Source organism: Burkholderia sp. SR8 (assembly GCF_052851275.1).
In genome coordinates this window covers 57,358-114,141 of the sequence record NZ_JAULUC010000020.1, presented here as the reverse complement: position 1 = coordinate 114,141, position 56,784 = coordinate 57,358, and the positions used below count along the sequence as shown (strand labels likewise).

Below are 56,784 nucleotides of genomic sequence, written 5' to 3'. Positions count from 1 at the left end.
ATTTGATCGCGCAATCGTTGCGTGGCGCGGATCGCGCAAGGCGGCGCGCGGCTTCGGAGAACGAAATATGAACGGAAACATCAAGGCTGGCGCCGTGCGCGCCGCCGGCACCGGCATGCGACGTCGCGCATTGCGCTCACTGGCGGGCGCGGCATGCTTGTGGTGCGCGGGATTGTCGGCGAGCGCGCCTGCCGCCGCGGCCGAGGCTGCTGCCGCTGCGGCGCCGCCCGTCACCCGCGTCGCGATGCTCGTGCAGTTGCGCGGCCCGAACCTGAAGGTCGACGAACGGATCGGCCAGCATCTCGGCGAGCGCGGCTATGCGGTGCGGCTGATCGACGAGAGCGCGACGCCCGACGCGGCGCGCGATGCCGATCTCGTCGTGATCTCGTCGACGGTGTCGTCGAAGAACGTGCGGCCGGGCTGGCGCACGCTCGACAAGCCGCTCGTCACGTGGGAGAACGACCTGCTCGACGACCTCGCGATGACGGGCAAGCGCCACGACGTCGACTTCGGCGAAACGGGCAAGGAACGCCATGTGTGGCTCGTCAACGCGCCGCATCCGATCGCGGCCGGCTTGCCGGCCGGCGCGGTCAATGTGTACGGCAAGCAGGCGCCGATGAGCTGGGGCAGGCCGGGGCTCGGCGCGATCACGATCGCGACCGTGTACGGGCAACCGGACAAGGCGGCGGTGTTCGCGTACGAGAAGGGCGCGACGATGGACTACGAAGCGCTGGCGCCCGCACGCCGCGTGATGTTCTTCCTCGACAACGACACGTTCGCGAACCTGTCGCCGGCCGGGCTCGCGCTGTTCGACGCGGCGGTCGATTGGGCGGCGGGGCGGCGCTGACCCGACGCGGTGCGTCGGGCGCGTTCCGCGGCGGCGAGCGTGCAGCAGATGACGGGCGCGCGCGGCACCGCCAGCGTCCATCCGCATTGAGTGCGAGAATGCGGCCTTCGGCCGGCGCGCATCGCGCCGCTCACCAGGGAACCCGTATGGACAGTCACATCGCACCGGTGGAGCTGAAGAAAGCCTACCGTCTCCTCAACCACGGCCCGACCGTGCTCGTGTCGGCCCGCCACGACGGCGTCGACAACGTGATGGCCGCCGCATGGGCGTGCGCGCTCGACTTCCTGCCGCCGAAGCTGACCGTCGTGCTCGACAAGTCCGCGAAGACGCGCGCGCTCGTCGAGCGCAGCGGCATGTTCGTGATCCAGGTACCGACGGCCGCGCAGCTGCGGCTCACGCATGCGGTCGGCAGCCACAGTCTCGCCGAGCGTCCCGACAAGCTGCGCGAAGCAGGCGTCACGCTGTTCGACGTCGACGGTCACGACCTGCCGTTCGTCGCCGGTTGCTCGGGCTGGCTCGCGTGCAAGCTGATTCCGGAGCCGCACAACCAGCAGACCTACGACCTGTTCATCGGCGAGGTGATTGGCGCGTGGTCCGACACGCGCGTGTTCCGCGACGGCCACTGGTATTTCGAATCGGCCGATCCGGCGCTGCGCAGCCTGCACTACATCGCCGGCGGCAACTTCTACGCGATCGGCGAATCGCTGCACGTCGATCCGGATCGGACGGACCCGCAGTAAGCGCCGCGGCACCACCGTTTCGTCGTCCGAAGCGCGCGATTCAGGCGCGCTTTTTCAATTCCGCGAGCATCACGTCGGCGAACGCCTGCGCGACGCGCGGCAGCGTGCGCCCGCGCTTCGCGACGAGCGCGATCGGCCGCACGAACGCCGGGTCGTCGATCGGCTTCACGACGAGGTCGGGCTCGGCGCGCACCTCGCGCGCGGTCGCCGGCAGGATCGTCACGCCGAGGCCGCCGCGCACCATCGCGACGGCCGTCATCATGTACGTCGGTTCGCACGCGATGTCGGGCGTGCAGCCGGCCGCTTGCAGCGCGCGATCGACGACGCTGCGCACGCTCGTGCCCTGTGCGGTCAGCACGAGCGGCACGGCCGCGACGTCGGCGGTGCGCACGCGCCGCTTGCGCGCGAGCGGATGATCGTTCGGGCATACGGCGACGAGCCGGTCCGCGCCCGCATACAGCACGTCCAGCGACGCGTCGAACGCATCGCCGCCGGTCAGCCCGAGATCGGCTTCCTCGTTGCGCACCAGCGCGGTGACGAGGCTCGCGACGCCGTCGCGAATGTCGAAGCCCGCGCGCGGCACGTCGCGCCGAAACGACTGGATCAGCTCCGGCAGCAGGCTCGACGCGAAAGTCGGCAGGCACGCGAGCCGCACCGTGCCGCTCGCGCCTTCGCCGAGCGCGCGCGCATCGCGCAGCACGCGTTCCATGTCGTCGAGCGAGCGCTGCAGCAGCGGCAGCAGCTCGCGCCCCGTCTGCGTGAGCGCGACGCTGCGACTGTTGCGGTCGAACAGCCGCGCGCCGACGATGTCCTCGAGCCGGCGGATCTGCACGGTCAGCGCCGGCTGCGACAGATGCAGCCGCGCGGCCGCCCGCGTGAAGTTCCCGGCGTGCGCGACGGTGACGAATGCGCGAATGTCGCGAAGATTCAGATCCATAACGGTTCGTGATTGCTGCGATCAAATCATTTCAATTGTGCTATTGCTGCGCCGACCTTACGCTCGTCTCCAACAAAAGACAAGGTAGGAGACACCGATGCTGCCGTTACTCGGGCTGGGCACGATCGTCGTGCTGCTGGCCGCGATCCTGTCCAGACGCATGTCGCCGCTCGTCGCGCTGATCGTCGTGCCGATCGCGGCGTCGCTGATCGGCGGCTTCGGGCTGCACACCAGCAAATTCGTGATCGACGGGCTGAAGGGCCTCGCGCCGGTGGTCGGGATGTTCGTGTTCGCGATCCTCTATTTCGGCACGATCACCGACGCGGGCACGCTCGACCCGATCATCGACCGCATCCTGCGCGCGGTCGGCACGCGGCCGACGCGGATCGTGATGGGCACGACGCTGCTCGCGCTGCTGATTCACCTCGACGGCTCGGGCGCCGTGTGCTTCCTCGTGACGATTCCCGCGGTGCTGCCGCTGTACGACCGGCTGAAGATGGACCGGCGCGTGCTGGCCGCCGCGGTATCGATGGCCGCCGGGATCAACTTCCTGCCGTGGACCGGGCCGATGATCCGCGCGTCGGCGTCGCTGCACCTGCCGGTGTCGGCGCTGTTCAATCCGCTGATTCCGGTGCAGGCGATCGGGCTCGTGTTCGTGTTCGGCGTCGCGTACTGGCTCGGCCGGCGCGAGGAGAAGCGGCTCGGCCTGTCGCGCGACGATGCGTCGATTCCGCTGCCCAAACGCGAGCTGAGCGCGGACGAGCAGGCGCTGCGCCGCCCGCACCTGTTCTGGTTCAACCTCGTGCTGACGCTCGTCGTGCTCGGCACGATGGTCGTGATGGGCGAGAAGATTCCGCCGGCGATCATGTTCATGGTCGGGCTGTGCGTCGCGCTGATGGTGAACTATCCGGACGTCGACATGCAGAGAAAGCGCATCGACGCGCATGCGCGCGCGGCGCTGATGATGGCCGGCATCCTGCTCGCGGCGGGCGTGTTCACCGGCATCATGCAGGGCAGCGGGATGCTGAAGGCGATGGCGCAGGCGGCGGTCGGCTTCGTGCCGCCGTCGATGGCCGGCCATATCCCGGTCGCGCTCGGCCTCGCGTCGATGCCGCTCAGCATGCTGTTCGATCCCGATTCGTTCTATTTCGGCGTGCTGCCGGTCATCGCGGAAGTGGCCGGCCAGCTCGGCGTGCCGGCCGTACATGTCGGGCAGGCGGCATTGCTCGGCCAGATGACGACCGGGTTCCCGGTCAGCCCGCTGACGCCCGCGACGTTCCTCGTGGTCGGCCTGTGCGGGATCGAGCTGGCCGAGCACCAGAAGTTCACGTTTCCGCTGCTGTTCGGTGCGTCGATCGTGATGACGATCGCATGCGTCGTGCTCGGCGTTTTCTGATTTTTCCCCGGTGCGCGAGCGCCGGAGGACGGTACGGACATGACAGCACAGCCAATCCACGAACGCCGCGTGCGCATCGGCGCGGGCGCCGGCTACTCGGGCGACCGGATCGAGCCCGCGGTCGAGCTGGCCGAACACGGGCAGCTCGACTACCTCGTCTTCGAATGCCTGGCCGAACGCACGATCGCGATCGCGCAGCAGACGCGGCGCAACGATCCATCGCTCGGCTACGATCCGCTGCTCGATGCGCGCATGCACGCGGTGCTGCCGGTGGCCGCGGCCAGCGGCGTACGCATCGTGTCGAACATGGGCGCCGCGAATCCGCGCGCGGCCGCGCGGCGCACCGCGCAGATCGCGCAGTCGCTCGGCATCGCGGGGCTGAAGGTCGCGGCGGTCGAAGGCGACGACGTGCTCGACGTCGTGCTGCGCGGTGCGTTCCGCTTCGAGGAGTCGGGCGACGAAGTCGCCGCGTATCGCGACCGCATTGTGTCGGCCAATGCGTATCTCGGCGCCGCGCCGATCGTCGATGCGCTCGCGGCCGGCGCGGACGTCGTGCTGACCGGGCGCGTCGCCGATCCGTCGCTGTTCGCCGCGCCGCTGATCCATGCGTTCGGCTGGCGGATGGACGACTGGGACACGCTCGGCCAGGCGACGGTCGTCGGCCATCTGCTCGAATGCGCGGGACAGGTGACGGGCGGCTATTTCGCCGACCCCGGCTACAAGGACGTGCCGAAGCTCGCGCGGCTCGGGTTTCCGATCGGCGAGGTCGCGGCCGACGGCTCGGTCGTGATCACGAAGGTGGCGCATGCGGGCGGCCGCGTGAGTGCGGCGACCTGCAAGGAACAGCTGCTGTACGAGATTCACGATCCGGCGCGTTACCTGCAGCCCGATGTCGTCGCGGATTTCACGCGGGTAGCCGTCGCCGAAGAGGCGCCTGACCGCGTGCGCGTGACGGGCGGGCGCGGCACCGCGCGCACCGATACGCTGAAGGTGTCGGTCGCATACGTCGACGGCCATATCGGCGAAGGGCAGATCTCTTATGGCGGCCCGGGGGCGCTCGCGCGGGCGCGGCTCGCGCTCGACATCGTCCGCGAGCGGCTCGCGCTGACCGGCGTGGCCGCGACCGAACTGCGCTTCGACCTGATCGGCGTCGATGCGCTGTACGGCGACGCGACGCCCGCCGTGCGCGGCGAGCCGGCCGAAGTCCGCGTGCGGGTCGCCGGCCGTGCGGCGAGCGCGGCCGAGGCCGCGCGGATCGGCAACGAAGTCGAGACGCTTTATACGAACGGGCCGGCCGGCGGCGGCGGCGCGTTTAAGTCGACGCGCGAGGTGATCGCGGTGCAGTCGGTACTGCTGCCGCGCGCGGCCGTGACGCCGTCGTTTTCCTTCGTGGAGGCCTGATGCAACTGCGTGAACTGGCGCATGCGCGCACCGGCGACAAGGGCAATACGCTGAACGTGTCGGTCATCTGCCGCGATCCGCGGCACTACGAGCACCTGCGCGCGCATCTCGATGCGGCGGCGGTGAAGGCGTGGCTCGCCGGTATCGTGCACGGCGACGTCGTGCGCTACGAGCTGCCCGCGCTCGCCGCCTTCAACTTCGTGCTGCGCGATGCGCTCGGCGGCGGCGTTACGCGCTCGCTGGCGCTCGACGCGCACGGCAAGTCGGTGAGCTTCGCGCTGCTGGCGATCGACGTGCCGGAGCCCGCGTGATCGCGTGACGGCGTTGCGTCCGGCCGGCTCGGCGATGTCGAGCTTCGTTCCATGCGCGATGTCGCCCGAGCGGGCGGCCGGGATAGAGGCGGGCGCGCGAGCTGGCGTCGAATCGCCGGTCTTCCCATCCCACCGACACATTGAACCGACCACGACAGGGATCCCGGGCGCGGGGCGGCCAAAATTTTTTGCATTGGTCTGACCAGTCCAACCTCAAGTTGCGCAGCGGGCGGCCGATAGAACGACTGCGGGCCCCATCCGACTATTCGAACACGCCGCAACCGGAGATCACTGTCATCATGCTGTCATCGATTCGCGCACGGATTCTGGCGACCTGCGTCGCCATCGTGGTCACGGCCCTCGCCGTGACCGGCGGCCTGGTCTATTACGTCGTGAAGCAGCACAACGACGAAACCATCGACCAGAACCTGAAGTCCGTGCTGGCCGGCCATGCAATCGCGATCGACGAATGGATCGCGAGCCGCGCGCAGCAGACCCAGGCGCTCGCGGATACGCTGACGGTCGGCGAAGGCGATCCGCTGCCGGCGCTGACGCTGCTCGGCAAGTCCGGCGGCTTCCAGGTGCTCACGCTCGGCCAGCCGGACCACACGGCGGTTTCCAACGTGCCGCTCGCTGCCGGTTACGATCCGACCGCGCGCCCGTGGTACAAGCAGGCGGTCGAGGCCGGCCGGCTCGTCGTCACGGCGTTGTACCTCGACGCGTCGACCGGCAAGCCGGCGTTCGCGTTCGCGGCGCCGATCATCCGCGCCGGCACGCTGAAGGGCGTGCTGGCCGCGAGCCTCTACATGGAACGCGCGAGTACGATCGTCGCATCGATGCACCCGACGCCCGCGAGCTTTGCGTTCCTGGTCGACCGAACCGGGCGTGTGATTGCGGGCGCGAAGACGGACCTGATCATGAAGCCGGCGACGCAGTTGTCGGCGGATCTGACGCCCGAGCGCCTCACGGGGCTGCAGACCGCTGCCGAGCCGGTGGCCGTCGACATCGACGGCGCGACCAAGCTGCTGCGCGCGCAGGCGATCGCCGGCACCGACTGGTCGCTCGTGATGGCGCTCGACCGCTCGGACGTGACGGCCGGCATGCGCGCCGTCGCGACGACGACGCTCATCGCGATCCTGGTCGTCGCATGCGTGGCCGCTGCGCTCGTCGGCGCGTTGACGAACGCGGCGTTCAAGCGCGTGCTGCTCGTGCGCGACGCGCTCACCGACGTCGCGAGCGGCAGCGGCGACCTGACGAAGCGGCTCGAGGCCGACGGCGCCGACGAGGCCGCACAGATCGCGCGCGCGTTCAATCTGTTCGCGGAAAAGATCAGCGCGATCCTGCTGCAGATTCGCGGCTTCAGCGAATCCGTGAGCGTGGCGAGCGCGGAGATCGCGCAGGGCAACCAGGACCTGTCGAGCCGCACCGAACATGCCGCGTCGAGCCTGCAGGAAACCGCCGCCGCGCTCGAGCAGATCGCCGGCACGGCGCGCAATTCGGCCGACTCCGCGACCCAGGTGAACCGGCTCGCGGAATCCGCATCGGGCGTCGCGGTGCGCGGCGGCGAGGTGGTGAGCCAGGTGGTCGCGACGATGGGCGAGATCACGAAGGCGTCGGGCGAAATCTCGAACATCATCGGCGTGATCGACGGCATCGCGTTCCAGACCAACATCCTCGCGCTGAATGCGGCGGTCGAGGCCGCGCGCGCGAACGAGCACGGCCGCGGCTTCGCCGTGGTCGCGGGCGAGGTGCGCACGCTCGCGCAACGCAGCGCGCAGGCGGCCAAGGAAATCAAGCAGCTGATCCAGTCGTCGGTCGAGAAGATCGAGGGCGGTTCGGGGCTCGTGCAGACGGCCGGTGCGACGATGGACGAGATCGTCGACGGTGTGCGCAGCATCAGCAGCGTGATCTCGGAAATGACGATCGCCGCGAACGAGCAGAGCACTGGGCTCGCGCAGGTCAACCAGGCGGTGTCGCAGCTCGATCACTCGACGCAGCAGAACGCCGCGCTCGTCGAGGAGTCGGCGGCGGCCGCCGCGCTGCTGCGGGAGCAGGCCGCGCAGCTCGCGGAGATGGTCGGCGAATTCAAGCTGGCCCGGCCGCAGGCGGCCGATGCGGTGGCGGCGTGAGCCCGGATGCGATGTTGGACGTAGGGTGACGGGCGGGCGCGGCCGTCGCAGATATCGGCATGACGCGCCGTCGATCGTGACGTGCTGATCGCGCAGCCGTGTCAGTCCGAGCCGAATGGCCGCTGCTCCACCGACCGGACAAGCCGACCGGCCGCTGTCCGTTGACGTCCCGCGGGGCAGGCTGATGGTGCGTGCGACAGTGTCGGCCGAAACGGTGTAAGCCGCCTTTGCGACGTCGCACCGTACGTGTACGCTACGGGTCGCGGGCCTCGCCCCGCGCGCGTGGCAGGGGGCCGCGCGCATCGAATGGATCCTGGAATGAACAACGAGATCGTCACGCCGGCCGGCGCGAGCGGCGGGGCAGGACGCCGCCGACGATTCGGGGCGGCGCGTGCCGTGCGGTCCGCCGTCGCCGTATTCGCCGTGCTCGCCGCATTGCCGCCTGCCCACGGCGCCGAACCGGCGCATCCCGAGCGGCAGCTGAATCAATTCCTCCGCGATACGTACGGGACGTGGCGCGCCGATCGCAAGGGCTGGCAGCCGGAGGCCGGCGAGTTCATCTACGCGCCGTGCGGCGGGTTGCGCGTCGCGACGCCCGACGGTCCGCGCACGCTGCTCGCGATGTGCGGAGAGACCGAGGACGCGGTGCAGAACGGCATGCCGGGAATGGATGCCGACGCGACGACGGGCACGATCGACCTGTACGTGCTGAAGCCCTCGGCGGATGGCAGTGGCCTCGAACCGGTGCTGAAGAAGACGGGCATCGCGTCCGGCACGCGCGGCGAGCCGGGCACGGTGCGCATTCAGCGGCTCGGCCCGCACCTGTTCGGTTTCGTGATCGGCGAAGCCGATTCACGTCAAGGCTATACGCAGCGCCTGCGCTCGATCTGGCTGCCGCACGGTGACGCGCTGGTGCTCGCGGCGCCGCGCCTCAACGAGGCACTCGACAATGCGGCGTCGAACGACTGCGCGAACACGCCGGCTCGCTGCGAGGACCGCCGTTTCGAGATCGCGCCCGACACGGCCGACACCGGCATCGTGTATCCGCTGATCGTGACCGAGACCGGCACGCGCGGCGACCACGCGATTCAGATGCGTTACACGGTGAAGTTCGATCCGGCACGCGGCCGCTACATCGTGCCGAAGTCGCTGCGCGAAGGGTATTGACTTCTCGTACGCACGAACGGGCGGCATCGCGCCGCCCATCCATCACACGTACAGATAGCGCACGAGGTGGAAGAACACCGGTGCGGCGAAGCAGATCGAGTCGATGCGGTCGAGCATCCCGCCGTGGCCGGCGATCATCGAGCCCCAGTCCTTCGTGCCGAGCGAGCGCTTCACCGCCGACAGCACGAGGCCGCCGACGAAGCCCGCGATCACGATCGCGAGCGAGATCCCGAACGCCGCGCCGAAGCCGAACGGCGTCACGCGATACAGCGACGCGCCGCACAGCGTCGCGAGCAGGCCGCCGCCGACGAAGCCTTCCACCGTCTTCGACGGCGACAGCCGCGGCGCGATCTTGCGGCGTCCGAACAGCTTGCCGACCACGTACTGCAGCACGTCGCTGATCTGCACGACGAACAGGAAGAAGAACAGCAGCAGCGCGTTCTGCCCCGTGTAGCGCGGAATGTCGAGGATCAGCACGGCCGGCGCATGGCTCAGCCCGTACACGCACACCATCAGCGCCCAGTTGATCTTCGCGTTGCGGCTCAGGAATTCGCGCGTGTCCTGCGTGAGCGCCGACACCAGCGACATCGCGAAGAACAGGTGCACCGGCACGAAGATCGAATACATCCCGTACCAGTTGATCGCGAGCAGCAGGTACTGCACCGGAATCGCGATGAAGAACGCGATGAACAGCGTCGTGTGGTCGCTCGCGGTGGTCGGCGTCAGCGTGATGAATTCGCGCAGCGTCAGGTACGACAGTAGCGCGAACACGCAGTACGTGACGTTGTTGCCGAGGCCGATCGCGATGACCATGATCGCGATCATCGCCCACCACGCGCGGATGCGCTGGTTCAGGTTGACGATCGTCGCGCTCGTGCCGCCGCTGCGCGCGCCGAGGATCGCGCCGATCACGGTCGCGAACGCCAGCACGCCGGTGACGCCCGCGACCAGTTCCCAGAAGAGAGTTCGCATGAAGAGGTCCGGAAAAGGAAGAGGAGGGCGCCGCGTTCAGCCGGCCGGCCGCTGCGGCGGTGCGAGCGCGACGATCGCGTCGCGCATGCGGGCGAGGAAGGCCGGCTTGTCTTCGCCGGCGCCGAGCGCTTCGTTCGCGCCGAAGTGCACCTTGCAGATCAGCGGCACGGGCCAGATCGCCCCCTTCGGCATGATCCGCTGCAGGTTCTCGAGATAGACCGGCGCGAGCGCGACGTCCGGAAACTCGGTCGCGAGATGGAACAGGCCGCTCTTGAACGGCTGCGGCAGCACGTCGGCGCCGCGCGTGCCTTCCGGGAAGATGATGATCGAGTGACCTTGCCGCAGTGCATCGCGCACCGGATCCAACGGGTCGCCGCCGCTTTGGCGGTGACGGTCGATCAGCACGACGTTCAGCAGTTTCTGCGCGATGTGGCGCTTCAGGTCGCCGCTGTCCCAGTAGTCGCGCGCCGCGACGGGCCGCACGACCGCGCGCACTTCGCGCGGCAGCGCGGCGAGGATCGCGAGCGTGTCGATGTGGCTCGTATGGTTCGAGAAGTAGATTTTCTGCGTCGGCGACGGCGGCGCCTGATGCCAGACGGGATACGCGCCGGCGACGAGCCGCACGATCGACAGCAGGAAGTCGCGCTGCCACACGTTGACGATGTTCATCGGCGCGGCGCCTCCCGCCTGCATGCGCGCGCGGCCGCGCACGCGCGGCACGCGGATTCCCGGAATGCCGGCGCGGCTGGATGCGCGCCGGACGGCCATTGTTCAAGTTTTTTCAAATTCGTGGCTGCCTGTAGCAGGGCCGCGATCATCGCCGTTCGACGGCGTGATAATCGGCTGTTGCACGAGCGCCCGTTTGCAGTTCGAACGGATTGCTGCACTTTGCGGGCCAGCGGATTATCGCGAGTTTCGGTCGGAAACGCCAGATTGCCCGGCGCACCGACGCGCGGCACGGCTTGACGCATCGAGGCCGCTCGGCGACGATTGCGACCACCTGCCGGCATCCGCCGCCGGCGGCCGCGCCGCCCGGGGCATGGCGGCGGCAAACGTGTCCGGATGTGCCGAACCGAATAAAACGATGAGCCTCTACGCACTCAAACCGAAATTCCAGAACCATCTGCGGCCGATCGCGGATTCGCTTGCCGCGCGCGGCGTCACCGCGAACCAGGTCACGCTGTTCGCGGCCGGCGGCTCGATCGTCGTCGGCGCGCTCGCGGGGCTCGGCGTGTTCGCCCGCGTGCTGTTCCTGCTGATCCCGATCTGGCTGTTCGTGCGGATGGCGCTCAACGCGATCGACGGGATGCTCGCGCGCGAACACGGTCAGAAGAGCACGCTCGGCGCGTACCTGAACGAGCTCGGCGACGTCGTGTCCGACGTCGCGCTCGTGCTGCCGTTCCTCGCGATTCCCGCGTTCGCGCCGGCAGACGTCTGGCTGTTCGCGCTGACGGCGGTCATCGTCGAATGCGCGGGGCTGATCGGTCCGCTCGCCGGCGCGACGCGCCGCTACGACGGCCCGTTCGGCAAGAGCGACCGCGCGCTCGCACTCGGTGCGTTCGCGCTGTGGATCGGCTTCGGTCTGCCGGTCGGCGGCGTCGCCGCATGGCTGTGGCGTCTGCTGATCGTGCTGTCGATCGTGACGGCGGTGCGGCGCGTGCAGGCGGGCGTCGCCGAAGCGGGCGGCTGACGGCCGGCCGCGTACGCGGCGCCGCAGCGCGACCTCGTCGCGCCGAGCGCTGTGCAGCGCGCGGCGAGCCCGGCGCGGGCGGACGGATCGCGTCGCGCCTGGCCGTCCGCGTGCGCGGCAGCGTATCGGCGCGGCGTAGCCGCACCGAAGAATTGATCCAGATCAGTTTTTCATGCAGAAAGCCCGCCGCACGGCGCGGGCTTGCGGTAGCATACGCGCCGCTCACGCGGCAGCGCATTCCGGGCGACCTGCAACGGGTCGCAGCCGGCAGCAGGCCGGTCGGCCCGGTCGTCGGCAAAAAAACGTAATTCTTGCCATTCAATCGCTACGTGCTGCATTTCCGACCGGGTTGAGTTTTTTTCGCTTCGCTGTCCCGAATTTGGTCGAGTTTTGTCCTATTTTCGAGATAGTGTGACGAATAGGCGCGTGCCGGTGCCAGGCGCGCGCAGTCCGACGAACCGGCAGCAGAAGAATCCGCCGCGTCGTGCCGATAACTAGTTTCAGGCCAGACTATTGAGGGGAAGCAGTGGGGATGTGCACTCACGGGCATAGCTGCTTTGCGCGCGCCGGTTGCGGCGCGCTTGATGACCGGATGATCTCGACGATGCGGAGCCGCGCATGAAGCCGGCCGCGTCGCTGTTCGTCCTGTCCGTCGCCGCATTCGGCGCGCTCCATGCGGCCGCGCTGTCGGCCGCGCCGATGCCGGCCGTGCCCGCGGCGGCGTCCGCGTCCGCCGCCGCGATCGCGCAGCCGCTCGCCGCGGCACCGGCTGCCGCCAGCGCGCCACCGGCCGGCCTGCCGGCGACGACCGTGCACCTGCCGTTCGCGTCGCTCGGCGCGTTCGATCCGGTGCACCTGCGCGGCGCCGACGATGCGCGCACGGTCAACGCCGGCGTGCGGCTCGACCGCGTCGTCACCGGCGCGCGGTTGCGCCTGACTTACGCGTATTCGCCGTCGCTCGTGTTTCCGATGTCGCACCTGAAGGTGTCGGTCAACGGCGAGGTGGTCGCGACCGTCCCGTTCGATGCGCCGCGCGCGGGCCGCACGGTCACGCAGGACATTCCGATCGATCCGCGCTACTTCACCGATTACAACCAGATCGGCCTGCGCCTGATCGCGCATTACACGCTCGATCACTGCGAGGACCCGGCGAACTCGGCGCTGTGGGCCGACGTGAGCCCGACGAGCGAGCTGATCCTCGACGAATCGCCGGTGCGTTTGCCGAACGATCTCGCGCTGCTGCCCGCGCCGTTCTTCGACCGGCGCGACAACGGGCTGCTGCGACTGCCGTTCGTGCTGCCGGCGTCGCCCGATTCGGCGACGCTGCGCAGCGCCGGCGTGCTCGCATCGTGGTTCGGCGCGCAGGCCGACTACCGGCAGGCGCGCTTCCCGGTCGCGGCGACGCTGCCGGCGGACGACCAGGCGGTCGTGGTCGGCACGGCCGCGACGTTGCCGGCCGGCCTCGCGCTGCCGTCGATCGACGGTCCGCTGCTCGCGATGGCCGACAACCCGGCCGCGCCGGGCCGCAAGCTGCTGATCGTGACGGGCCGCACGGCGGCCGAGGTCGACGACGCGGTCGCGACGCTCGTGCTCGGCCGCGCGGCGCTGTCGGGCCCGGCGGCGACGGTCGCGCATGTCGAGCTCGGCGCGCCGCGCAAACCGTACGATGCGCCGCGCTGGCTGCCGGTGAACCGGCCGATCGCGTTCCGCGAACTCGTGGCCGACCCGCGCGAACTCGAAGTGCGCGGCACGTCGCCCGACGCGATCCGCCTGAACCTGCGCGTGCCGGCCGATCTTCATTCGTGGAACGGCTCGGGCGTGCCGATCACGCTGCGCTACCGCTATACGGCGCCCACCGTGCAGGACAACTCGACGCTCGCCGTCGAGATCAACGACCAGCTCGTGAAGTCGTACCGGCTCGGGCCGGCCCATGCGGAAGACGCGCGCGGGCGCATGCAGCTGCCGCTGCTGGCGGTGCCGGAAGGGCGCGTGACGAGCGACGTCGACATCCCGGCGTTCCGCGTCGGCAGCGGCAACCAGCTGCAGTTCCGCTTCACGCTCGACTCGCAGAAGACGGGGCTCTGCTCGAGCACCGCGACCGAGCCGCAGCGCGCGGCGATCGACCCGGATTCGACGATCGACTTCTCGCACTTCGTCCACTACGCGCAATTGCCGAACCTCGCGTTCTTCGCGAACAGCGGCTTCCCGTTTACCCGTTTCGCCGATCTGTCGCAGACGGCCGTCGTCGTGCCCGACCGGCCGTCGCCGCAGGAGCTCGAAGCGTACCTGACGATGCTCGGCCACATGGGGCAGTGGACCGGCTTCCCGGCATTGCGCGTGCAGGTCGCGCGGCCCGGCGACGTCGCCGCGCTCGCAGGCCGCAAGGACCTGCTCGTGATCGACGGCTCGCCCGCGTCGCCGCTGCTGTCGCGCTGGCGCACGGCGCTGCCGCTGGCGATCGACCGGCAGGGCGGCACCGGCGCGACGCGCGTCGCGTTCTCGGTGAAGGAGCGCTGGCGCAACGGCGTCGGCATGGCCGACGGCGGCGCGCATATCGAACAGACGGGCCAGCTCGCGGCGCTCGCCGGCTTCGAGCTGCCGGGCAGCCACGGCCGCAGCGTCGTCGCGCTGACGGCGACCGACCAGTCGCGACTGGGCGACCTGCTCGACGTGTTCCAGAAGCCGGGCCTCGTGTCGCAGCTGCAGGGCGATCTCGCGCTGGTGCGGCCGGGGCAGGTCGACAGCCTGCGCGTCGGCGAGCCGTACGTGGTCGGTTTCGTGCCGTGGTATGCGCGCGTGTGGACGCACGCGGCGCGGCACCCGGTCGTGCTCGGCGTGGTCGGCGTCGTCGCGGGGCTGTTGCTCGCGCTCGGCGTGTTCAGCGTGCTGCAGAGAATCGCCGCGCGCCGACGGGGGATGTAACGGATGGCGTGGGCATTTGCAAGGCGACGGGCAACGCGGCCGGCGCAGCGCGTCGGCGCGACGTGGGTGCTGGCCGTTGCGGCCGCTTGTGCGGCGGCCGGGACGGCCGGCCCGGCACAGGCGGCGCAAGGCGGCGCGGCTGCCGAGGCCGGCGCGACGGATGCGCAATGCGGCGCGGCATGGCCGCGCTGGGATGCGTTCAAGCGCGACTTCGTGTCGGCCGACGGCCGCGTGATCGACGTCGGCTCGGCGGATTCGCGCACGGTATCGGAGGGGCAGGCGTATGGGCTGTTCTTCGCGCTGGTCGCGAACGACCGGCGCACGTTCGACACGATCCTCGCATGGACCGAGAACAACCTCGCGCAGGGCGACCTGAGCGCGCACCTGCCGGCGTGGCTGTGGGGACGCGCGCCGGACGGCGCGTGGCGCGTGCTCGACGCGAACGCGGCGTCGGATGCCGACCTGTGGATCGCGTACACGCTCGTCGAAGCCGGCAGGCTGTGGCGCGAGCGCAGCTACACCGCGCGCGGCGCGCTGCTCGCGAAGCGCGTGCTCGACGACGAGACGGCCAGCGTGCCGGGCCTCGGCGTCACGCTGCTGCCCGGGCCGACCGGCTTCCGGCTCGCCGACGGTCAATGGCGCGTGAACCCGAGCTATTCGCCGCCGCAGGTGATCCGCGGGCTCGCCGCGCGCCTGCCCGACGATCGGCGCTGGGCCGCGCTCGCGGCGAGCACGGGTCGCGTGCTGCTCGACACCGCGCCGAAGGGTTTTGCGCCGGACTGGGCGCTGTATCGCGCAGGCGCCGGTTTCGGCCCCGATCCGCAGACCCATGCGCAAAGCGCGTACAACGCGATTCGTGTCTACCTGTGGGCCGGCATGCTCGATCGCGCCGATCCGCTCGCCGCGCCGCTGCTCGCGCGCTTCGCGCCGTTCGCGGACTACATCGCCGCGCACGGCGCGCCGCCGGAGAAGGTCGATACGACGACCGGCGTCGCGGGCCCGAACGACGGCAACGGCGGCTTCTCCGCGGCGGCCGTGCCGTTTCTCGATGCGCGCGGCCAGCGTGCGCTCGCCGATGCGCAGGCCGCTCGCGTCGACACGCTCGCGCGGCAGTCGGCACCCGGCTATTACACGAGCGTGCTGACGCTGTTCGGCCTCGGCTGGCGCGACGGCCGCTACCGGTTCGGCGCGGACGGCTCGCTCGACGCGCGCTGGGAGGGCCGTTCATGCGCGGCCCGATGAAACGCACCGCACCGCGCGTCGCGGGATTCGCGTGGCTCGCGTCGTCCGTCTGTGCGGCGGTGCCGGCCGCGGCCGCCGTCGATGTCGCGGCCGCACCGAAAACCATTGCGCCGAAGGCCGCGCCGGCCTCGGCCTCGGCCCAGATCCCGATCCCGAGTCCGATCCCGACCGCTGCCGATCTGTCCGACGCGCGGCGCCAGCTCGCGACCGCCCGCATGTGGGGCGACAAACATCGCGACGACCTCGCGCGCGATGCGCTGCGCAAGGGGTTGCTGATCGCACCGGACGACCCGGCGCTGCTCGCCGAGCAGATGCGCGTGCTGCTGCGGCTCGGCGACGCGCAACGCGCACAGGCCGCGCTCGCGCGCCTGCAGGCACGCGCGCCCGCCGCGCCGGACACGCGGCGCGCGGCCGACGAATACCGCGTCGCGACGAGCGGCCGCGGCGAGATGGCGCAGATCCGCCTGCTCGCACGCAGCGGCCGCGCCGACGAGGCGGCCCGGCGCATCGTCGCGCTGTTTCCGAACGGCGCGCCGGCCGGCGCGCTCGGTGCCGAGTACTACCAGATCGTGTCGAACGCGCCGGGCGGCCGCGAACCGGCGATCGCCGCGCTGCGCCGCACCGTCGCGGCCGATCCTCAGGACACCAGCGCGGCGCTGGCGCTCGCGCGCTTGCTGAACCAGCGCGACAACACGCGCGCGGAAGCGAACCGGATCGCGTGGTCGCTCGCGAAGCGTGCCGACGCCGACCGCACCGAAGCGATGGCCGTGTGGCGGCGCGTGCTGCAGTCCGCCGGCGCCGACCCCGCATATCGCGATGCGCTGCACGCGTATCTCGAGCTCGTGCCGGACGACTCGGAATTCCGCGATCGCGTTGCCGCGCTCGACCGGCAGCGCGACGCGCAGCAGCGGCTCGAACGCGATCCCGACTACGTCGCGCAGCAGCGCGGCCTGCAGGCGCTCGCGCGCGGCGACCTGACCGGTGCCGATCCGCTGCTCGCGCGTGCCGCGCGAACGCGCTCGAGCGACGCCGATGCGCTCGGCGGGCTCGGGCTGCTGCGCCTGCGCGAAGGCCGGCATGACGAAGCGCGCGCGCTGTTCGCGCGGGCCGCGACGCTGTCGACGGACCAGCGCGGCAAGTGGCAGAGCCTGGCGCGCACCGCGCAGTTCTGGGGGCTGCTCGCGCAGGGCCGCGCGGCGGCGTCGGCCGGGCGCGCGCAGGATGCGGAGCGCGCGGCGCGTGCCGCGCTCGCGATGCAGCCCGACAGCCCGGACGCGAAGCTGCAGCTCGCCGATGCGTTGCTCGCGCAGCGCGACTGGGCCCGCGCGGAACCGTTGCTGCGCGAGCTGCTGGCCGCGCGTGCGCCGAACCTGTCGGCCGTACGCGACACGGCGCTGCTGTATGAAAACACCGGCCGCACGGATCGCATCGGCCCGCTGCTCGATGCGCTGCAAGGCCGCGTGACGGGCCGCGACGAGCGCCACGCGCTCGACGGGCTGCGCGCCGATCTGCTCGCGAACGAGGCGCGCGCGCTCGCGGACAAGGGCGAGCGCGGGCCGGCCGCGCAACGTTACGAAGCGGCCGTGCGCGCGGCGCCCGAGGCGCCGTGGACGCGCTTCGCGCTCGCGCGGCTGTATCGCGACATGGGGTTGCCGCAGCTCGGCCGCACGGTGATGGACGACGGGCTCGCGGCGAGCGATACGCCGGAGATGCGCTATGCGACCGCGCTGTATCGCAACTCGCTCGACGACATCGCCGGCGCCCAGGCCGCGCTCGCGGGCGTCGACGACGCGCACCGCTCGGACGGCATGCGTGCGCTCGCGCGCAAGCTCGACGCCGAACACGCGCTGGCCGACGCGCGCGGCGCGCTCGGTCGCGGCGATCGTGCGGCGTTCGCCGCGTCGCTCGCGCATGCGCAGGCAAGCGCACCGGACGATCCCGACATGCTGGCCGCGATCGGCGCGCAGTGGATCGATGCGGGCGAACCCGAACGCGGCCTCGCGCCGCTGCGCGACTGGATCGCCGCGCATCCGCGCGAGGCCGATCCCGACGTGCGGCTGCGCTATGGCGACCTGCTCGGCAGCGCGGGGCGCGACGCCACGCTCGCCGCGTGGCTCGACGCGCTGCGCCGCGAACCGGCGCTGACGCCGGCGCAGACCGCGCGCATCGAGGATCAGTCGCTGCGGCTCGTGCTGCGGCAGACGGACGACGCGATCGCGCAGCAGGACTATGCGCGTGCGCGCACGCTGCTCGATCGGGCGAGCGCAGCCGGCCGCGCGGACAAGCGCTACGCGCTGGAACTGGCCGATCTCGAACGTGCGCAGGGGCACTACGACGCCGCGCGCGACGCGCTCGCGCCGGTCGTCGCGCGCACGCCGGACGACGCCGATACGCAGCTCGCGCTCGCGCGCATCGACGAGGACAGCGGTCATCGCGCGGCCGCGCTCGCCCGCGTGCAGGCCGTGCTCGCACGCACGCCGGACGACGACGTCGACACGCGCCTGTCGGTGGTGCGCCGCCTGAGTGCGCTGCGCCGCGCGGACGAAGCCGCGCAGGTGATCGACCCGCTGCACGCCGCGTATCCGGCGCGCGCCGACGTGACGGTCGCGGCCGGCCGGGTGGCCGAGGCGCAGGGCCGCTACGACGATGCCGCGTCGCTGTACCGGCTGTCGCTGTCGCAGGAGCGGATGACGGGCGTGAGCGCGGGTCGCGACGGCCGCACGCCCGCGCAGGCCGCGTTCGCGGATCTCGAACAACGGCGCGACCCGGCGCTCGAGATCGGCTGGCTGCCCGCGTACAAGTCGGGCGACGAAGGGGTATCCGCGTACCGCGCGCAGCAGGTGCCGATCTACATGCAGATGCCGGTGCGCTACGACGGGCACGCGTTCCTGCAGCTCGACACCGTGCATCTGGACGCCGGCACGCTCGATACGAGCGACCCGAACGCGTATGCGCTGAAAACCTTCGGCACGTATGCGGCGCTCAACGCGCTCGCGGCGTCATCGCAGTCTCCGTTGAATCAGCAGGCTGCCGCGCTGATCGCGCATCCGCAGGGCGACCTGCATCAGCCGGCGACCGGTGTCGCGCTCGGCGCGGGCTACCGGAACGACGCATGGCGGATCGATCTCGGCACGTCGCCGCTCGGTTTTCCGGTGCATTACCTGGTCGGCGGCGTGCGCTACCGCTTCGACGCGGGCCCGGCGAGCTTCTCCGTGAACGCGTCGCGCCGGCCCGAGACGAGCAGCGTGCTGTCGTATGCGGGGATGCGCGACCCGTGGACGGGTGCGGTGTGGGGCGGCGTGCGGCGCGACGGCGTGAACCTGCGCGCGGCGGTCGACGTCGGCCGCGTGGACCTGTTCGCGGAACTCGGCGCGGGCGTGCTGTCCGGCCGCAACGTCGAGCGCAACGCGGAAGTGACGCTGCGCTCGGGCTTCACGGTGCCCGTGTACGAACGCGCGGCGATGAAGGTGAGCACGGGGCTCGTCGGCAATGCGTGGCACTACGCGCAGAACCTGCGCTACTACACGTACGGGCAGGGCGGGTACTACAGCCCGCAGCGCTACCTGTCGCTCGGCGTGCCGATCGAATGGGCGGGGCGGCGCGACGCGCTGTCGTGGGATCTGACCGTCACGGCCGGGATCTCGAACAGCTACGAAAAGGATTCGTTGTTCTACCCGACGCTGACGGACCAGCGCGCCGCGCAGCAGGCGGCCGGTTTCGTCTACACGGGCAGTTCGACGCGCGGCGTGTCGTTCTCGTATGGCGTGAACGGCATCGTCGAGTATCGCGTGAATCCGCACCTGAGCGTTGGCGCGCAGCTGCACGTCGACCGGTCGCACGACTACGCGCCGAGCTCGGCGCTCGTCTATCTGCGCTATGCGTTCGACGCGCGCGCGCCACGCAGCTGGCTCGTCACGCCGACGCCGGTGCGGCTTTATTCGGATTACTAGGGGAACGCGTGAATACCGAACTCGATGCCACTCGCCCCGCGCTCGGCGCCGCCGGCCTGCTGGGCCGCCTGCGCGCGCTGCTGCGCACCGGGCCGGCCGGCGGCCGCGCCGGCCCGTTGAGCCGGCTCGCGATCGACGGGCTGCCCGACGCATGGACGCAGCTGGATGCGGGCGGCCTGTACGCCGTCTACGCAGCCGCCGGCACGCCGGCGTGCGACGCGCTGGTGTGGGAGAGCGCGCGGCAGTCGCGCACGCGCGACGTGACGGTGGTGCTCGCGCGCGGGCCCGAACAGGTCGCCGCGCAGTTGCAGACCCGCGGTTTCGCGGGCGGCGCACAGCCGGCCGGCTGGCCGCGCAACCTGAACGTGCTGGCAATGCCGCCCGCGCATGCGCCGGCCGACGACGATGCCGCGACGCAGCCCGATGCCCCGCGCCGTGCGTCGCCCGGGCCGTTCGCGCGCCTCACCGGCGGGTTGCGCGCGATGAAGCGCTACGGCTTTCGCGCACGCTCCGTGTATTTCATCGAAGGCGCGCAGCGCTGGTTCAGCTGGGACGATCCGGCCGCGCTCGCGGAAGAAGGCGCCGCGCTCGCGGACTGGTGCCGCACGCACCGGATCGCGCTGGTGCTGCTGGTCGACCCGGAAATCGCGCGCACGGACGCCGGCCCGCGTACCGACGATCCGCCGCTCGTGCGCGACGCGAGCCGCGCGACGCGCAGCGGCTTTCACGGCGTGTGCACGGGCGTTGCGCAGTTGCAGCGCACGCACGGCGAACTGCTGTGGATCGTCGATTTCTGGCGCGCGGGCGACACGCTCGCGGCCGGCGAGGTACGGCCGCTGCGCTTCGCGCCGAGCGGCCGGCTCGCGGCGATCGCCGACGGCGATGCGGCCGAGCCCGCGCGCCGGATGAAGCTCGCGACCGACGAGGATCGCGTCGTCGTCAGCCGCGCGGTGCTCGACGACGGCGCCCGTGCGCCCGCCGGCTGGGAACTCGTCGACGACAACGCGGCCGTCGTCGCGGCTTGCACGCATGCGCAGGCCGCGACCGCCGTGCTGGCGTTTCGCTCGCACGCGCAGCTCGAAGCAGTGTGCGCGGCGGTCCACGCGTTGCGCCGGCAGTGCGGCGGCGCGCTGAAGATCGCGGTGGTCGAGCGCGATGTGGTGCTGCGCCAGCAGTTCGAGATGCTGGTGCTGAGCGTCGGCGCGAATCGCGTCGTCGCGCGCGACCTGCCGCTGTCGCGGATGCAGGCCGCCGTGAACGCGCTGCGCGGGCAGCTGTATGCGCGCCCCGTCGCGCCCGACTATCGTGCGGCGCTCGCGGCCGCGCTCGGCGATTCGGTGCTCGGCTACCTGCCGGTCGGCGCGTTCTGCCTGCGGATTCGCGCGGTGCTCGACCGCGGCGCCGTGCTCGCGCTGCCGCATACGCTCGCGAAGATCGCGCTGCTGCCGGGCGTGTCGCACGTCGATGCGCTGCGCCACTGCCGGCCGCGCCGCGCCGGCGACGTCGTGACGGCCGATGCCGGGCACCTGTACGTGTTCCTGTTCGCGTGCGAGCCGGCCGATGCCGACGATGCGCTCGCGCGCATCTTCGACGTGCCGGTCGAGACGCTTTCGGATCGCGTCGTGTGTCTGGGGCAGGGGAGCATCGATACGGAACTCGACGCGCTGAAGACGGAGAACCGGCGCGCGCCGATCGCCGACTACAGCGACCTGTTCGCGGCGGCACGGCCACCGGGTGCGGCAGATGTGGCGGCCGAGGCCGGTGCGGACCGCGCGCCGGGCGCACCCGCGCCGGATGCCGCGGCGCTCGCCGAAGAATCGGGTGCCGCGAACGCGGCGGCCGGCGGCCATGCGGATAGGGCATCGCAACGCGTGCACGCCGACGATGCAACGCCGGCCGCCGAAGCGCCGGCGCAGGTTGCCGCCTTTCCCGCCGCGCGTGCGCGCGGCGCCATCCGCAGCGCGATGCCGTTGCGCAAGCAGGAGGGCGCATGATCGCCGAACTCGTCATCGGATTCATCGTCGGCATCGCGATCGCGGTGCCGGTGTGGATCGTCGTGCAACACCTTGGCCTCGGCCGCGGATTCAATGCGCCGCGCGGACTGCACCGGCGCGACGCGGTGCCGTGCGAGCTGGTGCCGGTCGCGCTGCGCGGTCGCCTGCTGCCCGAAGCCGCGCGCACCGGCGAGGCGGCGCAATGAAGACGATCGCCATCACGTCGACCACGGGCGGCGCGGGCCGCACGACGCTCGCGGGCGCGCTCGCGGTGCTGCTCGCGCGTCGCGGCCGGCCGGTGGTCGCGGTCGAGCTCGACGCGCAGAACCTGATGGGCGCGACGCTCGGCCTCGACACGCTGGCCGAGCACGGGCTCGCGCACGGCCTGCTGGGCGACGAGCCGTGGCATGCGCAGACATGGCGCAATGCCGACGGCGTGCTGTTCGTGCCGTACGGGCAGGTCGACGCGGCCGGCGCCGCCGCGTGCGACGCGCGGCTCGCGGCCGATCCGGCGTGGCTGTCGCGCGCGCTCGACGAGATCGCGCTGCCGGCCGACGGCGTCGTGCTGGTCGACACCGCGCGCTACCCGTCGCCGCAGGCCGAGCAGGCGATCCGCCGTGCCGACCTGACGCTCGTCGTCGTGCCGCCGGAGCCGGCCGCATGCGCGACGGTTGCCGCGCGCCTCGACGCGCTGCGCGCCGGCGGCGGCGACCTGCAGATCGTCGTGAACCGGCTGAACCCTGCGCGCGACATGCAGCGCGATGCACTCGCGATGCTGCGGGCGGTCGCGGGGGCGGCGTCGATGCTCGAGCAGCGGATCCACGTCGACGCGGCCGTGCCCGAAACGCTCGCGCGCGGCAGCTGGATCTTCGACGACGCGCCGTATTCGCAGGCGTCGCACGACCTGAACGGCGTCGCGAACTGGGTCGACGCGTGGCTCGCGGCCGCGGCCGCCGGCCGTACGGGAGCCGCGCGATGAACGCCGCGTTCGCGTCGCGCTGGCGCGCCGCGTCCCGGCGCGCGATTGACTGGTGCGCGCGCGGGATCGGGCTGCCGGCCGAGCGCACGCTGCTCGACTGGCTCGTGCGGCTGTTCTTCCATGCGCCGCCGCCCGGCCGGCCCGACCGGGTGCGCCGCTGCGCGCGCGCGGCGTTCCTGCGGCTCGCGCACGACTGGGGCGTGCTGCAGCCGCTGAGCCCGCGCGAATGGCTGTGGCGTTCGATCGTGCGCGCGCCGCGCACGGCCGACGGCCGCCCCGCCCGCGATCCGCTCGCGTGGTTCGACACCTTCGTCGTGCCGGCCTACGTCGCGGTGCGCGCGCTCGGCGCACGCGTCGACGCGCTGCTCGCGCGCCTGCCGTGGGCGCGCTGGGGCGGCTGGCTCGATGCGCGCGCGCACGGTGTCGGCCGGCACCGCTGGCTTGCGCCGCTGCTGCTGAGCGCCGGTGCGCTGATGTGGGCGGCGGCCGGAATGTCGCCGCTGATGCCCGGCGCGCAGTTCGCGTTCTTCGCGATCGTCGCGGTGCTGGCGCTCGGGCTACGCCGGCTGCCGGGCCATCTGCCGACCCTCGCGCTCGCGTCGCTCGCGCTGCTCGCCACCGTCCGCTACGTGTGGTGGCGCACGACCCAGACGCTCGATTTCCGCAGCCCGGTCGAGGCATTCGCCGGCTATCTGCTGTACGGCGCCGAAGCCTATACGTGGATGATCCTGCTGCTCGGCTTCATCCAGACCGCATGGCCGCTCGACCGGCCGATCGTGCCGCTGCCCGACGATCCCGACAGCTGGCCGAGCGTCGACATCTACATCCCGACCTACAACGAGCCGCTGTCGGTCGTGAAGCCGACCGTATTCGCGTCGCAGAGCATCGACTGGCCCGCGGCCAGGCTGCGCGTGTACCTGCTCGACGACGGCCGGCGCCCGGAGTTCGAGGCGTTCGCGCGCGAAGCGGGCATCGGCTACCTGACGCGCGACGACAACCGCCACGCGAAGGCCGGCAACATCAACCGCGCGCTGCCGAAGACGCACGGCGAATACATCGCGATCTTCGACTGCGATCACGTGCCGACGCGCTCGTTCCTGCAGACCACGATGGGCGTGTTCCTGCGCGACCCGAAATGCGCGCTGGTGCAGACGCCGCACCATTTCTTCTCGCCCGACCCGTTCGAGCGCAACCTCGGCACGTTCCGCGAGGTGCCGAACGAGGGCAACCTGTTCTACGGGCTCGTGCAGTCGGGCAACGACCTGTGGAACGCGACGTTCTTCTGCGGATCGTGCGCGGTGCTCAAGCGCACCGGGCTGGAGGAGGTCGGCGGCGTCGCGGTCGAGACCGTGACCGAGGACGCGCACACCGCGCTCAAGCTGCATCGGCGCGGCTACACGTCGGCGTACCTGCCGACCGTGCAGGCGGCCGGCCTCGCGACCGAGAGCCTGGCGGGCCACGTGAAGCAGCGCACGCGCTGGGCGCGCGGGATGGCGCAGATCTTCCGCATCGACAACCCGTTCCTCGGGCGCGGGCTCGGCTTCATCCAGCGGATCTGCTACGGCAACGCGATGCTGCATTTCTTCTACGGAATCCCGCGGCTCGTGTTCCTGACGATTCCGCTCGCGTACCTGTTCTTCCACCTGTACTTCATCAACGCATCGTCGGTCGCGCTGGCGAGCTACGTGATTCCGTACCTGGTGCTCGCGAACGTCGCGAACTCGCGGATGCAGGGCCGCTATCGCCATTCGTTCTGGGCCGAGGTCTACGAGTCGGTGCTCGCGTGGTACATCGCGCTGCCGACCACCGTCGCGTTCTTCAGCCCGAAGCACGGCAAGTTCAACGTGACCGACAAGGGCGGCAAGATCGACGAAGGCTACGTCGACTGGTCGACGTCGAAGCCATATCTCGTGCTGTTCGCGCTGAACGTGCTCGCGATCATCGCGGGCCTGTGGCGGCTCGTGGCCGAGCAGGGCGACGAGGCGTCGACGATCCTGATCACGCTCGGCTGGACCGTGTACAACCTCGCGATGCTCGGCGCGGCGCTGGCCGTCGCGCGCGAGACGAAGCAGGTGCGCGTCACGCACCGGATCGCGATGCGCGTGCCGGCGACGCTGCTGCTCGCCGACGGGTCGACGGCCGCATGCTTCACGAGCGACTACTCGACCGGCGGCCTCGGCCTCGAAGCTGTGCCGGGCCTCACGCTCGCGGTCGGCGACATGCTGACGGTGTGCGTGACGCGCGGCGACCGCGCGTTCCCGTTCCCGGTGCACGTGAGCCGCGTGACGCCGACCCACGTCGGCGTGCGTTTCGATGCGCTGACGCTCGAACAGGAGCGCCAGCTCGTGCAGTGCACGTTCGGCCGCGCGGACGCGTGGCTCGACTGGCACGCGTCCGCGCGCACCGATACGCCGCTGCGCGGACTGAAGGAAGTGCTGCGCGTGGGCCTGGACGGTTATGTACGAATGTGGAAGGGTGCGGCGCGCGGCGTGCAGTCGATGCTGGCACCGAAGCTCGATCGCGCGCGCGACTGACGCCGCGCATCACGGAGTGGTTTAGATGACGTTCTGGAATCTGTATTTCATCCTGAAGTTCGCGCTGTTCGCGACCGGCCACCTGCAGCCGCTGTGGCTCGCGAACCTCGCGTTCGCGCTCGCACTCGCGGCGAGCGCACCGATCCGGCAGCGCGGGTGGCGCATCGTGCGGCAGCTCGTCGCGCTCGCGATCGCCGTGCCGCTGCTCGCGCGCGAACTGCATGCGCCGCCGCTCGCGCGTCTCGCGGAAGCCGCGCGCGAAGTCAGCACGTTCCGGCTCGACTACTGGATGGAGCTGCTGCCGCGCCTGTTGCCGCCGGTGCTGGTGCTGACGGTGGTCGGCGCGTTGATCGTCTATTTCATCGTCAACCGCTGGGTGCGCGTCGCGACGTTCGTGCTCGCCGTGCTGGTCGTGATGCCGCTGTGGCAAGCGGGCAGCGGCTTGATGGCGCGCGTGGTCGCGCCGCTGCCGCAACAGCAGCTCAACGCGACGGGCGGACGCTCCGATCAGCCCGAGGATCACAACGCGGCGCTCGCGACGTTCCGCGCGCAGGAGTCGCAGCGGCAGGTCGCGTTCGGCCACCTCGCCAACGATCCGGCCGCGCAGTTCGACGTGATCGTGCTGCACGTGTGCTCGCTGTCGTGGGACGACCTCGACGCCGCGAAGGTGCGCAACCACCCGATGCTGAATCACTTCGACTACCTGTTCACCAACTTCAGCACGGCCGCGAGCTACAGCGGGCCGGCCGCGATCCGCGTGCTGCGCGCGAGCTGCGGGCAGGAAGCGCATGCGGACCTGTACAAGCCCGCGCCGCAGCAGTGTCATCTGTTCTCGCAGCTCGCGTCCGCCGGCTATACGGTGCAGTCGCTGCTGAACCACGACGGCCATTTCGACAACTTCCTGCAGGTGATACACGACAACATCGGCGTGCCCGATGCGCCGATCGTGTCGAACGCGGCCGCGCCGGTCGCGATGCACGCGTTCGACGGCTCGGCGATCAAGGAGGATTACGGCACGCTCGCGAACTGGTACGCGCAGCGCGCGTCGGTGCCGGGCCCGGTCGCGCTGTACTACAACACGATCAGTCTGCACGACGGCAACCGCGTGGTCGGCAGCGCGCTGACCAGCATCGATTCGTATCCGCAGCGCGCGACGAAGCTGATGAACGATTTCGACCGGCTCGCCGACCTGATCGCGCAGTCGGGCCGGCGCGCGGTGATCGTGTTCGTGCCCGAACACGGCGCCGCGCTGCGCGGCGACAAGAACCAGGTGGCCGGCCTGCGCGAGATTCCGACGCCGCGCATCGTGCACGGGCCGGTCGGCGTGCGGCTCGTCGGCTTCGCCGGCAACCACGGCACGGCGACGGTAATCGACCAGCCGACCAGCTTCCTCGCGCTCGCGCAGCTGCTGTCGAACCTCGTGTCGAACAGCCCGTTCAAGCCGGGCGTGACGCTCGCGCAGTATGCGGCGGACCTGCCGCGCACGCGGATGGTCGGCGAGAACGAGGGCACGGTGACGATGCAGACGAGCGCAGGTTATGCGGTCAAGACTCCGGACGGCGTATGGATCGACGAACAGTAATCAACGTCGGCGAGGGCGACGACGATCGCCTGTCGCAACCGAACGACGTGCTCGGTCTCGCGCGGCACCTGCCCGCGCTGGATCCCGCACGCTATGTCGACGAGCAGGCGCGGCGCGCGTTCGTCGCGTCGCTCGACCGCTGGCCGGTGCTCGCGAAGCTGATGGGTTTGAAGCGGTAAACGCACGAAGGCCGGCGTGCATGCCGGCCTTCGCGTGTCGATGAACGGACCGATCTACTGCGCGCGGCGCTCCGGCTGGCGCGTCCATTCGTCTTCCTCGCCCGGCACCTTGCCGAAGGTCTGCGCGGCCCATGCGTTGCGGGCTGCTTCGATCTTCGCGCGCTCGCTCGACACGAAGTTCCACTCGATGAATCGCTCGCCCGGCAGGTGCGCACCGCCGAGCAGCATCACGCGTGCGCCGTTGGCGCTCGCGAACGCGACGGTCGCGCCGGGTTCGAGCACGGCCATCGTCGCGGGGGCGAGCGGCGTGCCGTCGATCGTGAGGTCGCCGTCGACGAGATACACGCCGCGTTCGTCGTGTTCCGCGTCGAGCGCGAGCCGGCCGCCCGCCGCGAATTCCGCATACGCATACAGCGTCGGCGAGAACACTTCGACGGGCGACGTGAGCCCGAATGCAGTGCCCGCGATCACGCGCACGCTGGCGCCGTCGCGCGTGAACGACGGCAGCGTGTCGGCCGCATGATGCGCGAACGCCGGTGCGGTGTCCTCGTGCTCGACCGGCAGCGCGACCCAGGTCTGGATGCCGTGCACCGGTTGCTCATGCGGGCGGTCCTCGTCGGGCGAACGCTCCGAGTGGACGATGCCGCGGCCGGCCGTCATCCAGTTCACGTCGCCGGGCACGATCTTCTGGCGATAGCCGAGACTGTCGTGATGCATCAGCGTGCCGTCGAACAGGTAGGTGACGGTCGCGAGCCCGATGTGCGGATGCGGCAGCACGTCGATGCCGCGGCCGGGCGGCAGCACGGCCGGCCCCATCTCGTCGAAGAAGATGAACGGGCCGACGAGGCGCGCGGCGCGCGCCGGCAGCACGCGGCGCACGACGAGGTTGCCGATGTCGCTCTCGCGCGGCGTGAGCAGGGTCTTGATCGATGCGGACATGATGGGCTTTCTGGGGGTGGGGGGCGATGCGTCAGGCAATGGCCGTGTCGATCGCGATCGGGTGCGTGAGGATCTTGTGGACCGGGCACGCGTTCGCGATCTGCAGCAGGCGTTCGCGCTGCTCGTCCGACAGGTCGCCGTCGAGCGTGATGCGGCGCACGATCGTGCTGCCTGCGCTGCCCGCTTCGTGCGCGAGCTTCACGTGCACCTCCGCGAGCGGCCAGCCCTTGCGCTGCGCGTACATCTTCAGCGTGATCGCGGTGCAAGCGCCGAGGCTCGACAACAGCAGCGCGACGGGCGTCGGCGCGGTGTCGCCGCCGCCGAGCGCCGCCGGTTCGTCGGCGCGCCACTGATGGACGCCGTCGGTGAAATGGACCAGGTAATCGACGGAGCCGATGCTCGCTTCGACGGTGAGTTCGCTCATTGCAGTTCCATGTGGGGAAGGGGTGGGGCGGCGGCCGGCCGTGGCCGCGCATGCCTGCACGTTACGGTTCGAGCAGGCGCTGCAGCCGCAGTTCCTCGAAATCCAGCTCGGATTCTATGCGGTGCAGCACCGCATCGTCGACCCGGCCGTCGCGATGCAGGTCGAGCAGCGCATTGCGCGACACGCTGACCAGTTCGAGCTCGACCCGCAGCATCCGCGCGCGCACGTCCGCGGGTTCCGCGCCGTCGCGATGCGCGCGTTCGTTGAACGCGACGCGGTTCCGGTATTCGGCCAGCAGCCGGTCGAGCGATGCGCGTTCGAGGCTCGAGCCGCGCTGCTCGCGCGCATCGAGCTCGGCCAGCGCCGCGCCGAACGTGTGCGCGCGCACCGCATGCTCGGACATCGTGTGCCGCGCGGCCGGGCGCAGCTTCATCACGCGGATCAGCGGCGCGAGCGTGCCGCCCTGGACGACCAGCGTCGCGATGATCAGCAGGAACGTGCTGAACAGGATCAGGTCGCGCCCGGGGAAGTTCGCGGGCAGCGCGATCGCGGCCGCGAGGCTCACGACGCCGCGCATGCCCGACCAGCCGAGCACGACGGCCTCGCGCCACGACCACGGCGCATGGCCCGCGCGCCGCGCACGCAGCCGGCCCGGCAGCCACATCGCGACGAACACCCAGGCGAGCCGCGCGGCGATCGCGGCGGCGGTGGCCGGCAGCGCGACGCGCAGGCCGGCCATCAGCACCGCGCCTTCATGGTTCACGCCCGCGAGGATCGCGTGCAGCGCGAGGCCGATCAGGATGAACACCAGCGCATCGAGCACGAACACGATCGCTTCCCACGTCGCCTTCGCCTTGATCCGCATGTCGGCGCCGAACACGCGATGCTGGCGCACGCCGAGCACGAGGCCGCAGGTGACGACCGACAGCACGCCCGAACCGTGCACGGCTTCGGCGATCCCGTAGCTGCCCCATGCCATCGCGAACGTGACGACGATGCCGAGCATCGGTTCGCGCAGGCGCTGCAGCACCCAGCACATCGCATGGCCGCACGCGAGCCCGACCGCGATGCCGATCAGCGTGAGCGAGAAGAACAGGCCGGTCGCGCTGGCGGTCGTAATCGTGACGGCGAGCGCGGCCGACACGGCCATCTGGTACAGCAGCAGACCCGACGCGTCGTTGACGAGGCTTTCGCCTTCGAGCACCGCGACGAGTCGCGCGGGCAGCGGATGGCGCTGCAGGATCGCCTTCGCGGCGACCGCGTCGGGCGGCGACACGATCGCGCCGAGCGTGAAGCACGCGGCCCACGGCAATGCCGGATTCGCCGCATGCACGACGAGCGCGACCGCGACCGTCGTGAACGCGACCGCGCCGAGCGCGAGCGACGCGATCGACCCGAGCTCGTGCCGGAATTCCTTCCACGCGGTATAGAAGCCGCTCGACATCAGCAGCGGCGGCAGCACGGCCGCGAGCAGCAGCGCCGGATCCATGTCGGGCGCGCGCTTGCCCGCGACGGCCACCACGCAGCCGCCGAGCAGCAGCACGACGGCCGGCGGAATCGACACGCGTTCGGCGAGCCACGTGAGCGCGCCCGCGCCGCAGATCAACAGCAGCAGATAGTGGAACAGCTCGACGTTGCTCATGCGCGGCGCAGCGGTGGATGCCGCATCACGACGGCTTGCGTTCGTGCGTGCTGCCGCCCGGCAGCGCGCCGAACATGTGCTGGCTGCACTTCGCGTCGCGCCACGCGGCGTGCAGCCGGTGGCCCGCGAGCATGCGCCGCGCGACTGGCAGGATCTGCTCGCCGGCCAGCATGCCGAGCAGGCCGGTGAGCGCGATGATCGGCGGCGCGGGCGAGTTCACGCCGATCGCGCCGTAGATGGCACCGGCGAGAACGCCGGCGAGCAGCGAGAAGACATACGGTTTCATGGTGGTGCGCCTCGTGATGGCCGAGCGGCACCGGAACGGCACCGTCAAAGTGTTGAAAGCGTATCGGGTTTGCGTGAAGAAAAAAAGAGCGGGCGAGTCCGAACCTCCGTCGTTTCCGGAATCGCATCGATTCCGTTTCTTGGGTGTTCGCGCCGCGCGTTTGCGGATTAAATATTTCGAGCCGGATTGCGATCCGGCGCGACGTACCTCGGGCTCCTCCCGTTCTGACGGTCGAGGCAGGCCTCCCTTTTTCCGTTCACAGGATTTGATGCGCGATGAGCAACCCGAAACTTGAAGTACTGACTCCGCAGAACAGCCAGCTGATCTTCATCGACCAGCAGCCGCAGATGGCGTTCGGCGTGCAGTCGATCGATCGTCAGACGCTGAAGAACAACGTCGTCGGGCTCGCGAAGGCGGCAAAGGCGTTCAGCATCCCGACCACGATCACGACGGTCGAGACGGAGAGCTTCTCCGGTCACACGTTCCCCGAACTGCTCGACGTATTCCCGAACCAGAAGCTGCTCGAACGTACGTCGATGAATTCGTGGGACGACCAGAAGGTGCGCGACGCGCTGGCCGCGAATGGCCGCAGGAAGGTCGTCGTGTCGGGCCTGTGGACCGAAGTCTGCAATACGACGTTCGCGCTGTGCGCGATGCTCGAAGGCGACTACGAGATCTACATGGTCGCCGACGCCTCGGGCGGCACGTCGCAGGCCGCGCACGACTTCGCGATGCAGCGGATGGTGCAGGCGGGCGTCGTGCCCGTCACGTGGCAGCAGGTCGTGCTCGAGTGGCAGCGCGACTGGGCGCGCCGCGACACGTACGACGCGGTGATGGCGCTCGTGAAGGAGCATTCGGGCGCGTACGGGATGGGCGTCGACTACGCGTACACGATGGTGCACAAGGCCGCACAGCGCACCGCGACGCCGCACGAGTCGATCCCGGCCGTCCCGGCGAAGTAACGCCGCGCCGCGCGATCGCCACGGCCAGCGGTGTGCCGGGCGGCGCCGCGCGGCCTGCTCAGACCGCGGGCAGCGCCCACGGCGCATGCGCGAAGCGTTCGGCGAGGAAGTCGAGCAGCACCGTCACGCGCGCGGCGCGCAGCATGCCGGGTGGCGTGACTAGGTTCACGTTGATGTCGGCGATTTTCCAGTCGCACATCACTTCCTCGAGCGCGCCGCGCTGCAGTTCGTCCCACACGAGGAACTCGGGCTGCAGCGCGAGGCCGTGGCCGGCGACGAGCGCGGGCAGGATCACGTCGGCGTTGTTCGTGCGAATGCGGCCGTGCACGTTCACACCGAAATCCTCGCCGGATGCCGGGTGGCGAAACCGCCAATGATCGGGCGTCGGCAGGTTCGTGTACGTGAGGCACACGTGCTGTTCGATGTCGCGCGGATGCGCAGGCCGGCCGTGCCGGTCGAGATACGCGGGCGATGCGACGAGCGGCCGGCGCACCGCGCACAGACGGCGTGAACGCAGCGACGAATCGTTCAGTTCGGCGATGCGGATCGCGGCGTCGAAGCCGCCGGACACGATGTCGACGATGTGGTCGGTCAGCACGAGGTCGATGTCGACGCGCGGATAGCGCTCGAGAAACGCGGGCAGCACCGGCGACAGATGGCGCAGCCCGAACGACATCGGCGCGTTCACGCGCACGAGGCCGTGCGGTTCGAGCGCCTGCGCGGACGCTTCGTTCTCGATCAGTTCGGCATCGGCGAGCAGGCGGATCGCGCGATCGCGCAGCAGTTCGCCGGTCGGCGTGAGCGACAGCCTGCGCGACGTGCGGTACAGCAGCATCGCGCCGAGACGCTTTTCGAGGCGTGCGATGGCCTTCGACACGGTCGGTTGCGACACGCCGAGCGTTTCCGCGGCTTTCGCGAACGAACCGGTCTCCGCGACGCGCGCAAAGATGGCCCAGGCTTCGAGATCAGGAAGATGTTGCATGGTCGGACAGGATGACGGGGAAGCGAAGTGGATGCGAAGGCGGCGAAGCATGCGGCCGATGCGATGCGGGTCATTCTAATCCGGCCGGGGAGAAAAATCGTTATGGAATCTTATCTATCGTCGCTGGCGGCCGGCGTGCTGATCGGCGTCGTGTACAGCGTGATCAAGGTGCGCTCGCCGGCACCGCCGCTGATCGCGCTGATCGGCCTCGCCGGCATGCTGGTCGGCGCCCGGGCCGTCGGGCTCGTGCGTCACTGGCTCGGCTTCTGACTGCATCGAGAACATGTGAATGAGCGCAACCGATACTCAACCGGATCTGATCCTGCACAACGGGCGCATCACGACGCTCGACCGTGCGAACCCCGTCGCTGCCGCGGTCGCGATCAAGGACGGCCGCTTCGTCGCGGTCGGCCGCAACGCCGACGTGATGCCGCTCGCCGGCCGGGCGACGAAGGTCGTCGACCTCGACGGCCGCACCGTGCTGCCGGGCCTCACCGACAATCACACGCACGTGATACGCGGCGGCCTGAACTACAACATGGAACTGCGCTGGGACGGCGTGCGCTCGCTCGCCGTCGCAATGCAGATGCTCAAACAGCAGGTCGCGATCACGCCGGCGCCGCAGTGGGTGCGCGTGGTCGGCGGCTTCACCGAACACCAGTTCGCCGAGAAGCGGCTGCCGACGATCGACGAGCTCAATGCGGTCGCGCCCGATACGCCGGTGTTCATCCTGCACCTGTACGACCGCGCGCTGCTGAACGCGGCCGCGCTGCGCGTCGTCGGCTATACGAAGGACACGCCGGAGCCGCCGGGCGGCACGATCCTGCGTGACGGCGCGGGCAACCCGACGGGCCTGCTGCTCGCGAATCCGAACGCGACGATCCTGTACGCGACGCTCGCGAAGGGGCCGAAGCTGCCGTTCGAGTATCAATGCAACTCGACGCGCCACTTCATGCGCGAGCTGAACCGGCTCGGCGTGACCGGCGTGATCGACGCGGGCGGCGGCTCGCAGAATTACCCGGACGATTACGAGGTGATCCGCAAGCTGCACGATGCGGGCGAGATGACGATCCGCATCGCGTACAACCTGTTCACGCAGAAGCCGAACGCGGAGAAGGAAGACTTCGTGAACTGGACGAAGAGCGTCAAGTATCACGACGGCACCGATTACTTCCGCAACAACGGCGCGGGCGAGATGCTGGTGTTTTCGGCGGCCGACTTCGAGGACTTTCGCGTCGCGCGTCCCGATCTGCCCGCGCAGATGGAGGACGATCTCGAAGGCGTCGTGCGCGTGCTCGCGCAGAACCGCTGGCCGTGGCGCATGCACGCAACGTATGACGAAACCATCAGCCGCGCGCTCGACGTGTTCGAGAAGGTGAACAAGGACATTCCGCTCGAGGGGCTGAACTGGTTCTTCGATCATGCGGAAACGATCTCCGAGAAGTCGATGGACCGCATCGCCGCGCTCGGCGGCGGCGTCGCGGTGCAGCACCGGATGGCGTACCAGGGCGAGTACTTCGTAGAGCGCTACGGCGCGCAGGCGGCCGAGGCGACGCCGCCGGTCGCGAAGATGCTCGGCAAGGGGTTGAAGGTGTCGGCCGGCACCGACGCGACGCGCGTTGCTTCGTACAACCCATGGGTGTCGCTCGCGTGGCTCGTGACGGGCAAGACGGTCGGCGGGATGCGCCTGTATCCGCAGCGCAATCTGCTCGACCGCGAAACCGCGCTGCGGATGTGGACCGAGTACGTGACGTGGTTCTCGAACGAAGAGGGCAAGAAAGGACGCATCGCGGTCGGGCAACTGGCCGACCTGATGGTCCCCGATCGCGATTTCTTCAGCTGCGCGGAGGACGATATCGCGGACACGACAGCCTTGCTGACGGTGGTCGGCGGGCGGATCGTGTGGGGCGCCGGACCGTTCGCGTCGCACGACGCGCCGATTCCGCCGGCGATGCCGGACTGGTCGCCGGTGCGTGCATACGGCGGCTATGGCGGCTGGGGTGCGACGCAGCGTGACGGCGCACCGCTGCAACGGGCTGCTGCGGCCGCCGCCGCCGGATGCGGCTGTTCGACCGCGTGCGGCGTGCACGGTCACGCGCACGCAGGCGCGTGGGGCCGTGCGTTGCCGACGTCGGACGCGAAGGGCTTCTGGGGCGCGTTCGGCTGTTCGTGCTGGGCGGTCTGACATGACGACGCACACCGTTTACGGCAACCCGGCATGGATTCGCGCACTGCTGGCGCAGCCGTGGGTTTTGCCGCTCGTGCGTCTCGCGCTCGTTTCAGCCTATCTGATCGGCGGCGTCGCGAAGGCGCTCGATTTCAACGGCGCGGTCGCCGAACAGGCGCATTTCGGCTTGCAGCCGGCCGCGCTGTGGGCGGCACTCGCGATCGCGGTCGAGATCGCCGGCTCGCTGTGCGTAGTGTTTCGCCGCTTCACGTGGCTCGGCGCGGGCAGCCTCGGCATGCTGACGCTCGTCGCGATGATCGTCGCGAACGATTTCTGGCACCGCTCGGGCGTCGACCATTTCATGGCGCTGAACAGCTTTTTCGAGCATCTCGGGCTGATCGCGGCACTCGTGCTCGCGACCGTGCTCGACGATGCGCGGCAACCGGCCGATGCTAACCGCTCCATTCGATGACAATGCAACTATCAGGAAATCCAGTAATGAAATCCATTCGTTCCGTGCTGCTCGCCGCGATGATCGCGGGCGGCTTGGCTATCGCGCCGGTCGCGTACGCGAAAACGCCGCTGACGAAGGCCGTCGCGACACCGGCGGTTGCCGTCGGTCCGCAATACGACACGACACACGTGTGCGTCGCGCCGGAAGACTTCGACCGCTTCACCGACAGCTTCGTCGCGACGTTCGGCGGCAAGAAGTCGAAGCAGGGCGTGTTCCAGGTCACGCCGACGCCGAGCCAGACGATGTCGCAGCTCGTGCTGACGCCGGTCGGCACGATCTCGGTGTTCGGCTTCAAGACGCCGATTCCGTATCCGTTCTGCGCGGAACGCACCGGTTACCTCGTGAACGACATGGACGCCGCGGTGAAGTCCGCACGCACGCACGGCGCCGACGTGATCGTCGACACGTTCCCCGATCCGATCGGGCGCGACGCGATCGTCAGCTGGCCGGGCGGCGTGAACATGCAGCTGTACTGGCATACGCAGGCGCCGAACTACGACGCGCTGCAGACGGTGCCGGAAAACCGCGTGTACGTGTCGCCGGATCGCGCGGATGCGCTGGTGCGCAACTTCGTCGCGTTCTCGCACGGCAAGGTCGTGTCGGATGTGCGGAATGCGCCGGGCGTCGAGATCGGCCGTCCGAACGACACGTACCGCCGGATCCGCATCGAATCGGGCTTCGGCAAGATGACGGTGTTCGTGACGGACGGCCATCTGCCGTATCCGTTCGGACGCGAGATGACGGGCTACGAAGTCGCCGATCTGGCCGCGACGCTGAAGCAGGCGCAAGCAGCGGGCGTGAGCGTGCTCGTGCCGCCATTCGCGTCGGACGGACGCGATGCGGCGCTCGTGCAGTTCCCGGGCGGCTACGTTGCCGAGATCCACGCGAGCGCGGCACGATGAAGCACGAGGACACGATCCTTGCCGCGGTCGCCGGCTTCGTCGACACGCTGAGCTTCGTCGCGCTGTTCGGGCTGTTCACCGCGCACGTGACGGGCAACTTCGTGCTGATCGGCGCGGGCCTCGCGGGCTTCGGCCAGGGCATCGTGCTGAAGCTGAGCGTGTTTCCCGCGTTCGTGTGCGGCGTGATCGCGGCGAGCCTGATCGCGCGGTCGATGTCCGGGCGGCCGGCGTGGCAGGGCGCGCGCACGCTGCATACGGTGCAGGCCGTGCTGCTGCTCGGCTTCTGCGCGGCCGGCGTGTGGGCGACGCCCGTCACGCAGTCGGACAGCCTGCCGGTGCTGGTGGCCGGCGTCGTCGGCACGTTCGCGATGGGCGTGCAGAACGCGCATCCGCGCGTGATCGCACGCGCGGGCGGCGTGCCGAACACGGTGATGACGGGCAACGTGACGCAGGCGATTCTCGATGCAGTGGACCTGCTGTCGCGCGGTACGGCCGACAGCGTGCGTGCGACCGCGCGGGCGCGCTTCGGCAAGATGCTGCCGGCGATCGTTGCGTTCGCGCTCGGTGCGGCGTGCGGGGCGATTGGGTTCCGCTACGTTGGATTCCTCGCGTTGCTGATCCCCGTTGGCGCGCTCGCGACGCTTGCGCTGTGTGCGGCGCAAGCGGCCGGGACTGCCTCGCAGGAGCGCGCATGACCGCGACCGGGCAGGGGCGACACTGCGCTGGCGGCTTCGAGCGGGCTGCATGCGTATCGATAATCGCGGGATTGTTGCTCGCGGGCGCGGGCGCTGATGCGGTGGCCGCAGAAACGGCCGGTGCGTCGACGTCGATGCCGAACCCGATGCAAGGGCGCGAGTCGGCTTCGGCTGCGTCATCGTTTTCGATTTCGGCGCCGGTATCGACGCCGGCATCAGCATCGCCGACGACATTACCAACGACATCGACATCGACATCGGCTTCGACATCGGCATCGGAGTCGGCATCGGAATCGGCACCGGCACCGGCATCGGCACCGGCACCGGCATCGGCACCGGCACCGGCGTCGACATCGGCTTCGGCATCCCGAACGACACCGCCACCCACGCCCACCACCGCATCAACCTGCACGGCGAAGCGCCCCGCGGTGCTGTTCAACCGCTGGCAGGAAAACTGGTCAGTGCTCGCCAACCCATGCGTGCCGCGCCAGCCGCTCGACGGGCTGAAATACATCCCGCTCGGCAACGATCCGTCTTCCTATCTGTCGCTCGGCGTGAACCTGCGCGAGCGGCTCGAAACCAACGACGCACCGCTGTTCGGCATCGGCTCCGCGCAATCGGATACGTACGTGATCCAGCGCATCGAAGTGCACGCCGACGCACATCTCGGCCAGCACTGGCAGTTCTTCGCGCAATTGCAGGACGCGCGCGCATTCGGCAAGAACACGGTATCGCCCGTCGACAAGAACCCGCTCGATCTCGAACAGGCGTTCGCGACCTACACGGGCGCGCTCGGCGGCGGCACGTTCAAGTTCCGCGTCGGCCGGCAGGAGATGGCGTTCGACCTGCAGCGTTTCATTGCCACGCGCGACGGCCCGAACGTGCGGCAGGCGTTCGACGCGGTGTGGGCCGACTACGAATACGGCAAGTGGCGCTTCATCGGCTACGCGACGCAACCGGTGCAGAACCGCAACGCGTCCGATTTCGACGACGTGTCGAACCGCGATCTGACGTTCAGCGGCGTTCGCTTCGAGCGGCAGTCGGTCGGGCCGGGCGACCTGTCCGGCTACTGGTCGCGCTACAACCGCAGCCACGCGCGCTTCCTCGACGCGAGCGGTCCCGAGCATCGCGACGTGTGGGACGTTCGCTACACGGGCACGCACGGCCGCTTCGACTGGGATCTCGAAACGATGCTGCAGACCGGCACCGTCGGCAACAACACGATTGCCGCATGGGCGGTCGGCTCGATTGCAGGCTACAAGCTCGACGCGCCGTGGTCGCCGCGCATCGCGCTGCAGGTCGACGCGGCATCGGGCGACCGGCATCCGCACGACGGCCGCGTCGGCACGTTCAATCCGCTGTTTCCGAACGGCTATTACTTCACGCTCGCCGGCTACACGAGCTACGCGAACCTGATCCACGTGAAGCCGTCGGTGACGCTGAAGCCGTCGGCGAACCTGTCGTTGCTCGGCGCGCTCGGCTTCCAGTGGCGCGAGACGACCGGCGACGCGATCTATCAGCAGCCGAACGTCGCGGTGCCGGGCACGGCGGGCAAGGGCGGGTTGTGGACGGGGATGTACGTGCAGCTGCGCGCGGACTGGACGATCGCCGCGAACCTGATCGGCGCGGTCGAGGCCGTGCACTTCCAGGTCGGCGACGCGATCCGGCAGGCGGGCGGGCACAACGCGGACTACGTCGGCGTCGAGCTGAAATACGGATGGTGACGCAGCCGCACGGCGCCGTGCGCGGATGAAAAAAGAGCGGCCCCGCGGGGCCGCTCGTCGTTCGAGCGAGCCGGCAACCTGCGCGGCCCGTTCGCGATCGCGATGCGCTTACAGGTTCGGCGACAGCACGAGCGCGTTCGTCAGGTCGCCCATCGGCTGCGCGCCGTTCGCCTTCAGCGCATCGTCGCGCTGCTGCAGACCGGCGAGACGCGGCAGCGAGAAGCGGCGCGTGATGAAGCGCAGGATCGAACCGGTGTCGTACTGCGTGTGGTCCACGAAGCCCTTCTTCGCGTACGGCGACACGATCAGTGCCGGGATGCGCGTGCCGGGGCCCCAGCGATCGCCGGTCGGCGGCGCCGCATGATCCCAGAAGCCGCCGTTTTCGTCGTACGTGACGATGACGACCATGTTCTTCCACTGCGGGCTGGCCTGCAGGTGCGCGATCACGTCCGCGATGTGCTGGTCGCCGGACGTGACGTCCGTGTAGCCCGGGTGCTCGTTCAGGTTGCCCTGCGGCTTGTAGAACGCGACTTGCGGCAGCGTGCCTGCATCGATCGCCTTGATGAACTCGGCGCCGTTCGCGCCGCCGTCGAGCAGGTGCTGCGCGCGGCTCGCGGTGCCCGGCGCCTGGTTCGCGAAGTAGTTGAACGGCTGGTGGTGCGGCTGGAAGTTCGGCGTCGACAGATCGGCGCCGTAGATCACGTTCGACGTGCCGTTCTGGCTCGCCTGCAGCGCCTGGCCCCACGCGCCGCCGTACCATGCCCACGACACGCCGGCGTTGGTCATCAGGTCGCCGATGTTGGTGGCCGTCTGCGGCGGCATCGTCGACGGGTTCGCGGGGTCGGCGAGCAGCGGGTCGCCGCCTGCGGCTGCCTTGTTGCCGCTCGGCTGGTACGCCGGCTGCATCGTGTTGACGCCGTAGAAATCCGGCGTCAGCGCGCCGTCGTTGACGAACTTCGGCGGGCCGCTCAGCGCGGAGGCCGGCGAGTTCGTCGCGACCTTCAGCGACTTGCCGTCGGCGTTCAGCACTGCGATCTTGCCGGCGGCCGGGCTCTTGTCGGCGTTCGCGTAGAACGGCGCGCATGCGCAGATCAGGTACTGGTGGTTCAGGAACGAGCCGCCGAACGCGCCCATGAAGAAGTTGTCGGCCAGCACGTACTGCTGCGCGACCTTCCACAGCGGCAGCTTCGACGGATCCGCCGTGTAGTGGCCCATCGTCAGGCCGCCCGCATCGGTCCACGCGGCATACATGTCGTTCTTGCCGCCGTCGATCTGCATCTGGTCCTGGTAGAAGCGGTGCACGATGTCGCGCGTCGCGATGCTCATCGACTGGTTGAAGCCGTTCGGATCGTCGATCGCGAACGGTGCGTTCGGCAGGTTCGCCGTCATCGCTTCGGTCACCGCCGGCGTGATGCCGGTCGCGGTCAGGCCGCCCCAGATCTTCGGCAGCGTCGCCATCGTCGAGCCGTCGCGATCCTTCTGCACCGAATTCGCAGCGGTCGCGTTCTGCAGACCGTTCGCGCCCGGGAAGTTGCCGTACAGGTTGTCGAAGCTGCGGTTTTCCGCGTAGATCACGACGACGTTCTTGACGGCCGACAGGCCCTGCTGCGTGACATCGTCGCCGCCGCAGGCGGTCAGGCCGAGCGCGGCCGCGAGCGCGATCGGTGTGTAGCGAATCCAGGCGTGCTTCTTCATGCGATGTTCTCTCTCTTCGTCGTTGGTCGCGTGTGGGAACCGCGGTGGCGTAGGGCCGGTGCCCGGGCTTCGGGGTGCCAACCGGCTGCGCGCATTATCTGGAACCGATTTGACAGGCGGGTGTAGGGGCGCTTTCAATTGACTGTCGGTCGAACGTCATCCAACGGTCACGCAACTGACATAAGCTCCGGCCGATTGCCCACCGCTACAAGAAGAACGACGATGCACAGCCTCCTGAAATCCTTCGCGTCCGCGCGATCGCTGATCCCCGCCGCGGCAACGCTGGCGCTCATGGGCGGACTCGCGGCGCTCGCCGGTTGCGACGCGCAGCCCGGCGCGACCGCGCCGGTCGCGTCCATCGTGCCGGCGGCGCAGGCCGCGCCCGCGGCCCCGGCGGTCGCGCCGGCCGGCCAGCCGCAGACGCGCGCGCAGGTGTTCGAGGGCGTGAAGCAGATGACGGCACTCGGCAAGCAGTTGTTCTTCGATCCGTCGCTGTCCGGCTCCGGCAAGCTCGCGTGCGCGTCGTGCCACAGCGCCGAGCATGCGTTCGGGCCGCCGAACGCGCTGTCGGTGCAACTCGGCGGCGACGATATGCACCGGACCGGCTTTCGCGCGGTGCCGTCGCTGAAGTACCTGCGCGGCATCCCGCCGTTCAGCGAGCATTTCCACGATTCGCCGGACGAAGGCGACGAAAGCATCGATGCAGGGCCGACCGGCGGCCTGACCTGGGACGGCCGCGTCGACACGCGCGATGCGCAGGCGCGCATTCCGCTCACGTCGCCGTTCGAGATGAGCAGCTCGCCGGCCCGCGTCGCGAAGGCGGTTCGTGCCGCGCCGTATGCCGATGCATTCCGCAAGGCTTTCGGCGACAAGGTGCTCGGCGACGACCAGGCGACGTTCGGCGCGGTGCTGCGCGCGCTCGACGCGTTCCAGCAACAGCCGGCGCTGTTCGATCCGTACACGAGCAAGTACGACGCGTACCTGGCCGGCCGCGCGCAGCTCACGCCCGCGGAGCTGCACGGGCTGCAGCTGTTCAACGACGAGAAGAAGGGCAACTGCGCGAGCTGCCACGTGAGCCAGCGCACGCTCGAAGGCGGCCCGCCGCAGTTCAGCGACTTCGGCCTGATCGCGATCGCGGTGCCGCGCAACCGCGCGCTGCCGGTCAATCGCGACCCGCGCTTTCACGATCTCGGCGCGTGCGGCCCCGAGCGCACCGACCTGAAGGGCCGCGACGAATTCTGCGGACTGTTCCGCACGCCGTCGCTGCGCAACGTCGCACTGCGCAAGACGTTCTTCCACAACGGCGTCTATCACTCGCTCGAGGACGTGATGCGTTTCTACGCGGAGCGCGACATCCATCCGGAAAAGTTCTATCCGGTCGTGCACGGCAAGGTGCAGCTGTACGACGATCTGCCGAAGCGCTACTGGCCGAACATCAACCGCGAGCCGCCGTTCGACCGCAAGCGCGGCGATGCGCCGGCGCTGAACGCCGCGGAGATCAAGGACGTGATCGCGTTCCTGAACACGCTGACCGACGGATATCAACCGGCGGCCACGTCGGCGGCGCGCTAGCGCGCGATCCTTGCGGCACGCATGCTATGCTCGCTCGCTGACGGCGTGGTGCGGGCCGGAGCGCCGGCCGCCGGTTCGCCGGCCGCGCGCCGCGCCGTTCGATCGAACATCCAAGGAGAACAACACATGTCGATGCGTGCATCCCTTTCCATCGTCACGCGCGTGCTGGCCGGCGCCGCGTGCGCAGCCACGATGCTGCCCGCCCACGCGCAAAGCAACCTGGGCTTCCTGAACGACACGCCGCTCACCTATTTCAGCAAGGCCGATCGCGCGTCGCTGACGCAGGCCGTCGCGCAGGCGCGCGACGAAGGCAAGGACGGCGAGACCACGACGTGGCAGAGCAGCGGCCGCGGCACGCAGATCGATGCGAAGCTCACGCCGTCGACGTCCGAGAACGACGGCAAGACCTGCCGCGAGATCGCGACCGAAATCGCCGCGAAGGGCCAGACGATGACGCTCAAGCCGGTGTTCTGCAAGACCGCCGCGGGCAAGTGGCAGCTGCAGAAGCGCTGAGCACGCGCGCGATGAAGCGCAGCGGTGCGTCGCGCACGGTGTCGTGCGGCGTCGTGATCCTCGACGGCGCCGGCCGCGTGTTCCTCGCACATGCGACGGACACCACGCACTGGGACATCCCGAAGGGGCAGGGCGAGCCCGGCGAGACGCCGACCGACGCGGCGCTGCGCGAGTTGCGCGAGGAAACCGGCATCGAGTTCGACGCCGCGCGACTGCTCGATCTCGGCCGCTTCGCGTACCGTCACGACAAGGACCTGCACCTGTTCGCGGTACAGGTCGCGGACGACGAGATCGATCCCGCGCACTGCACGTGCACGTCGCTGTTTCCGAGCCGCCGCGACGGCTCACTGATTCCCGAGATGGACGCGTATCGCTGGACGGCGCCTGCCGACGTCGACGCATATGCGAGCCGCAGCCTCGCGCGGCTGTTCCGCACGACGCTGTCGCTCGCGGACCTGCATCGGCGGCTGGCGGGGGAATGAGCGTAGCCAGCCTCGGCAGCCCGCAACGATTTCCGCACACGCAATAAAAAACGGCCCGAAGGCCGTTTTTTTTATCGTCGCGCGACGTGCACCTCACGGCCGCCGTCGCGCGCGCAGCGGCCGTCAGGCCGGCTTGCCCCAGCTGTCGCGCAGCCCGACGATCCGGTTGAACACCGGCTTGCCCGGCTTCGAATCGACGCGGTCCGCGACGAAGTAGCCGTGACGCTCGAACTGCAGGCGCGTTTCCGGTGCGACGTCGCCGGCGCCCGGTTCGACGTACGCGTGCGTGATCTTCTTCGAGTCCGGGTTCAGCGCATCGAGGAAGTTCGCGCCGCCCGCGTCCGGGTGCGGCTCCTTGAACAGCCGGTCGTAGATGCGCACTTCGGCCGCCTGCGCATGCTTCGCACTGACCCAGTGGATGTTGCCCTTGACCTTGTAGTTGTTCGCGCCTTCGGTGCCCGACTTGCTGTCCGGGAAGTAGTTGCAGTGCACGGCCGTCACGTTGCCGTCGGCGTCCTTGTCGAAGCCCGTGCATTCGATCACGTAGCCGTAGCGCAGGCGCACCTTGTTGCCCGGGAACAGGCGGAAATAGCCCTTCGGCGGGTTCTCGACGAAATCTTCGCGTTCGATCCACAGCTCGCGCGAGATCGGGAACGTGCGCACGCCGCGTTCCGGGTGGTGCGGATGCACGGGCGCCGTGCACGCTTCCTCGAGGTCTTCCGGATAGTTGTCGATCACGAGCTTCAGCGGATCGAGCACGGCGACCGAGCGCGGGGCCTTGTCGTCGAGGTCGTCGCGCAGCGCGCCTTCGAACACGCTCATGTCGATCCACGAGTCGACCTTCGTCACGCCGATCCGCTCGCAGAACAGGTGGATGCTCTCCGGCGTGAAGCCGCGGCGGCGGATCCCGACGATCGTCGGCATGCGCGGGTCGTCCCAGCCTTCGACATGGCCTTCGGTGACGAGCTGCAGCAGCTTGCGCTTGCTGGTGATCGCGTACGTGAGGTTCAGGCGCGAGAATTCGATCTGTTGCGGCAGCGGACGCGTGAACACGCCGGCTTCCGCGAGCTCGTTGAGCACCCAGTCGTACAGCGGGCGGTGATCCTCGAACTCGAGCGTGCACAGCGAGTGCGTGATGCCTTCGAGCGCATCCGAGATGCAGTGCGTGTAGTCGTACATCGGATACACGCACCATGCGTCGCCGGTGCGGTAGTGGTGCGCGTAGCGGATCCGGTAGATGACCGGGTCGCGCATGTTCATGTTCGGCGACGCCATGTCGATCTTCGCGCGCAGCACATGCTCGCCTTCCTTGAACTCGCCGGCCTTCATCCGGCGGAACAGGTCGAGGTTTTCCTCGGGCGAGCGGTCGCGGAACGGCGACGGCTTGCCGCCTTCGGTCAGCGAGCCGCGGTTCGCGCGCATTTCTTCCGCGCTCTGGCTGTCGACGTACGCCTTGCCGCGCTGAATCAGCAGTTCCGCGAATTCATAGAGCTTGTCGTAGTAGTCGCTCGCGAAGTACTGGTGATCGACTGCATCCTTGCGCCAGTCGAAGCCGAGCCAGCGCACCGCATCGACGATCGAGTCGACGTATTCGACGCTTTCCTTTTCCGGGTTCGTGTCGTCGAAGCGCAGGTGGCACACGCCGCCGTAGTCGCGCGCGACGCTGAAGTTCAGGCAGATGCTCTTCGCGTGCCCGATGTGCAGATAGCCGTTCGGCTCGGGCGGAAAGCGCGTCTCGACGCGGCCGCCCCATTTGCCGGTGCGGTTGTCGTCGTCGATGATGTTGCGGATGAAATTGGAAGCCGCGGGGGCGTCGTTACGTTCGGTGCTCATGCGGTTGGCGTCAGGTTGTGTCGGCGCGTCGCGCCGGTTTAATCCTGCAATTCTACCTGAGCGGGGTCGGTACCGCGCGGGTCGCCGCGCCGGGCGGGACCGCTCGCGATGCGCAGCGCAATATCTCCATAGTGTGTCGGCTGTAACACGACGTAAATCGGATTGCTCCCCGTGTTCGGCTTTTTCTATGATGGCCTTACCGATTCAATGCCGCCATTCGCAATTTTTGCCTGGCGGGAGGACGCAAACAATCATGATGAAGAAGACCACTTTTCTCGTTCGTACCGCAGTCATCGTCGCGGCCCTGTCGCAGCTCGGCGCATGTGCGATGACGCATACCCAGCGTAATGCCGGTATCGGCGCGGCCGCAGGCGGCGCGCTCGGCTACCTGATCACGGGCGGCCCGGTCGGCACGGTGGCCGGCGCAGCGGCCGGCGGCCTCGTCGGCGCCGGCGTGCGCTGAACGCAGCCGGCGCGCGTGAGCGCCGGCCGGTCGCGACGGTGTTCGTCACGCGTCGCTTCCGGATGATTCAACGCACATCCATTCCGCGATTCGACAGGCAGCCTCAGGGAGGAGCGGGTGTGCGACACTTCGTCGACGTCCTATAACGACATTCCTCGTCGACGAAGCCTTCATGAACGACGCTCTCGTTTTCGTGTTGCCGGGCTACGGCAACTCCGGCCCGCTCCACTGGCAAAGCCGCTGGGAGCGGGCCGATCCGCGTTTCGTGCGGATCGCGATGCCCGACTGGGACCGTGCGTTCCGCAACGGCTGGTGTCTCGCGCTCGACCGCGCGGTCGAGGCCGCGCCGGGCCCGGTGACGATCGCCGCGCATAGCCTCGGCACGCTGACCACCGCATGGTGGGCGACCCGCTATGCGCGGCCGGCCGCGCTCGAGAAAGTGCGCGGCGCGCTGCTCGTCGCGTTGCCGGACCCGGGCGGGCCGGCGTTTCCCGTCGATGCACACGGCTTCGGTCCGGTGCCGTACGAGCGGCTGCCGTTTCCGACCTGCGTGGTCGCGAGCAGCGACGATCCGTACGGCTCGCTCGCGTTCGCGCGCGGTCGCGCGAACGCGTGGGGCAGCGCATTCCATGATCTCGGTGCGCGCGGCCACCTCAACGCGGACAGCGGACTCGGCGACTGGCCGCAAGCGCGTGGCTGGCTCGATGCGCTCGGGCGTCAGGCTGACGCGCTTGAGCGTTAGCTACTGGCCCGTCAGCTACTGGCCGAAAGCCGAAAGCCGAAAGCCGAAAGCCGAAAGCCGAAAGCCGAAAGCCGATAGCCGAAAGCCGATAGCCGATAGCCGATAGCCGATAGCCGATAGCCGATAGCCGATAGCCGCCGCGATCGGCGCGGCTTCGCGCGTTCGCGGCGCCGGCGGGCACGCACGTCATCCGTTGCGACCCCGCGGCACGTGTCCGGCGCATGCCGCGGCACGCGTGCGCACGCGCCGCCGCGCGCCCGCCGGCCCCGCTCAGATCGCCTGCTTCTCCTTCAGCGCCGCGATGCGCGCGTCGTCGTAGCCGAGCATGTCGCGCAGCACCTCTTCCGTCTGCGCGCCGAGCAGCGGCGGGGCGGTGCGCGCATCCGGCGGCGTCGCGCTCATCCGGATCGGATTGCGCACGAGCTTCACGTCCGCGCCGCACGGATGCGGCAACGACACCTGCATTCCGCGCGCGACCACCTGCTCGTTGTCGAACACCTCGTCGAGCTCGTTGATCGGCCCGCACGGTACGCCCGCCGCTTCGAGCGCGCCGATCCAGTCGGCCTTGCCGCGCGCCTTCACCATGTCAGCGAGGATCGGCACCAGCGTGTCGCGATGGCGCACGCGCGACGGGTTGGTCGCGAACCGTTCGTCGTCGGCCAGTTCCGGCCGGCCGCCGGCCTCGACGAACTTGCGGAACTGCCCGTCGTTGCCGACCGCGACGATGATCCAGCCGTCGCTCGTCTGGAACGTCTGGTACGGCACGATGTTCGGATGCGCGTTGCCCCAGCGCACCGGCGGCTTGCCGCTCGCGAGGAAGTTGGTGTTCATGTTCGCGAGCAGCGCGACCTGCACGTCGAGCAGCGCCATGTCGATGTACTGGCCTTCGCCCGTGCGGTCGCGGTGCGCGAGCGCGGCCAGCACCGCGATCGTCGAATAGAGGCCGGTCGCGAGATCGGCGATCGCGACGCCGGCCTTCTGCGGGCCGCCGCCCGGCTCGCTGTCGCGCTCGCCGGTGATGCTCATGAAACCGCCGATTCCCTGCACGATGAAGTCGTAGCCCGCGCGGTGCGCGTACGGGCCGGTCTGGCCGAAGCCCGTGACCGAGCAGTAGACGAGGTCCGGCTTCACCGCGCGCAGCGAGTCGTAGTCCAGCCCGTATTTCTTCAGCTGGCCGACCTTGTAGTTCTCGAGCACGACGTCGCTCTGCGCGGCGAGCTCGCGCACGATCTGCTGGCCTTCGGGCGTCGCGATGTCGACCGTCACCGAACGCTTGTTGCGGTTCGCCGCGAGGTAGTACGCGGCCTCGGCCGTATCGGCGCCGGCCGCGTCCTTCAGGTACGGCGGCCCCCAGTGGCGCGTGTCGTCGCCGGCGCCGGGGCGCTCGACCTTGATCACGTCCGCGCCGAAATCGGCAAGCGTCTGCGCGCACCACGGGCCCGCGAGCACGCGGGTGAGGTCCAGCACGCGGATATGGCTCAGGGCACCCATCGTCGAATCGTCTCCTTTCGTGGCTCGCCCGGCCGGAGCAAGGCGGATTGGCATGCCGAGCATCTTAAGGCGAATCGGCCGCGCCGGTGGCCCAGGCGGCGCGGCCGGCGCGGCGGGCCGCTGCCGTCGGGGCCGCCGATCTGTATCGTATAATCGATCGTTTAGGATATTTGCCCGCCGTGCGTCCGCGAGGACGGCCGGCGTTTGAAGCCGTCTCAGCCAGACATTCCCCGCACGCCATGAAAGCTGCCGAAATCCGCGAGAAATTCCTCAAATTCTTCGAATCGAAGGGCCACACGATCGTCCGCTCGTCGAGCCTCGTGCCCGGTAACGACCCCACGCTGATGTTCACGAACTCGGGCATGGTCCAGTTCAAGGACGTGTTCCTCGGCACGGACCAGCGCCCGTACTCGCGCGCCACGACGGCGCAGCGCAGCGTGCGCGCGGGCGGCAAGCACAACGACCTCGAGAACGTCGGCTACACGGCGCGCCACCACACGTTCTTCGAGATGCTCGGCAACTTCTCGTTCGGCGACTACTTCAAGCACGACGCGATCCGCTTCGCGTGGGAGCTGCTGACCGAGGTCTACAAGCTGCCGAAGGAAAAGCTGTGGGTCACCGTCTACCAGGAAGACGACGAGGCGTACGACATCTGGGCGAAGGAAGTCGGCGTGCCGACCGAGCGGATCATCCGGATCGGCGACAACAAGGGCGCGCGCTACGCGTCGGACAACTTCTGGACGATGGGCGACACCGGCCCGTGCGGCCCGTGTACCGAGATCTTCTACGACCACGGCCCGGACGTGTGGGGCGGCCCGCCGGGATCGCCCGAAGAAGACGGCGACCGCTACATCGAGATCTGGAACCTCGTGTTCATGCAGTTCAACCGCGACGCGCAGGGCAACATGACGCGCCTGCCGAAGCAGTCGGTCGACACCGGCATGGGCCTCGAGCGTCTCGCCGCGGTGCTGCAGCACGTGCACAGCAACTACGAGATCGACCTGTTCCAGAACCTGATCAAGGCCGCCGCGCGCGTGACCGAAATCAGCGACCTCACGAACAACTCGCTGAAGGTGATCGCCGATCACATCCGCGCGTGCTCGTTCCTAATCGTCGACGGCGTGATCCCCGGCAACGAAGGCCGCGGCTACGTGCTGCGCCGGATCGTGCGCCGCGCGATCCGTCACGGCTACAAGCTGGGCCGCAAGGGCTCGTTCTTCCACAAGCTGGTGGCCGATCTCGTCGCCGAGATGGGCGCAGCCTATCCGGAGCTGAAGGAAGCCGAACAGCGCGTGACCGACGTGCTGCGCCAGGAAGAGGAGCGCTTCTTCGAAACGATCGAGCACGGGATGTCGATCCTCGAAGCGGCGCTCGCCGACGTCGAAGCGAAGGGCGGCAAGGTGCTCGACGGCGAACTCGCGTTCAAGCTGCACGACACGTACGGCTTCCCGCTCGACCTCACGGCCGACGTGTGCCGCGAGCGCGGGATGACGGTCGACGAGCCGGCATTCGACGACGCGATGGCGCGCCAGCGCGAGCAGGCGCGCGCGGCCGGCAAGTTCAAGGCGACGCAGGGCCTCGAATACTCGGGCGCAAAGACCACCTTCCACGGTTACGAGGAAATCGCGTTCGACGACGCGAAGGTCGTCGCGCTGTATGTCGACGGTTCGGCCGTCAACGAAGTGAAGGCCGGCCAGGATGCGGTCGTCGTGCTCGATCACACGCCGTTCTACGCGGAATCGGGTGGCCAGGTCGGCGACCAGGGCGTGCTCGCGAACGCCGCGACGCGCTTCGCGGTGGCCGACACGCTGAAGGTGCAGGCCGACGTGATCGGCCACCACGGCACGCTGGAGCAGGGCACGCTGAAAGTGGGCGACGTGCTGCGCGCGGAAATCGACGCGCATCGCCGCGCGCGCACGCAGCGCAACCACTCGGCGACGCACCTGATGCACAAGGCGCTGCGCGAAGTGCTCGGCTCGCACGTGCAGCAGAAGGGTTCGCTCGTCGACGCGGAAAAGACCCGTTTCGACTTCGCGCACAACGCACCTATGACCGACGACGAAATCCGTCGCGTCGAGCAGATCGTCAACAACGAGATCCTGGCGAACGCGCCGGGCATCGTGCGCGTGATGCCGTACGACGAAGCGGTGAAGGGCGGCGCGATGGCGCTGTTCGGCGAGAAGTACGGCGATGAAGTGCGCGTGCTCGACCTCGGCTTCTCGCGCGAACTGTGCGGCGGCACGCACGTGCATCGCACCGGCGACATCGGCCTGTTCAAGATCGTCGTCGAAGGCGGCGTCGCGGCCGGCATCCGCCGGGTCGAGGCGATCACCGGCGACAACGCGGTGCGCTACGTGCAGGAACTCGACGCGCGCGTGAACGAAGCGGCGGCCGCGCTGAAGGCGCAGCCGTCGGAACTGACGCAGCGCATCGCGCAGGTGCAGGAGCAGGTGAAGTCGCTCGAGAAGGAACTGGGCGCGCTGAAGTCGAAGCTCGCATCGAGCCAGGGCGACGAGCTCGCGCAGCAGGCCGTCGAAGTCGGCGGCGTGTACGTGCTGGCTGCGACGCTCGACGGCGCGGACGCGAAGACGCTGCGCGAAACGGTCGACAAGCTGAAGGACAAGCTGAAGAACGCGGCGATCGTGCTGGCAGCCGTCGAAGGCGGCAAGGTCAGCCTGATCGCGGGTGTCACGCCGGACGCGAGCAAGAAGGTCAAGGCCGGCGAGCTCGTGAACTTCGTCGCGCAACAGGTCGGCGGCAAGGGCGGCGGCCGTCCGGACATGGCGCAGGCAGGCGGCACGGAACCGGCGAACCTGCCGGGTGCGCTCGCGGGCGTCAAGGGCTGGGTCGAAGCGCGTCTTTGATCGTCACGGCTGACGCGATGCGGTCGAGCTGAGCGCATCGCGTCCATCGCATGAAAAACGACCCGATCGGCAGGTGTGCCGGTCGGGTCGTTTCGTTTTCTGTCGGCGTGAACGATGAACCGGTGTCGGCGGCCGCCCGGGCTGCCGACTACGGCCGACTTAGACCGACACCGACGCCGACACCGGCACCGCCGCGGCCTTCGCCGCGTCGCCCGATTCCGCCGCAGCCTCGCCGAGCGCATCGCGCAGCGCGGCAAGCGCCGCCGACGCGTAACCGTGCCGCCACGCGAGCAGCGTGTCGATGCCGTCGAGTTCGGCGATCGTATGGGTCGCGACGTTGCCGGTTTCCGGCTGCAGGTCGAGCACCGACCTCGGCGCGACCGCGATGCCCGCGCCGGCCGCGACGCACGCGACGATCGCGTGATACGAGCCGAGTTCGAGCACGCGCGCCGGTTTCATCCCGTACGCCGCATACCATTGCTCGACGTATTTCCGGTACGTGCAGCCGCGCTCGAACGCGATCAGCGTCGGCAGGATCACGTCGCGCGGCGTGCGCACCGGCGGATGGCCGCGCGGCGTCAGCAGCACCAGCTCCTCGCGATAGATCGGCACCGTTTCGAACGTGTCGGGCAGCGTGTCCGGCGCCGGCGGCCGCGCGAACAGCGCGGCGTCGACCTCGAAGTCGCGCAGCCGGTCGATCAGCCAGCCCGTCGTGCCGGTCACGAGTTCCAGCGACACGTCCGGCCATGCATGGTGATAGCGCGCGAGCACGGCCGGCAGCCGGCTCGCGGCCGTGCTTTCCATCGTGCCGAGTCGCAAGCGGCCGCGCGGCGTGTCCTCGCGCACCGCGTCGCGCGCCTCGTCGGCGAGCGCGAGCAGCCGCTCCGCATACGGCAGCAGCGTGTGCCCGGCCGGTGTCAGCACGAGCCGGCGCCCGTCGCGCACGAACAGCGCCGCGCCGAGTTCCTCCTCGAGCTGCTTGATGCGCGTCGTCACGTTCGACTGCACGCGATTGAGCTTCGCCGCCGCGCGCGTCACGCCGTTCTCGCGCACGACGGCCCGGAAAATCGCCAGCGCCGCCAGATCCATGATTCTCTCCGTGAGATATGCGGATTCTTGATTATTCATTTTTCGAGAACGTTTGGTCAAGCTACGATACAGGTATTCCGATTTCCGTTCGGCCGGCGTGCAGCGCGCGGCCGTTGCCGCCATGTCCCGTTCCGATGCTCCGGGCGCCGCCGCCGCGCACCTGTCCGATGACGCCGACCGCCGCGCCCGCGTGGCCGCGCTCGCCTGCATGATCGGGCTCGCGGTCGCGCTCGGCGTCGGCCGCTTCGCGTTCACGCCGCTGCTGCCGCTGATGCTCGGCGACGGCTCGATCGGCCTGAAGGCCGGCAGCTGGCTCGCATCGGCGAACTACGCGGGCTATTTCGTCGGCGCGGTGAGTTGCGCGGCGGTGCGCGTCGCGCCCGCGCGGATGGTGCGCTTCGGGCTGGCCGCCACCGTGTTGCTGACCGCCGCGATGGGCATCGGCCATCTGCTGTCCGTCTGGCTCGTGGTGCGCTTCGTCGCGGGCGTCGTCAGCGCGTGGACGTTCGTGTTCGTGTCGCAATGGGGCCTGCGGCGGCTCACCGAGCTGCACGCGCCCGAGTGGAGCGGCGTGATCTACGCGGGGCCCGGCGTCGGCATCGTGCTGACGGGGTTGATCGGCAGCGCGCTGGCCGGTCATCGCGCGGCGCCCGGCTGGCTCGGGTTCGCGGCGTTGTCGGCGGTGCTGTCGGTCGCGATCTGGCGCACGTTCGGCAGCGCGCCGGCATCGGCATCGGCATCGGCGTCGCAGGCCGGGCTGTCCGCCGCCTCGTCGCGGCCGGCGGGGGCCGCCGCTTCGAGTGCTTCGGCGGCTTCGCACGACCCGCGCCACCGTCGCACCGATGCCGCGTGGCTCGTCGTGCTGTACGGGATGCCGGGCTTCGGCTACATCATCACCGCGACGTTCCTGCCGGTGATCGCGCGTGCCGCGCTGCCGGCCGGCTCGCCGTGGCCGGACCTGTTCTGGCCGATGTTCGGCGCGGCGCTGATCGTCGGCGCGATCGCGGCGTCGCGGCTGCCCGGCCACTGGGACAACCGGCTGCTGCTCGCGGCCGGCTGCGCGACGCAGGCGCTGGGGATCGCGGCCGGGATCGTGTGGCCGAACGCGGCCGGCTTCTCGGTCGGCAGCGCGCTGCTCGGCCTGCCGTTCACTGCGATCACGCTGTTCGCGATGCGCGAGGCGCGGCGCCTGCACGGCGAACGCGCGGCCGGCTTGATGGGCTATGCGACCGCATCTTACGGGGTCGGGCAGATCCTCGGTCCGCTCGTCGCGGCGCCGCTGACCACGCGCTTCGGGTCGTTCTCGCCGGCGTTGTGGGTCGCGGCGGCCGCATTGCTCGCCGGCGCGGCCGGCTTCGCGGCGACCGCCGCACGCGGACGTGCGCGCGGCCGAACGCAACCCTGACGTCATCGGGGCCGGATCGTCTGCGGCGCGGCCAAACTCGCTAGAATGAAGCCTTTCCCGCGCCGAGCGGGCGCGCGACGCGGCCCGCATGCTGCCGCGAGACGCCCGCAGACCTCTCATCGATGACCACCGCCGACTACCGTTTTTGCCCGCGCTGCGCGCGCCCGCTGACCGAGCGCGCCGATCCCGAACACGAAGGCGCGCGCGTGCGCCAGGTCTGCCCGGACGACGTGTGCGGCTACGTGCACTGGAACAACCCGCTGCCGGTGGTCGCCGCGATCGTCGAGCTCGACGGCAAGATCCTGCTCGCGCGCAACGCAGCCTGGCCGGAAGGGATGTTCGCGCTGATCACGGGCTTCCTCGAGAACGGCGAGACGCCCGAGGACGGCATCGCGCGCGAGGTGTTCGAGGAAACCGCGCTGAAGGCGGAGCAGGTCACGCTGGTCGGCGTCTATGAATTCATCCGCAAGAACGAGCTGATCATCGCGTACCACGTGCGCGCGTCGGGCACCGTCGCGCTGTCGCCGGAACTGCTGGAGTACCGGCTCGTCGATCCGCCGCTGTTGCGCCCGTGGCGCGCCGGCACGGGCTATGCGCTGGCCGACTGGATGCGCGCGCGCGGGCTCGATTTCGAATTCGTCGATCGAGCGGGGCAGTGACGGGCCGCCCGGCTTCCCGCCTGTCGTCCGCCGCGCCGCGCACGATCGCGACGCGGCATCCGGCCGTTCTCGCGCGTGCCGTCCCGCACGGCGGCCGTGCAACGTCCGGTTCATCGCCGTTGCGCCCTTCGTCCCTTTCGTGCTCCTGACCGCCATCGCCATGTCCGACAAGCCGCAGCCGCGTCCGCGCGACGCCTATCGCCACTTCCTGCCGATCACGACCCGCTGGATGGACAACGACGTGTACGGGCACGTGAACAACGTCGTCTACTACAGCTACTTCGACACCGTCGTGAACGCGTACCTGATCCGCGCGGGCGTGCTCGACGTCGAACACGGCCAGACGATCGGCCTCGTGGTCGAGACGCAGTGCAACTACTTCGCGCCGCTCGTGTTTCCGCAGTCGGTCGATGCGGGGCTGCGCGTCGCGAAGCTCGGCACGTCGAGCGTGCGCTACGAGATCGGATTGTTCGCGGCCGGGGAAACATCGCCGGCCGCGCAGGGGCATTTCGTGCACGTGTACGTCGATCGCGGCACGCGCCGCCCGCTGCCGCTGCCGGATGCGCTGCGCGCGGCGCTCGAGCCGCTCGCCGGCTGACGGGCGCGCGGCGGTGGCGGCGGTGCACGCGTTCGCGCTCCAGGCGTTCAACGGCCTGAGCTACGGATTGCTGCTGTTCATGCTGTCGGCCGGCCTCACGCTGATCTTCAGCGTGCAGGGCGTGCTCAACTTCGCGCATGCGAGCTTCTACATGCTCGGCGCGTACGTCGGCTACGGCATCGCCGCACGCGCGGGGTTCTGGGCCGCGCTCGTGTTCGCGCCGCCGATCGTCGGGCTGCTCGGCGCCGGCTGCGAGCGCTGGCTGCTGCGCCGCGTGCAGGCGCGCGGCGGTCACACGAATGAACTGCTGCTGACCTTCGGCCTCGCATACCTGATCGGCGAGGGGGCGAAGCTCGTATGGGGCCTCGCGCCGCTGCCGGCCCCGGTGCCGCCGCTGTTCGACGGCGCGCCCGTCGCGGTGTTCGGTCTCGCACTGCCGCGCTACCGGCTGTTCATGATGACGATGTCCGCGGCGATGCTGGTCGCGCTCGGCGCATTGCTGCGCGCGTCGCGCATCGGGCTCGTCGTGCGCGCCGCGCTCACGCACCGCGCGGCCGTCGAGGCGCTCGGCTACGACGTGCCGCGCATGATGACGGGCCTGTTCGGCGCGGGCACCGCGCTTGCCGCGCTGGCCGGCGTGATCGGCGCGCCGCTCGCGGTGATCGAACCGGCGCTGGCCGAGACCGTCGGGTCGATCGTGTTCGCGGTCGTCGTGATCGGCGGGCTCGGTTCGCTCGGCGGCGCGTTCGTCGCGTCGCTCGCGGTCGGCTTCGCGCAGACCTTCGCGGCGTCCAGCGACACGTCGCTGCGCGACTTCGCGCAATGGGCCGGTGTCGCGCTGCCCGACAGCGTTGCGGCCGTATCGATCGCGCAGCTCGCGCCGCTGGTGCCGTACCTGCTGCTCGTCGCGGTGCTGGTCGCCCGTCCGCGCGGGCTGTTCGGCGAGCGTGTCGATGGCTAGCCGCGCGTGGGCCGGCGCGCTGCGCTGGGTGCCGTTCGCCGCATGCGTCGCGCTGCCCGCGTGGCTGTGGCCGCATGGCGCGGTCCTCGGCTATCTCGCGCAGACGGCCGCGCTCGTCGTGCTCGCGCTGTCGTACAACCTGCAGCTCGGCACGACCGGGCTGCTGTCGTTCGGCCATGCCGCGTTCGCGGGCCTCGGCGCGTTCGCCGCCGCGCACTGGTTCAATCATGTCGGCGGCCCGCTGCCGTTGTTGCCGCTCGTCGGCGGCGCGGCCGGCGCGGGCTTCGGGTTCGGCGCCGGGCTGCTGGCGACACGCCGCGCGGGCACCGTGTTCGCGATGATCACGCTCGGCCTCGGCGAATGCGTCGCGGCGGCCGCGTGGAGCGTGCCCGCATGGTTCGGCGGTCTCGGCGGCGTGCCGATCGACCGCGCGAGCGGCACGCCGTTGGGCGGCTGGAATTTCGGTGCGCCGACGCAGGCCTACGCGGTGATCGCCGCGTGGTGCATCGTGTCGGCGCTGGCGATGCACGCGTTGACGCGCACGCCGCTCGCGCGGCTCGCGAACGCGGTGCGCGACAACCCGGCGCGCGTCGCCGCGCTCGGCACCGATCCGCGCCGCGTCCGGCTCGCGATGGTCACGTGCGCGTCGTTCTTCGCGGGCGTCGCGGGCACGCTCACGCTGATCGACGTCGAGGTCGCGACGCCGGACAGCGTGTCGATGGCGCGCTCGGCGACGGTGCTGATCGCCGCGGTGATCGGCGGCACCGGCACGTTCTTCGGGCCCGCGGCCGGCGCGGTGGTGCTGACCGCGCTGAGCGTCGTGGTCGCGGGCGTGTCGCGTGCGTGGGCGCTGTATCTCGGTGTGCTGTTCGTTGCAGTCGTCGTCGCCGCGCCGCGCGGCATCGCCGGCCTCGCGCAGACGCTCGCGCATGCGTTGCGCCGCGACGCGCCGGCTGCCGAGCGCTGGCGCGTGCTGTGCGGCGCCGGCGCATGCGTGTTCTGGGCCGTCGCGATCGTCTGCGCGGCCGAGCTCGGCTATGCGTGGCGCTTCGCGCAGGACGACGGTGCGGGCCTTGCATTCGGCGCGTGGGGCATCGATGCCGATGCGCCGGCCGGCTGGGCCGTTGCATGCTCGGCGGCCGGCATCGGCACGCTGCTGTGGGGCTGGCGCGCACGGCTGACGAACCACGGGCACGGCACGCACGGAGACGCGCGATGATCGGCAACGCGATCGCGCTCCACGGCATCGTGCAGCGCTTCGGTGCGCAAACGGTGCTCGACGGTATCGACCTGAGCGTGTCGGCCGGCGAGCGTCATGCGCTGATCGGGCCGAACGGCGCGGGCAAGTCGACGCTGTTCGGCGTGATTGCCGGCGCGACGCGGCCGACGCGCGGGCGCGTCGTGCTGCACGGCGTCGAGCTGCGCGGGCGCGGGCCGGTCGTCGCGAGCCGGCTCGGCATCGGCCGCAGTTTCCAGCAGACGAGCGCATTCGCGCGGCTCAGCGTGTTCGACAACCTGCGCTGCGCGGCGCTGCATGCGCCGGCCGAGCGGCGCCGCTGGTGGAACCGGCTGCGCGAGTCGGCGTCGGTCGATCGCGCGGCCGCGCGCGTGCTGCACGACATCGGTCTCGATGCGCGGCGCGATGCGCCGGCCGGCGAACTCGGCTACGCGGAACAGCGCGCGCTCGATCTCGGCATCGCGCTCGCGAGCGGCGCGCGCACGCTGTTGCTCGACGAACCGACGGCCGGCATGAACCGCGACCAGGCGGCGCGGATGATCGCGTTGATCCGCGCGATGACGCAGGGCCGCACGGTGTTGATGATCGAGCACGACATGGACGCGGTGTTCGGCTTCGCCGAGCGCATCACGGTGCTCGTGCGCGGCACGGTGGTCGCGACCGGCGCGCCGGACGCGATCCGCGCGGATCCGGCCGTGCGCGCGGCCTATCTGGGCGAGCGCACATGAGCGCGCTGCTCGACATTCGCGGGCTGCGCGCGTGGTACGGGCTGCAGCCGGTGCTCGACGGCGTCGACCTCGCACTCGCGCCGGGCGAGACACTGGCGCTGCTCGGCCGCAACGGCTCGGGCCGCTCGACGCTCGCGAAGGCCGTGATGGGGCTCGTGCGCACGGCGGGCTCGGTGCGCGTCGCCGATGTCGAATGCGCGGGCGCGCGCACGTTCGAGATTGCGCGGCGCGGCGTCGCTTACG

Annotated in this window: 50 protein-coding genes (1 of these 50 only partly in view); 38 read left to right on the top strand and 12 right to left on the bottom strand. The window is 69.9% G+C overall.

Annotated features, from left to right (window positions below; all coding sequences use genetic code 11):
• Positions 1-67 precede the first annotated feature (67 nt).
• Entirely contained in the window at positions 68-847 is a 780-nt protein-coding gene (locus tag Q3A80_RS23290) for a hypothetical protein (protein ID WP_446331222.1), read from the top strand.
• A 146-nt stretch (positions 848-993) separates the two neighbouring features.
• A complete protein-coding gene (locus tag Q3A80_RS23285) occupies positions 994-1,587 on the top strand; it encodes a flavin reductase family protein (protein WP_446331221.1) in 594 nt (197 codons plus the stop codon).
• Positions 1,588-1,627: 40 nt separating this feature from the next.
• On the opposite strand, the gene Q3A80_RS23280 is transcribed toward Q3A80_RS23285, so the two are convergent.
• Positions 1,628-2,524, bottom strand: coding sequence for a LysR family transcriptional regulator (locus Q3A80_RS23280; RefSeq protein WP_446331220.1), 897 nt, complete (start codon positions 2,522-2,524; stop codon positions 1,628-1,630).
• 97 nt (positions 2,525-2,621) lie between these two features.
• Between Q3A80_RS23280 and Q3A80_RS23275 the strand changes: the two genes are divergently transcribed.
• The 5 genes from Q3A80_RS23275 (at position 2,622) to Q3A80_RS23255 (ending at position 8,928) form a co-directional block, all read left to right on the top strand.
• Positions 2,622-3,920, top strand: coding sequence for a CitMHS family transporter (locus Q3A80_RS23275; protein ID WP_446331219.1), 1,299 nt, complete (start codon positions 2,622-2,624; stop codon positions 3,918-3,920).
• A 39-nt stretch (positions 3,921-3,959) separates the two neighbouring features.
• Positions 3,960-5,321, top strand: a complete 1,362-nt coding sequence (locus Q3A80_RS23270; RefSeq protein WP_446331218.1) for an acyclic terpene utilization AtuA family protein — start codon at positions 3,960-3,962, stop codon at positions 5,319-5,321.
• Positions 5,321-5,632 carry an AtuA-related protein gene (locus tag Q3A80_RS23265; protein WP_446331217.1) on the top strand — a complete coding sequence of 104 codons (312 nt, stop codon included), beginning with the start codon at positions 5,321-5,323 and terminating at the stop codon, positions 5,630-5,632. The genes Q3A80_RS23270 and Q3A80_RS23265 overlap by 1 nt, the downstream gene beginning before the upstream one ends.
• Before the next feature lie 299 nt (positions 5,633-5,931).
• Positions 5,932-7,761, top strand: a complete 1,830-nt coding sequence (locus tag Q3A80_RS23260; protein WP_446331216.1) for a methyl-accepting chemotaxis protein — start codon at positions 5,932-5,934, stop codon at positions 7,759-7,761.
• Positions 7,762-8,079: 318 nt separating this feature from the next.
• Entirely contained in the window at positions 8,080-8,928 is an 849-nt protein-coding gene (locus Q3A80_RS23255; RefSeq protein WP_446331215.1) for a topoisomerase IV, read from the top strand.
• Between the two features lie 42 nt (positions 8,929-8,970).
• On the opposite strand, the gene Q3A80_RS23250 is transcribed toward Q3A80_RS23255, so the two are convergent.
• Both Q3A80_RS23250 and Q3A80_RS23245 read right to left on the bottom strand, forming a co-directional pair.
• On the bottom strand, positions 8,971-9,900 hold the full coding sequence (locus tag Q3A80_RS23250) for a phosphatidate cytidylyltransferase (RefSeq protein WP_446331214.1): 930 nt from the start codon (positions 9,898-9,900) through the stop codon (positions 8,971-8,973).
• A 36-nt stretch (positions 9,901-9,936) separates the two neighbouring features.
• Positions 9,937-10,569, bottom strand: coding sequence for a lysophospholipid acyltransferase family protein (locus Q3A80_RS23245; RefSeq protein WP_446331213.1), 633 nt, complete (start codon positions 10,567-10,569; stop codon positions 9,937-9,939).
• 415 nt (positions 10,570-10,984) lie between these two features.
• On the opposite strand from Q3A80_RS23245, the gene Q3A80_RS23240 reads away from it, so the two are divergent.
• The 10 genes from Q3A80_RS23240 (at position 10,985) to Q3A80_RS23195 (ending at position 26,972) form a co-directional block, all read left to right on the top strand.
• Entirely contained in the window at positions 10,985-11,590 is a 606-nt protein-coding gene (locus tag Q3A80_RS23240; RefSeq protein ID WP_446331212.1) for a CDP-alcohol phosphatidyltransferase family protein, read from the top strand.
• 618 nt (positions 11,591-12,208) lie between these two features.
• Positions 12,209-14,512, top strand: coding sequence for a cellulose biosynthesis cyclic di-GMP-binding regulatory protein BcsB (gene bcsB / locus Q3A80_RS23235; protein ID WP_446331211.1), 2,304 nt, complete (start codon positions 12,209-12,211; stop codon positions 14,510-14,512).
• 3 nt (positions 14,513-14,515) lie between these two features.
• Positions 14,516-15,754, top strand: coding sequence for a cellulose synthase complex periplasmic endoglucanase BcsZ (bcsZ, locus tag Q3A80_RS23230; RefSeq protein WP_446331210.1), 1,239 nt, complete (start codon positions 14,516-14,518; stop codon positions 15,752-15,754).
• Positions 15,739-19,704 carry a cellulose synthase subunit BcsC-related outer membrane protein gene (locus Q3A80_RS23225; RefSeq protein WP_446331209.1) on the top strand — a complete coding sequence of 1,322 codons (3,966 nt, stop codon included), beginning with the start codon at positions 15,739-15,741 and terminating at the stop codon, positions 19,702-19,704. The genes bcsZ and Q3A80_RS23225 overlap by 16 nt, the downstream gene beginning before the upstream one ends.
• An 8-nt stretch (positions 19,705-19,712) precedes the next feature.
• A complete protein-coding gene (bcsE, locus tag Q3A80_RS23220; RefSeq protein WP_446331208.1) occupies positions 19,713-21,698 on the top strand; it encodes a cellulose biosynthesis protein BcsE in 1,986 nt (661 codons plus the stop codon).
• A complete protein-coding gene (locus Q3A80_RS23215) occupies positions 21,695-21,904 on the top strand; it encodes a hypothetical protein (RefSeq protein ID WP_446331207.1) in 210 nt (69 codons plus the stop codon). The genes bcsE and Q3A80_RS23215 overlap by 4 nt, the downstream gene beginning before the upstream one ends.
• Entirely contained in the window at positions 21,901-22,677 is a 777-nt protein-coding gene (gene bcsQ, locus Q3A80_RS23210) for a cellulose biosynthesis protein BcsQ (protein ID WP_446331206.1), read from the top strand. Before Q3A80_RS23215 ends, bcsQ begins: the two co-directional genes overlap by 4 nt.
• On the top strand, positions 22,674-25,211 hold the full coding sequence (gene bcsA / locus Q3A80_RS23205) for a UDP-forming cellulose synthase catalytic subunit (RefSeq protein ID WP_446331205.1): 2,538 nt from the start codon (positions 22,674-22,676) through the stop codon (positions 25,209-25,211). The genes bcsQ and bcsA overlap by 4 nt, the downstream gene beginning before the upstream one ends.
• A gap of 25 nt (positions 25,212-25,236) precedes the next feature.
• Positions 25,237-26,793 (top strand): cellulose biosynthesis protein BcsG, encoded by a 1,557-nt coding sequence (gene bcsG, locus Q3A80_RS23200; RefSeq protein WP_446331204.1) that lies wholly within the window; start codon positions 25,237-25,239, stop codon positions 26,791-26,793.
• A complete protein-coding gene (locus tag Q3A80_RS23195) occupies positions 26,775-26,972 on the top strand; it encodes a hypothetical protein (RefSeq protein ID WP_446331203.1) in 198 nt (65 codons plus the stop codon). The genes bcsG and Q3A80_RS23195 overlap by 19 nt, the downstream gene beginning before the upstream one ends.
• 54 nt (positions 26,973-27,026) lie before the next feature.
• Here Q3A80_RS23195 and Q3A80_RS23190 read toward each other — a convergent pair whose 3' ends face one another.
• The 4 genes from Q3A80_RS23190 to Q3A80_RS23175 form a co-directional block, all read right to left on the bottom strand.
• On the bottom strand, positions 27,027-27,911 hold the full coding sequence (locus tag Q3A80_RS23190) for a pirin family protein (protein ID WP_446331202.1): 885 nt from the start codon (positions 27,909-27,911) through the stop codon (positions 27,027-27,029).
• A 31-nt stretch (positions 27,912-27,942) separates the two neighbouring features.
• Entirely contained in the window at positions 27,943-28,335 is a 393-nt protein-coding gene (locus Q3A80_RS23185; RefSeq protein ID WP_446331201.1) for an OsmC family protein, read from the bottom strand.
• A gap of 61 nt (positions 28,336-28,396) precedes the next feature.
• Complete coding sequence (locus Q3A80_RS23180) at positions 28,397-29,977, bottom strand: cation:proton antiporter (RefSeq protein ID WP_446331200.1); 1,581 nt, start codon at positions 29,975-29,977, stop codon at positions 28,397-28,399.
• Positions 29,978-30,002: 25 nt separating this feature from the next.
• A complete protein-coding gene (locus tag Q3A80_RS23175) occupies positions 30,003-30,263 on the bottom strand; it encodes a XapX domain-containing protein (RefSeq protein WP_446331199.1) in 261 nt (86 codons plus the stop codon).
• On the opposite strand from Q3A80_RS23175, the gene Q3A80_RS23170 reads away from it, so the two are divergent.
• Together Q3A80_RS23170 and Q3A80_RS23165 are read left to right on the top strand one after the other, a co-directional pair.
• Positions 30,262-30,558, top strand: a complete 297-nt coding sequence (locus Q3A80_RS23170) for a hypothetical protein (RefSeq protein WP_446331198.1) — start codon at positions 30,262-30,264, stop codon at positions 30,556-30,558. The genes Q3A80_RS23175 and Q3A80_RS23170 overlap by 2 nt on opposite strands.
• Positions 30,539-31,225, top strand: coding sequence for a hydrolase (locus tag Q3A80_RS23165; protein WP_446331197.1), 687 nt, complete (start codon positions 30,539-30,541; stop codon positions 31,223-31,225). Before Q3A80_RS23170 ends, Q3A80_RS23165 begins: the two co-directional genes overlap by 20 nt.
• Before the next feature lie 58 nt (positions 31,226-31,283).
• Here the strand turns inward: Q3A80_RS23165 and Q3A80_RS23160 are convergent, their stop codons facing one another.
• Complete coding sequence (locus Q3A80_RS23160; protein ID WP_446331196.1) at positions 31,284-32,207, bottom strand: LysR substrate-binding domain-containing protein; 924 nt, start codon at positions 32,205-32,207, stop codon at positions 31,284-31,286.
• 102 nt (positions 32,208-32,309) lie between these two features.
• On the opposite strand from Q3A80_RS23160, the gene Q3A80_RS23155 reads away from it, so the two are divergent.
• From Q3A80_RS23155 to Q3A80_RS23130, 6 genes are read left to right on the top strand one after another with little or no spacing between them, the layout of a single operon-like run.
• Positions 32,310-32,477, top strand: coding sequence for a DUF1427 family protein (locus tag Q3A80_RS23155; protein ID WP_446331195.1), 168 nt, complete (start codon positions 32,310-32,312; stop codon positions 32,475-32,477).
• A gap of 19 nt (positions 32,478-32,496) precedes the next feature.
• Positions 32,497-34,392 carry an amidohydrolase gene (locus Q3A80_RS23150; RefSeq protein ID WP_446331194.1) on the top strand — a complete coding sequence of 632 codons (1,896 nt, stop codon included), beginning with the start codon at positions 32,497-32,499 and terminating at the stop codon, positions 34,390-34,392.
• A gap of 1 nt (position 34,393) precedes the next feature.
• The gene (locus Q3A80_RS23145; protein WP_446331193.1) at positions 34,394-34,846 is read left to right on the top strand and encodes a DoxX family protein; all 453 of its coding nucleotides are present in this window, start codon (positions 34,394-34,396) and stop codon (positions 34,844-34,846) included.
• Between the two features lie 26 nt (positions 34,847-34,872).
• Positions 34,873-35,790 carry a VOC family protein gene (locus Q3A80_RS23140; RefSeq protein ID WP_446331192.1) on the top strand — a complete coding sequence of 306 codons (918 nt, stop codon included), beginning with the start codon at positions 34,873-34,875 and terminating at the stop codon, positions 35,788-35,790.
• On the top strand, positions 35,787-36,485 hold the full coding sequence (locus tag Q3A80_RS23135) for a YoaK family protein (protein ID WP_446331191.1): 699 nt from the start codon (positions 35,787-35,789) through the stop codon (positions 36,483-36,485). Before Q3A80_RS23140 ends, Q3A80_RS23135 begins: the two co-directional genes overlap by 4 nt.
• On the top strand, positions 36,482-38,209 hold the full coding sequence (locus Q3A80_RS23130; RefSeq protein ID WP_446331190.1) for an alginate export family protein: 1,728 nt from the start codon (positions 36,482-36,484) through the stop codon (positions 38,207-38,209). The genes Q3A80_RS23135 and Q3A80_RS23130 overlap by 4 nt, the downstream gene beginning before the upstream one ends.
• 108 nt (positions 38,210-38,317) lie before the next feature.
• On the opposite strand, the gene Q3A80_RS23125 is transcribed toward Q3A80_RS23130, so the two are convergent.
• The gene (locus Q3A80_RS23125; protein WP_446331189.1) at positions 38,318-39,904 is read right to left on the bottom strand and encodes an acid phosphatase; all 1,587 of its coding nucleotides are present in this window, start codon (positions 39,902-39,904) and stop codon (positions 38,318-38,320) included.
• Between the two features lie 222 nt (positions 39,905-40,126).
• Here Q3A80_RS23125 and Q3A80_RS23120 point away from each other — a divergent pair, with 222 nt between their 5' ends.
• The 3 genes from Q3A80_RS23120 (at position 40,127) to Q3A80_RS23110 (ending at position 42,471) form a co-directional block, all read left to right on the top strand.
• Positions 40,127-41,476 carry a cytochrome-c peroxidase gene (locus tag Q3A80_RS23120; protein ID WP_446331188.1) on the top strand — a complete coding sequence of 450 codons (1,350 nt, stop codon included), beginning with the start codon at positions 40,127-40,129 and terminating at the stop codon, positions 41,474-41,476.
• Positions 41,477-41,602: 126 nt separating this feature from the next.
• A complete protein-coding gene (locus tag Q3A80_RS23115) occupies positions 41,603-41,989 on the top strand; it encodes a hypothetical protein (protein WP_446331187.1) in 387 nt (128 codons plus the stop codon).
• 11 nt (positions 41,990-42,000) lie between these two features.
• A complete protein-coding gene (locus Q3A80_RS23110) occupies positions 42,001-42,471 on the top strand; it encodes an NUDIX hydrolase (protein WP_446331240.1) in 471 nt (156 codons plus the stop codon).
• Positions 42,472-42,594: 123 nt separating this feature from the next.
• On the opposite strand, the gene Q3A80_RS23105 is transcribed toward Q3A80_RS23110, so the two are convergent.
• Positions 42,595-44,304 (bottom strand): glutamine--tRNA ligase/YqeY domain fusion protein, encoded by a 1,710-nt coding sequence (locus Q3A80_RS23105; RefSeq protein WP_446331186.1) that lies wholly within the window; start codon positions 44,302-44,304, stop codon positions 42,595-42,597.
• Between the two features lie 253 nt (positions 44,305-44,557).
• Between Q3A80_RS23105 and Q3A80_RS23100 the strand changes: the two genes are divergently transcribed.
• Both Q3A80_RS23100 and Q3A80_RS23095 read left to right on the top strand, forming a co-directional pair.
• Complete coding sequence (locus tag Q3A80_RS23100) at positions 44,558-44,767, top strand: ornithine acetyltransferase (protein WP_006497729.1); 210 nt, start codon at positions 44,558-44,560, stop codon at positions 44,765-44,767.
• 172 nt (positions 44,768-44,939) lie between these two features.
• Positions 44,940-45,509: an RBBP9/YdeN family alpha/beta hydrolase gene (locus Q3A80_RS23095; protein WP_446331185.1), complete on the top strand. Its 570-nt coding sequence runs from the start codon at positions 44,940-44,942 to the stop codon at positions 45,507-45,509.
• Positions 45,510-45,779: 270 nt separating this feature from the next.
• On the opposite strand, the gene Q3A80_RS23090 is transcribed toward Q3A80_RS23095, so the two are convergent.
• Positions 45,780-47,000 (bottom strand): CaiB/BaiF CoA transferase family protein, encoded by a 1,221-nt coding sequence (locus Q3A80_RS23090; RefSeq protein WP_446331184.1) that lies wholly within the window; start codon positions 46,998-47,000, stop codon positions 45,780-45,782.
• A gap of 239 nt (positions 47,001-47,239) precedes the next feature.
• Here Q3A80_RS23090 and alaS point away from each other — a divergent pair, with 239 nt between their 5' ends.
• Positions 47,240-49,864, top strand: coding sequence for an alanine--tRNA ligase (gene alaS, locus Q3A80_RS23085; protein ID WP_446331183.1), 2,625 nt, complete (start codon positions 47,240-47,242; stop codon positions 49,862-49,864).
• 159 nt (positions 49,865-50,023) lie between these two features.
• Here the strand turns inward: alaS and Q3A80_RS23080 are convergent, their stop codons facing one another.
• Positions 50,024-50,953, bottom strand: coding sequence for a LysR family transcriptional regulator (locus tag Q3A80_RS23080; protein WP_446331182.1), 930 nt, complete (start codon positions 50,951-50,953; stop codon positions 50,024-50,026).
• Positions 50,954-51,074: 121 nt separating this feature from the next.
• Between Q3A80_RS23080 and Q3A80_RS23075 the strand changes: the two genes are divergently transcribed.
• From Q3A80_RS23075 to Q3A80_RS23045, 7 genes are all read left to right on the top strand, one after another.
• Positions 51,075-52,358 (top strand): YbfB/YjiJ family MFS transporter, encoded by a 1,284-nt coding sequence (locus Q3A80_RS23075; protein ID WP_446331181.1) that lies wholly within the window; start codon positions 51,075-51,077, stop codon positions 52,356-52,358.
• 122 nt (positions 52,359-52,480) lie between these two features.
• Entirely contained in the window at positions 52,481-53,017 is a 537-nt protein-coding gene (locus tag Q3A80_RS23070) for an NUDIX domain-containing protein (protein ID WP_446331180.1), read from the top strand.
• 160 nt (positions 53,018-53,177) lie between these two features.
• Positions 53,178-53,615 (top strand): acyl-CoA thioesterase, encoded by a 438-nt coding sequence (locus tag Q3A80_RS23065; protein WP_446331179.1) that lies wholly within the window; start codon positions 53,178-53,180, stop codon positions 53,613-53,615.
• Between the two features lie 22 nt (positions 53,616-53,637).
• Positions 53,638-54,576: a branched-chain amino acid ABC transporter permease gene (locus tag Q3A80_RS23060; RefSeq protein WP_446331239.1), complete on the top strand. Its 939-nt coding sequence runs from the start codon at positions 53,638-53,640 to the stop codon at positions 54,574-54,576.
• Positions 54,569-55,795, top strand: coding sequence for a branched-chain amino acid ABC transporter permease (locus Q3A80_RS23055; protein WP_446331178.1), 1,227 nt, complete (start codon positions 54,569-54,571; stop codon positions 55,793-55,795). Before Q3A80_RS23060 ends, Q3A80_RS23055 begins: the two co-directional genes overlap by 8 nt.
• A complete protein-coding gene (locus tag Q3A80_RS23050) occupies positions 55,792-56,541 on the top strand; it encodes an ABC transporter ATP-binding protein (RefSeq protein WP_446331177.1) in 750 nt (249 codons plus the stop codon). Before Q3A80_RS23055 ends, Q3A80_RS23050 begins: the two co-directional genes overlap by 4 nt.
• Positions 56,538-56,784, top strand: the beginning of a protein-coding gene (locus tag Q3A80_RS23045; protein ID WP_446331176.1) for an ABC transporter ATP-binding protein. 458 nt of this gene lie beyond the right edge of the window; 247 of the gene's 705 nt are visible here — the first part of the coding sequence; the start codon lies at positions 56,538-56,540; its stop codon lies beyond the right edge, outside the window. Before Q3A80_RS23050 ends, Q3A80_RS23045 begins: the two co-directional genes overlap by 4 nt.

Bases quoted from the DNA above. Each gene is read 5' to 3' on its own strand.
- Q3A80_RS23290 (WP_446331222.1), top strand. From the start codon at position 68: ATGAACGGAAACATCAAGGCTGGCGCCGTGCGCGCCGCCGGCACCGGC.
- Q3A80_RS23285 (WP_446331221.1), top strand. From the start codon at position 994: ATGGACAGTCACATCGCACCGGTGGAGCTGAAGAAAGCCTACCGTCTC.
- Q3A80_RS23280 (WP_446331220.1), bottom strand. From the start codon at position 2,524: ATGGATCTGAATCTTCGCGACATTCGCGCATTCGTCACCGTCGCGCAC.
- Q3A80_RS23275 (WP_446331219.1), top strand. From the start codon at position 2,622: ATGCTGCCGTTACTCGGGCTGGGCACGATCGTCGTGCTGCTGGCCGCG.
- Q3A80_RS23270 (WP_446331218.1), top strand. From the start codon at position 3,960: ATGACAGCACAGCCAATCCACGAACGCCGCGTGCGCATCGGCGCGGGC.
- Q3A80_RS23265 (WP_446331217.1), top strand. From the start codon at position 5,321: ATGCAACTGCGTGAACTGGCGCATGCGCGCACCGGCGACAAGGGCAAT.
- Q3A80_RS23260 (WP_446331216.1), top strand. From the start codon at position 5,932: ATGCTGTCATCGATTCGCGCACGGATTCTGGCGACCTGCGTCGCCATC.
- Q3A80_RS23255 (WP_446331215.1), top strand. From the start codon at position 8,080: ATGAACAACGAGATCGTCACGCCGGCCGGCGCGAGCGGCGGGGCAGGA.
- Q3A80_RS23250 (WP_446331214.1), bottom strand. From the start codon at position 9,900: ATGCGAACTCTCTTCTGGGAACTGGTCGCGGGCGTCACCGGCGTGCTG.
- Q3A80_RS23245 (WP_446331213.1), bottom strand. From the start codon at position 10,569: ATGAACATCGTCAACGTGTGGCAGCGCGACTTCCTGCTGTCGATCGTG.
- Q3A80_RS23240 (WP_446331212.1), top strand. From the start codon at position 10,985: ATGAGCCTCTACGCACTCAAACCGAAATTCCAGAACCATCTGCGGCCG.
- bcsB (WP_446331211.1), top strand. From the start codon at position 12,209: ATGAAGCCGGCCGCGTCGCTGTTCGTCCTGTCCGTCGCCGCATTCGGC.
- bcsZ (WP_446331210.1), top strand. From the start codon at position 14,516: ATGGCGTGGGCATTTGCAAGGCGACGGGCAACGCGGCCGGCGCAGCGC.
- Q3A80_RS23225 (WP_446331209.1), top strand. From the start codon at position 15,739: ATGCGCGGCCCGATGAAACGCACCGCACCGCGCGTCGCGGGATTCGCG.
- Q3A80_RS23215 (WP_446331207.1), top strand. From the start codon at position 21,695: ATGATCGCCGAACTCGTCATCGGATTCATCGTCGGCATCGCGATCGCG.
- bcsQ (WP_446331206.1), top strand. From the start codon at position 21,901: ATGAAGACGATCGCCATCACGTCGACCACGGGCGGCGCGGGCCGCACG.
- bcsA (WP_446331205.1), top strand. From the start codon at position 22,674: ATGAACGCCGCGTTCGCGTCGCGCTGGCGCGCCGCGTCCCGGCGCGCG.
- bcsG (WP_446331204.1), top strand. From the start codon at position 25,237: ATGACGTTCTGGAATCTGTATTTCATCCTGAAGTTCGCGCTGTTCGCG.
- Q3A80_RS23195 (WP_446331203.1), top strand. From the start codon at position 26,775: ATGGATCGACGAACAGTAATCAACGTCGGCGAGGGCGACGACGATCGC.
- Q3A80_RS23190 (WP_446331202.1), bottom strand. From the start codon at position 27,911: ATGTCCGCATCGATCAAGACCCTGCTCACGCCGCGCGAGAGCGACATC.
- Q3A80_RS23185 (WP_446331201.1), bottom strand. From the start codon at position 28,335: ATGAGCGAACTCACCGTCGAAGCGAGCATCGGCTCCGTCGATTACCTG.
- Q3A80_RS23180 (WP_446331200.1), bottom strand. From the start codon at position 29,977: ATGAGCAACGTCGAGCTGTTCCACTATCTGCTGCTGTTGATCTGCGGC.
- Q3A80_RS23170 (WP_446331198.1), top strand. From the start codon at position 30,262: ATGGTGGTGCGCCTCGTGATGGCCGAGCGGCACCGGAACGGCACCGTC.
- Q3A80_RS23175 (WP_446331199.1), bottom strand. From the start codon at position 30,263: ATGAAACCGTATGTCTTCTCGCTGCTCGCCGGCGTTCTCGCCGGTGCC.
- Q3A80_RS23165 (WP_446331197.1), top strand. From the start codon at position 30,539: ATGAGCAACCCGAAACTTGAAGTACTGACTCCGCAGAACAGCCAGCTG.
- Q3A80_RS23160 (WP_446331196.1), bottom strand. From the start codon at position 32,207: ATGCAACATCTTCCTGATCTCGAAGCCTGGGCCATCTTTGCGCGCGTC.
- Q3A80_RS23155 (WP_446331195.1), top strand. From the start codon at position 32,310: ATGGAATCTTATCTATCGTCGCTGGCGGCCGGCGTGCTGATCGGCGTC.
- Q3A80_RS23150 (WP_446331194.1), top strand. From the start codon at position 32,497: ATGAGCGCAACCGATACTCAACCGGATCTGATCCTGCACAACGGGCGC.
- Q3A80_RS23145 (WP_446331193.1), top strand. From the start codon at position 34,394: ATGACGACGCACACCGTTTACGGCAACCCGGCATGGATTCGCGCACTG.
- Q3A80_RS23140 (WP_446331192.1), top strand. From the start codon at position 34,873: ATGAAATCCATTCGTTCCGTGCTGCTCGCCGCGATGATCGCGGGCGGC.
- Q3A80_RS23135 (WP_446331191.1), top strand. From the start codon at position 35,787: ATGAAGCACGAGGACACGATCCTTGCCGCGGTCGCCGGCTTCGTCGAC.
- Q3A80_RS23130 (WP_446331190.1), top strand. From the start codon at position 36,482: ATGACCGCGACCGGGCAGGGGCGACACTGCGCTGGCGGCTTCGAGCGG.
- Q3A80_RS23125 (WP_446331189.1), bottom strand. From the start codon at position 39,904: ATGAAGAAGCACGCCTGGATTCGCTACACACCGATCGCGCTCGCGGCC.
- Q3A80_RS23120 (WP_446331188.1), top strand. From the start codon at position 40,127: ATGCACAGCCTCCTGAAATCCTTCGCGTCCGCGCGATCGCTGATCCCC.
- Q3A80_RS23115 (WP_446331187.1), top strand. From the start codon at position 41,603: ATGTCGATGCGTGCATCCCTTTCCATCGTCACGCGCGTGCTGGCCGGC.
- Q3A80_RS23110 (WP_446331240.1), top strand. From the start codon at position 42,001: ATGAAGCGCAGCGGTGCGTCGCGCACGGTGTCGTGCGGCGTCGTGATC.
- Q3A80_RS23105 (WP_446331186.1), bottom strand. From the start codon at position 44,304: ATGAGCACCGAACGTAACGACGCCCCCGCGGCTTCCAATTTCATCCGC.
- Q3A80_RS23100 (WP_006497729.1), top strand. From the start codon at position 44,558: ATGATGAAGAAGACCACTTTTCTCGTTCGTACCGCAGTCATCGTCGCG.
- Q3A80_RS23095 (WP_446331185.1), top strand. From the start codon at position 44,940: ATGAACGACGCTCTCGTTTTCGTGTTGCCGGGCTACGGCAACTCCGGC.
- Q3A80_RS23090 (WP_446331184.1), bottom strand. From the start codon at position 47,000: ATGGGTGCCCTGAGCCATATCCGCGTGCTGGACCTCACCCGCGTGCTC.
- alaS (WP_446331183.1), top strand. From the start codon at position 47,240: ATGAAAGCTGCCGAAATCCGCGAGAAATTCCTCAAATTCTTCGAATCG.
- Q3A80_RS23080 (WP_446331182.1), bottom strand. From the start codon at position 50,953: ATGGATCTGGCGGCGCTGGCGATTTTCCGGGCCGTCGTGCGCGAGAAC.
- Q3A80_RS23075 (WP_446331181.1), top strand. From the start codon at position 51,075: ATGTCCCGTTCCGATGCTCCGGGCGCCGCCGCCGCGCACCTGTCCGAT.
- Q3A80_RS23070 (WP_446331180.1), top strand. From the start codon at position 52,481: ATGACCACCGCCGACTACCGTTTTTGCCCGCGCTGCGCGCGCCCGCTG.
- Q3A80_RS23065 (WP_446331179.1), top strand. From the start codon at position 53,178: ATGTCCGACAAGCCGCAGCCGCGTCCGCGCGACGCCTATCGCCACTTC.
- Q3A80_RS23055 (WP_446331178.1), top strand. From the start codon at position 54,569: ATGGCTAGCCGCGCGTGGGCCGGCGCGCTGCGCTGGGTGCCGTTCGCC.
- Q3A80_RS23050 (WP_446331177.1), top strand. From the start codon at position 55,792: ATGATCGGCAACGCGATCGCGCTCCACGGCATCGTGCAGCGCTTCGGT.